The sequence below is a fragment of the Streptomyces cyaneofuscatus genome, assembly GCF_042718795.1.
GTDB lineage: Bacteria > Actinomycetota > Actinomycetes > Streptomycetales > Streptomycetaceae > Streptomyces > Streptomyces cyaneofuscatus_A.
In genome coordinates, this window is the sequence record NZ_JBHXOX010000014.1 from 113535 (window position 1) to 170524 (window position 56990).

At 71.9% G+C, this 56990-nt stretch carries 49 protein-coding genes and 1 pseudogene (2 of these 50 cut by a window edge); 25 read left to right on the forward strand and 25 right to left on the reverse strand.

Annotated elements, in window-relative coordinates; all coding sequences use genetic code 11:
* The 3 genes from ACFWRT_RS18060 to ACFWRT_RS18070 all read right to left on the reverse strand — a co-directional run.
* Positions 1–172, reverse strand: partial view of a ParB/Srx family N-terminal domain-containing protein gene (locus tag ACFWRT_RS18060; RefSeq protein WP_380949663.1) — the beginning only. The gene continues 1355 nt to the left of window position 1, outside the view; the window shows 172 of its 1527 coding nt (coding positions 1–172); the start codon lies at positions 170–172; the stop codon falls past the left edge of the window.
* A gap of 165 nt (positions 173–337) precedes the next feature.
* Positions 338–1444 (reverse strand): sensor histidine kinase, encoded by a 1107-nt coding sequence (locus ACFWRT_RS18065; RefSeq protein WP_380949662.1) that lies wholly within the window; start codon positions 1442–1444, stop codon positions 338–340.
* A complete protein-coding gene (locus ACFWRT_RS18070; RefSeq protein ID WP_380949661.1) occupies positions 1437–2348 on the reverse strand; it encodes a response regulator transcription factor in 912 nt (303 codons plus the stop codon). Before ACFWRT_RS18070 ends, ACFWRT_RS18065 begins: the two co-directional genes overlap by 8 nt.
* Before the next feature lie 124 nt (positions 2349–2472).
* Here ACFWRT_RS18070 and ACFWRT_RS18075 point away from each other — a divergent pair, with 124 nt between their 5' ends.
* The 3 genes from ACFWRT_RS18075 to ACFWRT_RS18085 are packed head-to-tail and all read left to right on the forward strand — an operon-like array spanning position 2473 to position 4912.
* Positions 2473–3249, forward strand: a complete 777-nt coding sequence (locus tag ACFWRT_RS18075) for a glycosyltransferase family 2 protein (protein WP_380949660.1) — start codon at positions 2473–2475, stop codon at positions 3247–3249.
* Positions 3246–3947, forward strand: a complete 702-nt coding sequence (locus ACFWRT_RS18080; RefSeq protein ID WP_380949659.1) for a TIGR04282 family arsenosugar biosynthesis glycosyltransferase — start codon at positions 3246–3248, stop codon at positions 3945–3947. The genes ACFWRT_RS18075 and ACFWRT_RS18080 overlap by 4 nt, the downstream gene beginning before the upstream one ends.
* Positions 3948–3952: 5 nt before the next feature.
* Entirely contained in the window at positions 3953–4912 is a 960-nt protein-coding gene (locus ACFWRT_RS18085) for a methyltransferase domain-containing protein (protein ID WP_380949778.1), read from the forward strand.
* Positions 4913–5300: 388 nt separating this feature from the next.
* Here the strand turns inward: ACFWRT_RS18085 and ACFWRT_RS18090 are convergent, their stop codons facing one another.
* Entirely contained in the window at positions 5301–6755 is a 1455-nt protein-coding gene (locus ACFWRT_RS18090) for a molybdopterin-dependent oxidoreductase (protein ID WP_380949658.1), read from the reverse strand.
* A 317-nt stretch (positions 6756–7072) separates the two neighbouring features.
* On the opposite strand from ACFWRT_RS18090, the gene ACFWRT_RS18095 reads away from it, so the two are divergent.
* Together ACFWRT_RS18095 and ACFWRT_RS18100 are read left to right on the forward strand one after the other, a co-directional pair.
* Positions 7073–8479, forward strand: coding sequence for a hypothetical protein (locus ACFWRT_RS18095; RefSeq protein WP_380949777.1), 1407 nt, complete (start codon positions 7073–7075; stop codon positions 8477–8479).
* Positions 8480–8594: 115 nt separating this feature from the next.
* Positions 8595–8843: a hypothetical protein gene (locus ACFWRT_RS18100; protein ID WP_380949657.1), complete on the forward strand. Its 249-nt coding sequence runs from the start codon at positions 8595–8597 to the stop codon at positions 8841–8843.
* Between the two features lie 120 nt (positions 8844–8963).
* Here the strand turns inward: ACFWRT_RS18100 and ACFWRT_RS18105 are convergent, their stop codons facing one another.
* Positions 8964–10661, reverse strand: coding sequence for a SpoIIE family protein phosphatase (locus ACFWRT_RS18105; protein WP_380949776.1), 1698 nt, complete (start codon positions 10659–10661; stop codon positions 8964–8966).
* 206 nt (positions 10662–10867) lie between these two features.
* Positions 10868–11614 carry a serine aminopeptidase domain-containing protein gene (locus tag ACFWRT_RS18110; RefSeq protein WP_380949656.1) on the reverse strand — a complete coding sequence of 249 codons (747 nt, stop codon included), beginning with the start codon at positions 11612–11614 and terminating at the stop codon, positions 10868–10870.
* A gap of 169 nt (positions 11615–11783) precedes the next feature.
* Between ACFWRT_RS18110 and ACFWRT_RS18115 the strand changes: the two genes are divergently transcribed.
* The 3 genes from ACFWRT_RS18115 to ACFWRT_RS18125 all read left to right on the forward strand — a co-directional run bounded on the left by ACFWRT_RS18115 (position 11784) and on the right by ACFWRT_RS18125 (position 14563).
* Positions 11784–12320 (forward strand): peroxiredoxin, encoded by a 537-nt coding sequence (locus tag ACFWRT_RS18115; RefSeq protein ID WP_380949655.1) that lies wholly within the window; start codon positions 11784–11786, stop codon positions 12318–12320.
* A gap of 104 nt (positions 12321–12424) precedes the next feature.
* Positions 12425–12934, forward strand: a complete 510-nt coding sequence (locus ACFWRT_RS18120; RefSeq protein WP_380949654.1) for a hypothetical protein — start codon at positions 12425–12427, stop codon at positions 12932–12934.
* 162 nt (positions 12935–13096) lie between these two features.
* Positions 13097–14563, forward strand: a complete 1467-nt coding sequence (locus tag ACFWRT_RS18125; protein ID WP_380949653.1) for an SPFH domain-containing protein — start codon at positions 13097–13099, stop codon at positions 14561–14563.
* A 141-nt stretch (positions 14564–14704) separates the two neighbouring features.
* Here the strand turns inward: ACFWRT_RS18125 and ACFWRT_RS18130 are convergent, their stop codons facing one another.
* Positions 14705–15883, reverse strand: a complete 1179-nt coding sequence (locus ACFWRT_RS18130; RefSeq protein WP_380949652.1) for a hypothetical protein — start codon at positions 15881–15883, stop codon at positions 14705–14707.
* 268 nt (positions 15884–16151) lie between these two features.
* Between ACFWRT_RS18130 and ACFWRT_RS18135 the strand changes: the two genes are divergently transcribed.
* Positions 16152–16586 (forward strand): pentapeptide repeat-containing protein, encoded by a 435-nt coding sequence (locus ACFWRT_RS18135; protein ID WP_380949651.1) that lies wholly within the window; start codon positions 16152–16154, stop codon positions 16584–16586.
* Positions 16587–17047: 461 nt separating this feature from the next.
* Here the strand turns inward: ACFWRT_RS18135 and ACFWRT_RS18140 are convergent, their stop codons facing one another.
* The 9 genes from ACFWRT_RS18140 to ACFWRT_RS18180 form a co-directional block, all read right to left on the reverse strand.
* Positions 17048–17380 carry a hypothetical protein gene (locus tag ACFWRT_RS18140; protein ID WP_380949650.1) on the reverse strand — a complete coding sequence of 111 codons (333 nt, stop codon included), beginning with the start codon at positions 17378–17380 and terminating at the stop codon, positions 17048–17050.
* Between the two features lie 143 nt (positions 17381–17523).
* Positions 17524–17847 carry a hypothetical protein gene (locus ACFWRT_RS18145; RefSeq protein ID WP_380949649.1) on the reverse strand — a complete coding sequence of 108 codons (324 nt, stop codon included), beginning with the start codon at positions 17845–17847 and terminating at the stop codon, positions 17524–17526.
* Positions 17844–18209, reverse strand: coding sequence for a hypothetical protein (locus ACFWRT_RS18150; RefSeq protein ID WP_032756138.1), 366 nt, complete (start codon positions 18207–18209; stop codon positions 17844–17846). Before ACFWRT_RS18150 ends, ACFWRT_RS18145 begins: the two co-directional genes overlap by 4 nt.
* Positions 18210–18237: 28 nt before the next feature.
* Entirely contained in the window at positions 18238–18432 is a 195-nt protein-coding gene (locus tag ACFWRT_RS18155; protein WP_380949648.1) for a type II toxin-antitoxin system Phd/YefM family antitoxin, read from the reverse strand.
* 564 nt (positions 18433–18996) lie between these two features.
* Entirely contained in the window at positions 18997–19308 is a 312-nt protein-coding gene (locus ACFWRT_RS18160; protein ID WP_380949647.1) for a MazG-like family protein, read from the reverse strand.
* Between the two features lie 26 nt (positions 19309–19334).
* Positions 19335–20657, reverse strand: a complete 1323-nt coding sequence (locus ACFWRT_RS18165; RefSeq protein ID WP_380949646.1) for a UDP-glucose dehydrogenase family protein — start codon at positions 20655–20657, stop codon at positions 19335–19337.
* A gap of 107 nt (positions 20658–20764) precedes the next feature.
* Positions 20765–21997, reverse strand: coding sequence for an SIR2 family protein (locus tag ACFWRT_RS18170; RefSeq protein ID WP_380949775.1), 1233 nt, complete (start codon positions 21995–21997; stop codon positions 20765–20767).
* 300 nt (positions 21998–22297) lie between these two features.
* The gene (locus ACFWRT_RS18175; RefSeq protein ID WP_380949645.1) at positions 22298–22516 is read right to left on the reverse strand and encodes a hypothetical protein; all 219 of its coding nucleotides are present in this window, start codon (positions 22514–22516) and stop codon (positions 22298–22300) included.
* 282 nt (positions 22517–22798) lie between these two features.
* Positions 22799–24031, reverse strand: a complete 1233-nt coding sequence (locus ACFWRT_RS18180) for a helix-turn-helix domain-containing protein (protein ID WP_380949644.1) — start codon at positions 24029–24031, stop codon at positions 22799–22801.
* 234 nt (positions 24032–24265) lie between these two features.
* Here ACFWRT_RS18180 and ACFWRT_RS18185 point away from each other — a divergent pair, with 234 nt between their 5' ends.
* Complete coding sequence (locus ACFWRT_RS18185; RefSeq protein ID WP_380949643.1) at positions 24266–25108, forward strand: NAD(P)-dependent oxidoreductase; 843 nt, start codon at positions 24266–24268, stop codon at positions 25106–25108.
* A 131-nt stretch (positions 25109–25239) separates the two neighbouring features.
* Here ACFWRT_RS18185 and ACFWRT_RS18190 read toward each other — a convergent pair whose 3' ends face one another.
* Positions 25240–25440 carry a DUF6199 family natural product biosynthesis protein gene (locus tag ACFWRT_RS18190; protein ID WP_018513992.1) on the reverse strand — a complete coding sequence of 67 codons (201 nt, stop codon included), beginning with the start codon at positions 25438–25440 and terminating at the stop codon, positions 25240–25242.
* 374 nt (positions 25441–25814) lie between these two features.
* On the opposite strand from ACFWRT_RS18190, the gene ACFWRT_RS18195 reads away from it, so the two are divergent.
* The 6 genes from ACFWRT_RS18195 (at position 25815) to ACFWRT_RS18220 (ending at position 30156) form a co-directional block, all read left to right on the forward strand.
* Positions 25815–26147: a hypothetical protein gene (locus ACFWRT_RS18195; protein WP_381121316.1), complete on the forward strand. Its 333-nt coding sequence runs from the start codon at positions 25815–25817 to the stop codon at positions 26145–26147.
* Positions 26148–26343: 196 nt separating this feature from the next.
* Complete coding sequence (locus ACFWRT_RS18200) at positions 26344–26901, forward strand: hypothetical protein (protein WP_380949641.1); 558 nt, start codon at positions 26344–26346, stop codon at positions 26899–26901.
* A complete protein-coding gene (locus ACFWRT_RS18205; RefSeq protein WP_380949640.1) occupies positions 26901–27695 on the forward strand; it encodes an ankyrin repeat domain-containing protein in 795 nt (264 codons plus the stop codon). The genes ACFWRT_RS18200 and ACFWRT_RS18205 overlap by 1 nt, the downstream gene beginning before the upstream one ends.
* A 60-nt stretch (positions 27696–27755) precedes the next feature.
* Positions 27756–28226, forward strand: a complete 471-nt coding sequence (locus ACFWRT_RS18210) for a cation:proton antiporter regulatory subunit (protein ID WP_326704874.1) — start codon at positions 27756–27758, stop codon at positions 28224–28226.
* 2 nt (positions 28227–28228) lie between these two features.
* Positions 28229–29497, forward strand: coding sequence for a cation:proton antiporter (locus ACFWRT_RS18215; RefSeq protein ID WP_380949639.1), 1269 nt, complete (start codon positions 28229–28231; stop codon positions 29495–29497).
* Between the two features lie 203 nt (positions 29498–29700).
* Entirely contained in the window at positions 29701–30156 is a 456-nt protein-coding gene (locus ACFWRT_RS18220) for a tellurite resistance TerB family protein (protein WP_015609711.1), read from the forward strand.
* 30 nt (positions 30157–30186) lie between these two features.
* Here the strand turns inward: ACFWRT_RS18220 and ACFWRT_RS18225 are convergent, their stop codons facing one another.
* Positions 30187–31260, reverse strand: a complete 1074-nt coding sequence (locus ACFWRT_RS18225) for a PucR family transcriptional regulator (protein WP_380949638.1) — start codon at positions 31258–31260, stop codon at positions 30187–30189.
* Positions 31261–31719: 459 nt separating this feature from the next.
* Here ACFWRT_RS18225 and ACFWRT_RS18230 point away from each other — a divergent pair, with 459 nt between their 5' ends.
* From ACFWRT_RS18230 to ACFWRT_RS18245, 4 genes are all read left to right on the forward strand, one after another.
* Positions 31720–32373, forward strand: coding sequence for a hypothetical protein (locus ACFWRT_RS18230; protein WP_380949637.1), 654 nt, complete (start codon positions 31720–31722; stop codon positions 32371–32373).
* 256 nt (positions 32374–32629) lie between these two features.
* Positions 32630–34768, forward strand: coding sequence for a flotillin family protein (locus ACFWRT_RS18235; RefSeq protein WP_380949636.1), 2139 nt, complete (start codon positions 32630–32632; stop codon positions 34766–34768).
* A gap of 527 nt (positions 34769–35295) precedes the next feature.
* Complete coding sequence (locus tag ACFWRT_RS18240; protein WP_380949635.1) at positions 35296–40323, forward strand: DNA repair ATPase; 5028 nt, start codon at positions 35296–35298, stop codon at positions 40321–40323.
* A 180-nt stretch (positions 40324–40503) separates the two neighbouring features.
* Positions 40504–42444 carry an NAD-binding protein gene (locus tag ACFWRT_RS18245; RefSeq protein ID WP_380949634.1) on the forward strand — a complete coding sequence of 647 codons (1941 nt, stop codon included), beginning with the start codon at positions 40504–40506 and terminating at the stop codon, positions 42442–42444.
* A 73-nt stretch (positions 42445–42517) separates the two neighbouring features.
* On the opposite strand, the gene trpS is transcribed toward ACFWRT_RS18245, so the two are convergent.
* A complete protein-coding gene (gene trpS, locus ACFWRT_RS18250; protein ID WP_380949633.1) occupies positions 42518–43588 on the reverse strand; it encodes a tryptophan--tRNA ligase in 1071 nt (356 codons plus the stop codon).
* Positions 43589–44139: 551 nt separating this feature from the next.
* On the opposite strand from trpS, the gene ACFWRT_RS18255 reads away from it, so the two are divergent.
* The 4 genes and pseudogenes from ACFWRT_RS18255 (at position 44140) to ACFWRT_RS18270 (ending at position 49970) form a co-directional block, all read left to right on the forward strand.
* Positions 44140–45231: an LLM class flavin-dependent oxidoreductase gene (locus ACFWRT_RS18255; RefSeq protein WP_380949632.1), complete on the forward strand. Its 1092-nt coding sequence runs from the start codon at positions 44140–44142 to the stop codon at positions 45229–45231.
* A gap of 5 nt (positions 45232–45236) precedes the next feature.
* Positions 45237–45905, forward strand: a complete 669-nt coding sequence (locus ACFWRT_RS18260) for an FMN reductase (RefSeq protein ID WP_380949631.1) — start codon at positions 45237–45239, stop codon at positions 45903–45905.
* A gap of 92 nt (positions 45906–45997) precedes the next feature.
* Complete coding sequence (locus ACFWRT_RS18265; protein ID WP_380949630.1) at positions 45998–46420, forward strand: universal stress protein; 423 nt, start codon at positions 45998–46000, stop codon at positions 46418–46420.
* Positions 46421–46617: 197 nt separating this feature from the next.
* A pseudogene (locus ACFWRT_RS18270) lies at positions 46618–49970 on the forward strand (ATP-binding protein).
* A gap of 208 nt (positions 49971–50178) precedes the next feature.
* Here the strand turns inward: ACFWRT_RS18270 and ACFWRT_RS18275 are convergent.
* From ACFWRT_RS18275 to ACFWRT_RS18290, 4 genes are all read right to left on the reverse strand, one after another.
* Entirely contained in the window at positions 50179–51036 is an 858-nt protein-coding gene (locus tag ACFWRT_RS18275; protein WP_380949629.1) for an ABC transporter permease, read from the reverse strand.
* Entirely contained in the window at positions 51033–52004 is a 972-nt protein-coding gene (locus ACFWRT_RS18280) for an ATP-binding cassette domain-containing protein (RefSeq protein ID WP_380949628.1), read from the reverse strand. Before ACFWRT_RS18280 ends, ACFWRT_RS18275 begins: the two co-directional genes overlap by 4 nt.
* Before the next feature lie 89 nt (positions 52005–52093).
* The gene (locus ACFWRT_RS18285; protein WP_380949627.1) at positions 52094–52684 is read right to left on the reverse strand and encodes an NADPH-dependent FMN reductase; all 591 of its coding nucleotides are present in this window, start codon (positions 52682–52684) and stop codon (positions 52094–52096) included.
* Positions 52685–52827: 143 nt separating this feature from the next.
* Positions 52828–53235, reverse strand: coding sequence for a hypothetical protein (locus tag ACFWRT_RS18290; protein WP_380949626.1), 408 nt, complete (start codon positions 53233–53235; stop codon positions 52828–52830).
* Between the two features lie 131 nt (positions 53236–53366).
* Here ACFWRT_RS18290 and ACFWRT_RS18295 point away from each other — a divergent pair, with 131 nt between their 5' ends.
* Positions 53367–54281, forward strand: a complete 915-nt coding sequence (locus tag ACFWRT_RS18295) for a hypothetical protein (RefSeq protein ID WP_380949625.1) — start codon at positions 53367–53369, stop codon at positions 54279–54281.
* A gap of 93 nt (positions 54282–54374) precedes the next feature.
* Here ACFWRT_RS18295 and ACFWRT_RS18300 read toward each other — a convergent pair whose 3' ends face one another.
* Positions 54375–54776: an RNA-binding S4 domain-containing protein gene (locus ACFWRT_RS18300; RefSeq protein WP_026241820.1), complete on the reverse strand. Its 402-nt coding sequence runs from the start codon at positions 54774–54776 to the stop codon at positions 54375–54377.
* 230 nt (positions 54777–55006) lie between these two features.
* Positions 55007–56990, reverse strand: partial view of a PhoX family protein gene (locus ACFWRT_RS18305; RefSeq protein WP_380949624.1) — the 3' portion only. Its footprint extends 86 nt past the window's final position; only the last 1984 of its 2070 coding nucleotides appear in the window; its start codon lies beyond the right edge, outside the window — the gene reads right to left on this strand; it ends in the stop codon at positions 55007–55009.

Here is a 56990-nt window from a genome sequence, read left to right on the forward strand (position 1 = left end):
GCGGCAGCGGCCCGCTCCCGGCGCACGCCCCCGCACCGCCCGCGCCGCCCGCGCTGCCGGGCCCCGCCGCGACCGCCCCGGTGGAGGCGCCGACGACGACCGTGCCCGCCGCCAGTACTGCGGCCAGCAGCCGGGCCCCGCGCCGCGGCAGGCCGGTACTCGCTCTGTTCATGACGTCCTCTCCCCACACCCGTACGCGTTCCGTTCCTTCGCCGGAAAGATCGCAAGGCGCGGCGACGCCCGTACGGACGGGGCGTGAACGGGCGATGACGCTGTCATGCCACGGCGGGACCGGGGGTCGGACCGGACCGACCGGGCCAGGCTGAGCGCCCCGCCCTCACACCGCCGGGAGCGTGACCGAGAAGCAGCAGCCGCCCTGGACGTTGCGGACCTCGGCGCGCCCGGCGTGCGCCTCCACGATGCCGCGCACGATGGCCAGGCCCAGGCCCGCGCCGGCCGGGGGCGTACGGGCGTGGCTGCCGCGCCAGCCGGTGTCGAAGACGCGGGGCAGGTCCTCCTCCGGGATGCCGCCGCAGCCGTCGGTCACCGACAGCACGACCCCGCCGTCCGAACGGTGCGCGGACAGGGCCACCGTGCCGTCGGCCGGGGTGCGGCGGATGGCGTTGATCAGGAGATTGCCCAGCACCCGGCTCATCTCCTTGCCGTCCACCTCCACCGGCACCGCCTCGATCCGGTCGCCCACCAGCCGCACCCCGCGTTCGCGCGCCAGCGGTCCGGCCCCGGCCAGCGCGTCGTCGACCAGGTCGTAGAGGGAGATCCGGGCCGGGGCGAGGGTGAGGGAGCCGGCGTGGATGCGGGAGAGTTCGAAGAGGTCCCCGACCATCCCGTTCATGCGCTCCACCTCGGTCCGGATCTGCCGCAGATAGCGCCCGGAGTCGGGGGCCATGCCGTCCTCCAGCGCCTCGGCCATCGCCCGCAGCCCCGCCAGCGGCGTGCGCAGATCGTGCGAGATCCAGGCGACGAGTTCGCGCCGCGAGCTCTCCAGGGCCCGCTCGCGCTCCCGTGAGCTGTCCAGCCTGGCGCTGGTGGCGGCCAGCTCGCGGGTGAGCACGGCCAGCTCGGCATTGGGCTGCCCGGCGGGCGCCGCGAAGGTGCCGCCCTCGCCGAACGAGCGCGCGGCCAGGGTCAGGTCGCGGCTGCGGGCGGCGACCCAGCGGCCCAGGAGTACGGCGGTGGCGAGGGAGACCACGGCGGCCATGGCGACCACGGTCGTGACGACGTACAGGTCGTGCGAGGACAGGAACATCGCCCAGGCGACCGTCAGCGTCCCGGCGAGCATCGCGGTGACGGCCACCCCGGCGACGACGGTCACCGAGACGACCAGCGAGCGGTGCCGCAGGAGGCGCAGGACGAGCGCGCCGAGCAGCCCGGCGGCGGCCGCACCGAGAAAGGCGAACAGCGCGATGAGGAGGAGGTCACGCACGGCCTGCTCCCTCCGTACGGTCGGTGGCTGCCGTGGCGTCCGCGACCGCCGTGGATGCCGTGGCTGCCGTGATCGCCGCTGCGACCTCGGTGGCCTCCGTGACCGTCGCGTCCTCCGCGTCCTCGGTGGCCGCCGTGCCCTCCGGGTCCTCCGCGTCCTCCCCGTCGCCCGGGAGGTCCAGCCGGTACCCCACCCCCCACACCGTGCGGATCAACCGGGGCCTCGCCGGGTCCTGTTCGACCTTGCCGCGCAGCCTGCGGATGTGGACGGTCACCGTGGACAGGTCGCCGAAGTCCCAGCCCCACACCTCCCGCATCAGCTCCTCCCGGCCGAACGCCCGCCCGGGATGCCGGAGAAGGAAGGCGAGCAGGTCGAACTCCCGCAAGGTCAGGGCGAGTCCCACACCGTCACGGGACGCGCTGCGGGCCACCGGGTCCAGCCGCAGCCCCGCGCCCGACAGCGGCCGGGCCCCCTCGGCGGCGGGCGCCCCGGCCCCGGCGCGGCGCAGCACGGACTCGACCCGCAGCACCAGTTCGCGCGGGCTGAACGGCTTGGTGACGTAGTCGTCGGCCCCGGTCTCCAGGCCGAGGATGCGGTCCTCCTCGTCCCCGCGCGCGGTCAGCATGATGACCGGCACCGGCCCGTGCGCGCGCATCCGGCGGCACACCTCGAACCCGTCCATGGCGGGCAGCATCAGGTCCAGGACGACGAGGTCGGGCCGGGCCGCCGCGAACCGTTCCAGGGCGGTGGGCCCGTCCCCCGCCCGCTCGACGGCGTACCCGGCGCGGTGCAGATAGCCGACGACGACCTCGGCCACGGTCGGGTCGTCGTCCACGACGAGGACCCGGCCCCGCGCGGCGGCGGGAGCGGGGGCGTGCGGCGGGGCGAGCGGGGTGTTCTCCATGCCGTCCACCTTCGCACCGCGCTCCGGCGCGCCGGGGAGCCGTGCGCCGCCATCCGGCCGACGTCCATGTTTCGTAAGAACCTGAAGACCGGAATGTCGGAGTTGTCTCCGTAGGGTGAGGCGGGTGACCGATTCCTCTGCCGCCCTTCCCGATGCCACCGTCCCGCCCACCGCTTCCCGGAGAGCCGTCCCGAGGGCCGACATCGTCCTGCCCTGCCTGGACGAGGCGGCCGCCCTGCCCTGGATGCTCGACCGGATTCCCGACGGCTGGCGCGCGATCGTCGTCGACAACGGGTCGACCGACGGTTCGGCCGAGCTCGCCCGCTCCCTCGGCGCGCACGTCGTCACGGAGGAGCGGCGCGGGTTCGGCGCGGCCTGCCATGCCGGACTGCTGGCCGCCGAGGCCGAGTTCGTCTGCTTCTGCGACTGCGACGGCTCGCTGGACCCCGCGCTGCTGGCCGGGTTCGTCCGGCGGATCGCGGACGGCGAGTGCGATCTGCTGCTGGGCCGCCGCCGCCCCGAGGGCCGGGGCGCCTGGCCGCCGCACGCGCGGGCGGGCAACCTGGCGCTCGCCCGCATGCTCCGCCGCCGTACGGGGCTGCGCCTGCACGACCTCGGCCCGCTGCGGGCGGCCCGCCGCGCCGACCTGCTGGCCCTGGACCTCACCGACCGGCGCAGCGGCTACCCGCTCCAGATGGTGGTCCGGGCCTCGGACGCCGGGCTGCGGGTCGCCGAGACCGACGTCCCGTACCGGCCGCGTACGGGGAAGTCGAAGGTGACCGGCACCTGGCGCGGCACCTGGCACGCGGTACGCGACATGCGCGGCGTCCTGCGCGAGCCACCGGCGGACCGGGCACCGGCCCCGACGCCCGCCCCGAGCGGAACGGGGGCCGCCCGATGAACGCGTACGAGCGCCCCGCACACGACACGGCCCGCACCCCCGCGTACGGCCCCACCGGCCCCACGGAGCTGCTGGTCATCGCGAAGGAGCCGGTCCCCGGGCGGGTCAAGACCCGGCTCTGTCCGCCCTTCTCCCCCGCCGAGGCCGCCGAGCTGGCCGCCGCCGCCCTCGCCGACACCCTGGAGGCCGTGCTCGCCCTCCCCGCCCGGCGGCGCGTCCTCGTCCTCGACGGGCGGCCGGGCCCCTGGGTGCCGCCGGGCGTCGAGGTGGTCCCGCAGAGCGCGGGCGGGCTGGACGAGCGGCTCGCGGCGGCCTTCGGGAGGTGTACCGGGCCGGCCCTCCTGGTCGGCATGGACACCCCGCAGATCACCCCGGCCCTGCTCGCCCCGGCCCTCGCCCCGGACGCCTGGGAGGGCTGCGACGCCTGGTTCGGCCCCGCGGAGGACGGCGGCTTCTGGGCGCTGGGCCTCGCGCAACCCGATCCCGCCCTGCTCCGGGGGGTGCCCATGTCCGTCCCGGAGACCGGTGCGGTGCAGCGGCGCCGGCTGGTGGAGGCCGGCCTCGCGGTACGGGACCTGCCGGTCCTCCTCGACGTGGACACCGCCTCCGACGCGCACCGGGTGGCGGCCGACGCCCCCGGCGGCCGGTTCGCCGCGGCGCTCGGCCGGCTGACCGGGGCGGGGGCGGGGGTGCGATGAGCACGATGCTGCCGCCGTCATCGTCGTCCGGTACGGCCACGGCCCCGGCCACGGCCCCGCAGAAGACCCGGGAGACCGCCGACGCCCTGGAGGCCGACCGGCCCACCGACCCCCGCGCCCGCCCCGGCATCGGCGCCGGTGCAGGTGCCGGCCCCGGCCCCGGCACCGACCGGCGCCCCGAGACCGACCCCCGCGGCGCCGAAGCCCGTACCGCCGCTCCCTGGGGAACCGACCCGTACGCAAACGCCCTGCGCAACGGCCGCGGCCCGCTCTTCCTCCGCCGCAGCGACGGCTGGCTGCTGCCCCTGGAGGTCGAGCGCTGGTGCTCCGACGCGGGCGCCGCCGACCTCTCCGCGCTGCACCGGTGCGAGGGCCCGGTGCTGGACATCGGCTGCGGCCCCGGGCGGCTGGTCGCGGAGCTGACCGCGCTGGGCCACCGGGCGCTCGGCATCGACGTCAGCGAGGCGGCCGTCGCCCGGACCCGGCTCATCGGCGGCTCCGCCCTGCTCCGCAGCGTCTTCGACCCGCTGCCGGGGGAGGGCCGTTGGGGCACCGTGCTGCTCGTCGACGGCAACATCGGCATCGGCGGCGACCCGGCCGCCCTGCTGGACCGGGCCGCCGACCTCCTCTCCGCCGGCGGGCTGCTCATCGCGGAGACGTCGCCGCTCGACATCGACGAACGCGTCCAGGTCCGCCTGGACGACGGCCGGCGCGCGCCCGCGGAGAAGGCCGGCCCGGCGGACCGGCCGTTCCCCTGGGCGCGGATCGGCACGCCGGCGCTGCTGCGGTACGCCGGCGCGTGCGGCTGGCGCCCGGCCGATCAGTGGAGCGCGGAGGGCCGGGCCTTCGTCGCGCTGCGCCGCCCGCGCCCCCGTCCCGTACGGGAGCGGAGCGCTCGGACCAGCAGCCAGAGCGCGGAGAGCGCGAACAACGCGCCGGTGATGAGCAGCCAGTGGGAGAGGTAGAGATCCGGTGAGGTGCCGGAGGCGGCCACGTACCGCCGCTCGGTCCGCCGCGTGATCAGTGGGAACCAGATCAGCAGGAGCAGCCCGGAGAGGAACACCGGTACGCGGACGAAGTTGACCAGGTCCCGCCGTGGCCCGAGCGCCGCGCGCAGGGCCCGGTCCGCCCCCGCGTACACCGGGAGCAGCACGAGATCGTGCAGCACCGCCGACCCGGCGAACCAGAGCAGGACGCCGAGGGTGTCGCCGTCCAGGAGGCGTACGCCCGCGTATCCGGCCAGGCAGAAGGTGGCCGCCAGCAGGAGCAGGTGCAGGGGGCCCTCGCCGTACCACCGGCGTACGAGGCGGCGTACGGAGAAGCGTGGGCGGCGGGGGGTGGCCAGCGTGGACATCACAGTTCTCCGAACGTCAGGGTCTCGACCCACTTGGTGTTCAGCACCCCGGGCGCGGCGGGCACGATGATCCGGGCCGGGTAGCCGTGGTCGGGCGACAGCGGCGCGCCGTTGACCTCCAGCGCCAGCAGCGAGCGCCCGTCGCGGACCTGGTTGTCCCGGAGCGCGGCCTTGCGGAACGAGCCGCTGCGCTGCAACGACTCCACGAACAGGTCCGGCGGGCTGTCCGGGTACCCGGCGAGCGCCGCCAGGTCCGACAGCCGCACCCCGCGCCAGAGCTGGTCCGAGGTCGACCAGCCCTCCACGCAGGCGATCGGGAGCGCCGCGGTGTGCTGCTCCATGGCCAGCAGTTCGGCCCGGGAGAAGCGGAGTTCGCCGGCCGGCCCCCGTACCGTCAGCCGCCAGCGCTCGCCGGTGTCGGCGGGGGTGATCCGGACGGCGGCGGCCGTCTTGTTGACCTGGAAGGCGTTCGGGCCCGGCCCCTGTTCCGTACCGCCGCGCGGGGTGAGGAGCGCGATCCGGCGCAGCGTTCCGTCGAAGCTGCGCCCGGCCGAGGTGATCAGCAGGAGCAGGGACCCGGCCCCGACCAGGACGAGGGCGCCGCGCCGGGAGAGGGTGGCGGGCAGCGGGTCGGGGGCGGCGAGCGCGTCGGGGGCGGCGAGCGTGTCGGACGCGGCCCGCGTGCCGGGCGCGGCCCGCGTGCCGGGCGCGGCGGTCGCGTTGGCCTCGGCGGGAGTGCCGGGCGCGCCGAGAGGGCCCGGCCCGCCGCGCGGGATGCCGCCGCTCCGCACCACCCGTACGGCCTGCGGCAGCTTCAGCGCCACATGGGTGACGAACCCGGCGAGGAAGACCCAGGCCCCGTAGAAGTGCAGGGTGTAGAAGGAGCCCGGGAAGAGGTAGTCCAGTTGGATGTTGAGCAGCCCGGTGATGAACTGGAACAGCGCCCCGCCCACGAGGAGCAGCACCGAGAGCCGCTCCAGCGCGTGCCCCACCGACCGGGCGGGCGGCAGCGCGAACAGCCGCGGGACCACCGACCACAGCTTGGCCAGCAGCACGGGTACGAGCACGATGCCGACGGTGACGTGCAGTCCCTGGGTCAGCCGGTACAACCAGTGCGGTCCGGTCGGCCAGGCGAACAGGTAGAAGCCGAGCCACCCCTTGCCGGGCGTCTTGTCGTTGACCGGGTCCAGGTCCGGGTTGTACGCGGCGTACGAGAGCAGGCCGGTGACGAACACCAGGGTGAGCCCCACCAGCAGCACCAGGCCGAGCACGGCGGTGAAGCGCGCCCCGCGCACCGGACTGCGCCAGAAGCCGGGATCGGGGGGCGTACGGAGGGCGGTGAGGCGGGCGGGGAGACGGTCGGTGAGGCGGGTTGGGAGGCGTTCGGTGAGGCGGTCGGTGAGGGTGGGGGTGGGGGTGGGGGTGGGGGTGGGAGTCCGGCGGCGTTCGGGCATGGCCCCGACGCTAGGCCGATGACACCGTGCGGAGGCGGCTGCGACTCCTGACGAAACTCTGACGTCGGGCTCGCTGAACCCGGATGGCGGCCTGCGGACCCGGACGCCCGGACCCGCGTTCCGGCCCAAGCCCCACATCCGCACCGGACACACCGGGCGCGCGCCGGATCTGACGGTTCGGTGACGCGGCCCCGCCGTACCGCCGGAACGCGCCCCGGCGTGCATAGCGTGCCAGCGTGAAGACCGAACACACCTCCCTTACGGAAGCCGCCGAGGGTACGGGGCCGGGCTCCCCGGACGCCCCGGGCTCCCCGGACCTGCGGACGGCCGACCCCGAGAACGCCGACCGCCACCCCGCCCACCGACATGACCTGATCGCCGCCGGCGCGGGGGTCCTGCTCGTCACGGCCGCCGTCCTCATCGGCCACGCCGTCCAGAACCGGACCGGCACCCTCCAGGTCCGGTGGCCGCCCCTCCTGGCCTCCTGGGACCCCCACCTCGGCCCCGGCACCCCCGCCGCGCTGACCCTGGCCGTGCTCGTGATCGCGTACGGCCCCCCGCTCGCCGCCCGGCTGCCGTGGCGCGGGCTCCTCGCGGCGGCCTGGGCCGGGTCGACGGCCTGGGTCTTCTCGATGGCGCTGATCGACGGCTGGTACCGGGGCGTGGAGCGGCGCCTCACCACCAAGCACGAGTACCTGCGGGTCATCGACCGCTTCGACGACATCCCCGCCACCCTGCGCGACTTCACGAACCACATCGTGATCGGCGAGCCCGGCAACTGGCCCGCCCATGTCGCCGGCCACCCGCCGGGCGCGACGCTGACCTTCGTCTGGCTGGACCGGATCGGGCTCGGCGGGGGCGCGTGGGCCGCCGTCTGGTGTGTCGTCCTGGGCAGTTCGGCGGTGCTGGCCGCGCTCATCACCGTGCGCGTCCTGGCCGACGAGCGCCTGGCCCGGCGGGCGGCGCCCTTCCTCGTCCTCGCCCCGGCGGCCGTCTGGGCGGGCGTCTCGGCCGACGGGTACTTCGCCGCCGTCACCGCCTGGTCGGTGGCGCTGCTCGCGCTGGCGGCCACGCGCCGGGTCCGCTTCCCGGCCGTCGCGGCGGTGGGCGGGGGCCTGCTGTTCGGGTGGACCTGCTACCTCAGTTACGGGCTGGGGCTGATGGCGGCGGTCCTGCTCGCGGTCCTGGTGCTCGCCCGGACGGCCCGCCCGGTGGTCCCGTTCCTGCTCGGCGCGCTGGTGGTCCCGGTGGCCTTCACGCTCGCCGGCTTCAACTGGTGGACGGCGTACCACCTGCTGGTGGAGCGCTACTACCAGGGCGCGGGGGGCGTACGCCCGTACGCGTACTGGGTCTGGGCCAACCTCGCCTGCGCCGTCCTCGCGGCGGGCCTGGCGGCGGTCGCCGGAGTGCGCCGGAGCGCGTCGTACGCCCCCGGGGCCGTACGGGCGCTCCGTACGGGCGCCGGGGCGCCACGCGCGGGCGACACGGCACCGCTCGCGCCCGCCCAGCGGCTGGCGCTGCTCGTCGTGGCGACGCTGGTGGCGCTGCTCGCCGCCGACCTCTCCGGGATGAGCAAGGCGGAGACCGAGCGCATCTGGCAGCCGTTCCTGCTGTGGCTGCTGCCCGCAGCCGCCCTGCTGCCCGCCCGGACGGCCCGGTACTGGCTGGTCGCATCGGTGGTCCCGGCGCTGCTGATCAACCACCTGCTCTGGACGGGGTGGTGAGCGAGAGGGTGAACGGGTCCGTTTGCGGGGGCGCGGCGGACCCGGTTACGTGGAACGGGCGAGTCCGGAACACCCCGTACCGCACCCCGTACCGCACCTCGTGGAGGTACCTCCGATGGCGAAGAAGAACCGCTCCGCGCCCGCCAAGGGCCTGCGCGGCAGCAAGGTGGGGCTGGCGCTGAGCCTGGGCAGCAGCGCGCTCGCCGTCATCAGGGCGTCCAAGCAGGTGCGCCGGGCCAAGGGTTCGCACGACAAGCTGAACACCGCCGACGCGATGGCGGGGATGCTGCCGCTGATCACCTCGGCCGCCCTGATCCTGCGGCAGTTGCGCGGCCGGCGCCAGGAGCACCCGGAAACGGCGTAAGCGCCCCGATCACCCCAACGGCGTAACCACCGATCACCGAACGGCCCCTGCAGCCGGGCTGCTGCTCAGCCGCACGGCCTGCGGCTCAGCCGCGCGACCTACGGCTGAGCCGTCCGGCTCTCACGTCGGGTCGGGCCTCCGCAGCACCGGCGGCCCCTCCCGGATCCGGGAGGCCAGCACCGCGATGTCGTCCTCCGCGTCCCCGCCGAACCGGTCGAGCACCTGGTCGAGCAGGTCCTCCAGCGTCCCGGTGCGGGGCAGGGTGAGCGAGGCCAGCCGCCCCACGGAGACGTCGATGTCCTCGCCCCGGCGCTCCACCAGACCGTCGGTGTACATGAACAGCACCGTCCCCGGCCCGCACGGCACGGAGCTGGTCCGGTAGCCGCCGAACCCGGTACCCAGCGGCGGCCCGGACTCCACCGGGACGATGCGCGCCCCGGCCTCCCCCGGGTCGATGAACACCGGCGGCAGATGGCCCGCACTGGCCACCTCGCACACCCCGCCGAACCGGTCCACGACGGCGAGCAGGCAGGTCGCCGCCCGGTCGAGACCCGACCGCTCCACCATCTCGTCGAGCTGCTCCAGGATCAGGTGCGGCGGCAGGTCGTCGCCCGCCAGCAGCCGCAGCAGCGAGCGGTAGTGGCTCATCGCCACGGCCGCCTCCACGCCGTGACCCATCACGTCGCCCATGGCCTTGAGGTGGCGGCCGTCCCGCAGGGGTACGACGTCGAACCAGTCGCCGCCCACCAGGACGCCCCGCTCGGCCGGCAGGTACCGGGTGGCGATCTCCACGTGCGGGTGGGGGCCGCGGGGCTCGGCGAGCAGGGAGCCCTGGAGCTCCAGGGCGATGCTGTGCTCGCGGTCGTAGCGGCGGGCGTGGTCGAGGTCGACGGCGGCCCGGCCCGCGAGTTCCCGGGCGACGAGCACGTCCTGGTCGGTGAAGGCGGGCGAGCCCCCGGCCCGGATCAGGGTGAGCACGCCGATCTGGCGGCCCCGGGCGGTGAGCGGCACGACGAGCGCCTCGCGCAGGCCGAGCGCCTGGGATGCGGTGATCCGCTCCGAGGTGAAGGCGGAGCGGCCGCGCTCGTGGTCCTCCCAGTCGTCGAGGACCGGCTCGTTCTCGGCCAGGCAGCGGGTGACGGCGGAGTCCGCCGCGAAATCGACGTACTCCCCCGGGTGTCCGAACAGCTGCACCTGCTCGTCCAGCGGTCCGTCGCCCCGCAGCGCCGCCCGCCGCAGCCGCAGGACACCGGGCTCGGCACGGCGTACGGGGTGGCCCACCTCGGGCGGGAAGACGTCGACGGCCGCCACGTCGGCGAAGGCGGGCACGACGAACTCGGCGAGCTCCCGGCAGGTGGTGTCCATGTCGAGCGTGGTGCCGATCCGGACTGCGGCCGTGGAGAGCAGCGCCACATGGCCGCGGGCCTCTTCGAGCTCGGCCCGCTGCCGGGCGATGTCGCTGATCTCGACGACGATCACCATGAGCCCGCACACGTCCCCGCCCGTCTCAAGGCGGTGGTAGGTGGCGCGCCAGAACCGCGGTTCGGCGGAGGACGCGGCCCAGGTCCGGCCTCTGATCGTCTGCTCGCGGGGTTCGCCGTCGCGCAGGACTCCGCGCAGGACGGCGGCCTGGCCGCGGAGTTCGGGGAGCACCTCGGAGAAGGTGTGGCCGAGGTGGGCGCCGGCGCGGAGGCCGTTGAGCCGTTCGAGCGCGGGGTTGACGTAGGTGTAGCGGAGGTTCGCGTCGAGTACGGCGACTCCGGCGGGGTTGCCGTCCAGCAGGGCGGCCACGGTCGTGGGGTCGAAGGACGACGGCATACCGTCACCGCACGCTTCGGCTGCGCCCTGCAAGGGGTTCTCCTCCGCCGTAGATCGGCCTCCGGACCTCCATCGTGGGCGGCGGCCCCCGGCACCGCATCCGCAGCGCCGCCGGGTGCGTACTGCGCGTACTGCGCGTACCTGCGGGCAAAGGTCCCCGGGCCGGGCGGGCGCATGCGCGGGCGCAGCCCCCGGAGCGGAACGGGTCAGGAACTCGGCAGGAGCCCGGCCGGTCCCCGCTCGGCGCGCAGCCGGTCGAGATCGAGGGTGCCTTCGGCGGGCTGGGCGGTGGGCGGCAGACCGAGGGCCGCGGTGACGGGCTCCGGCAGACTGCCGGTTCCCAGCAACCCGGTGACCAGGGTGGTGGTGAGCCGGTGCCAGGCCGGGGCGCGGCGGATCATGGCGTGGTCGCCGCCCCGGACGGTGATCATGCAGGTACGGGCGCCGGCCCGGCGGGCCCGTGCGGTGAGGGACTGGGTGGCCTGGGGGCTGGTCATCCGGTCCCGGTTGCTGTGCACCAGGACGACGTCGCGCCCGGCGAGCTGGGTCACGGGGTCGCCCGGCGGGCACCAGGGAGCGAGGCCGACGACGCCGCGTACGAGGGGGTGCCCGGCGGCCAGGAGGGCGGCCCGGGCGCCCATGGAGTGGCCGAGGAGGACCACCGGCACGTCCCCGGCCTCCTCGCCGAGGGCGTCGAGCGCGGCCAGGGCGTCGCGGAGGGCGTCCGCGCGGGCCCCGTTCCACCCCCGGTGGACGTACCGCACCTGCCGTACGAGGACCTCCGTACCGCCGTCGTCGGACCGGGGCGCGCGGGTGGCCCGGCGCAGGGCGCGGACGAAGGGGCGCATGCGGACGCCGGGCAGGTTGAGGAGGCCCGGGGGCGGCGGCTCGGACCCGGTCTCGCGGCCCCCGTGCAGGACGAGAACCGCTGCCGAGGGCGATCGTCGGTCCACGCGTACCTCCAGGTCCGGGTGCGGGCGCCGATGCCCCCGCTCTCTTTCGTATTCGGTGCGGACCCGGTTCCGGATGGGGCCGAACGTGTCAACGGGCGGAAAGTGCCGTTCACTGTACGGGCACGCGCCCATCCATGTAGGTACCACGAACGCATAAGAAGGAGTCGTCATGGCGGCAGGACCTCCCCTCGGCACCCCGGCACCGGACTTCACGCTCCCGGGCGGTGTCCTGTCCGGCCCGTCCGTACCCGGGAACACCTCGGTGCCTGGCGACAGCTCCGTGCCCGGCGACACCTTCGAACGCGGTGACTACACCCTCTCCGCCGCCCGCGGCCGGGCCGTGGTGCTGGCCTTCTACCCCGGGGACAACACCAGCGTCTGCACGAAGCAGCTCTGCTCGTACTCCTCGGGCATGGAGACCTTCGAGGGGCTCGACGCGGAGGTCTGGGGCATCAGTCCACAGGGTGTGGACAGCCACGAGTCGTTCGCCCGGACCTACGGGCTCCGCATGCCGCTGCTGGCGGACGAGGGCCGCGAGATCGCCAAGGCGTACGGGGTCGCCGCCCCCGGCATCGGCGTACGGCGGGCGGTCTTCCTCATCGGCCCGGACGGCGTCCTGCGCTGGAAGCACGTCGCGCTGCTGGGCGCCACCTTCCAGTCCCTGTCCACCCTGGCCGATCAGTTGTCCGGCATCAAAACCGCGTAAAGATTGCCGGAATCCGGCAGTGTCAGGAACCGGCCACCTATGGGATCATCCACCCAGTTCGACGGAAATATCTCGGGGGAAGTCGAAGAACAGGGAGTGATCACGTGACCTTCTTTCTCGGTCTCGGCATTGCGGGAATCATCCTGCTGGCCCTTTCCCTCATCTTCGGCGGCGTCCTCGAAGGGATGCTCGACGGCGTGCTCGACGGGCTCTTCGACGGACTGCTCTCGCTCCCGGTGATCGCCGGCTTCATCTCGATGCTCGGCTTCGGCGGGGCGATCGTGCTCGGCACCACGGGCGCCGGGCCGTTCGTAGCCACCGTCGCCGGCGTCGCGGCCGGTGTGGTCGCGGCCTGGCTGACCTGGAAGTTCAGCCAGGCCCTGATGCGCGACCAGACCTCCTCCACGCCGCGCGGCGGCGACCTCGTCGGCACGTCCGGGACGGTCGTGACGGCCATCCCGGCCGAGGGCTACGGCGAGGTGATGCTGCGACTGGCGGGCCAGCCCGTCAAGTACGCGGCCAAATGCCCGACGCCGGTCGTGCGGGGCACGGAGATCTGGGTGGAGGCGGAGCTGTCGACGACGTCGGTGGCGGTCCGCCCGGTGGAGCGCTGACCACGCGACCGGGCACCGCACTCCACCCACCGCGACCTGAGCACCACCACCTCATCCACCGCCTCACCCACCAACTCACCCGCACCCCACCAGCACCCCATCAGCACCTGGCACCACAACAATCTGCCGTCCCCCACCCGGGAGGCAGGGGGGACACCTTCCATGAGTCCAGTAGCTCTCGCCGTCATCGGCATCGTCGTACTTCTCGTCCTGCTCGGCCTGGTAGTCATCACGCGCTACAAGGTCGCCGGGCCCAGCGAGGCCTTCATCATCACCGGCCGCCGCGGCAAGAAGTCGACCGATCCGGTCACCGGCCTCGTCAGCGTCGACAACAGCGGCCAGAAGGTCGTCGTCGGTGGCGGCGTCTTCGTCGTGCCGTTCGTCCAGCAGAAGTTCACGCTGGACCTCTCCAGCCGGCACATCCCGATCGCCGTCCGCGGCGCGGTCACCCTGCGCGGCGTGAAGTCGAACCTCGAAGGCGTCGCGATCGTCAAGGTCGGGGGTGGCGAGGACGCGATCCGTGCCGCCGCCCAGCGCTTCCTCCAGCAGCAGAACGGCATCGTCGGCTTCACCCAGGAAGTGCTCTCCGGCGCGCTCCGCGCGATCGTCGGCCGTATGTCGGTCGAGGACATCATCCGCGACCGGGCCGCGTTCGCCGGGCAGGTGGCGGAGGAGGCCGAGGCCAGCCTCTCCGGCCAGGGCCTGATCCTGGACGCCTTCCAGATCCAGGACATCACCACCGAGGGCTCCTACCTGGAGGACCTCGGCCGTCCGGAGGCCGCCCGCGCCAAGCAGGAGGCGGACATCGCCGAGGCGATCGCCAAGCGCGCCTCGGAGCAGGCCCGGCTGAAGGCGGCCGAGGAGATCGCCATCGCCGAGCGGACGTACTACCTGAAGCAGGCCGAGATCAAGGCCGAGACCGAGGCGGCCGCCGCCAAGGCCAACGCCGCCGGCCCGCTCGCCGAGGCGGCCCGCCAGCAGGAAGTGCTCGCCGAGCAGGAGAAGGTGGCCGAGCGCCAGGCGGCGCTGACCGACCGCGAGCTGGACACCAAGGTCCGTAAGCCCGCCGACGCCGCCCGCTACCAGGCCGAGCAGGAGGCGGAGGCCCGCCGCATCGCCCAGGTCAAGGAGGCCGAGGCGGACGCGGAGCGCTCGCGCCTGACCGGTCAGGGTGAGAAGCTCCACCGTTCAGCGCTGGCCGACGCGGTGCGCATCGAGGGTGAGGCCGAGGCCGCGTCGATCGCCGCGAAGGGTGCGGCGGAGGCGGAGGCCATGCAGAAGAAGGCCGACGCGTTCGCGCAGTACGGCGACGCGGCCGTCCTCCAGATGCTGGTGGAGGTGCTCCCGCAGGTCGTCGCTAAGGCCTCCGAGCCGCTGAGCGCCATCGACAAGATGACGGTCATCTCGACGGACGGCGCCAGCCAGTTGGCCCGTACGGTCACCGACAACGTCTCGCAGGGCATGGAGCTGCTCAGCTCCACGACGGGCGTGGACGTCGCCCAGTTGCTCCAGAACCTCAAGAGCCGCACGGCCACCCCGGCTCCGCAGACCGCCACGTCAGCTCCCGCACCGCGGAAGAGCGAGCAGGACAAGGCGGCCGACAAGGACCGGATCGAGGTCACGGACTGACGCTCGACGGACTTGGCGCCTTCCCGCACCAGCTCCGCCCCCCACTTGTGCCCGGCGACGTAGACCCGTTACGTCACCGGGCACAGGCACGTCCGCCCTGTCGCCCCCCGAGACGGAAATCGGCCAAGTGCGCGGCGGCCCCTACTGCCCGGCAACACCCTCCGTTACGGCGGCGGTTGCGGTTGCGGCAGCGGCCGCGAGCCGCGACCGCCACCCGTCCGGACCCCGCCCGGCCTCCACGGCCTTGGCGGCGTCCTCAGCAAGATCAACCCCGAGATCGGCGGCCCGCCGCTCGGCCCACCGCGCCCAGGCGGCAGCCTGCTGGCAGTCGGGACACAGGGTCGCCCCGCCATAAGCCCGGAAGACATGCTCGTTGCCGGGCCCCTCACAGGTCACGAGCGGAGCGACGACCACAGGCGGAGGCGGCGACTGCGCGGGGGCAGGCTCAGCCGCGGGGTCCGGCGCAGGGGAGACGGCGGGCGCGGGGGCAGGCTCAGGCACCGGCACGTCTACGGACGCGGGCTCGGGCTCGGGCGCGGGCTCGGGCTCGGGCGCGGGCTCGGGCGCTTCGGGCATCTTCTGCACGAGCCGATGCCGCAGGAACCCCACAGCGGACCGCACCCGCCCCGACGGCAGCCCACTGCTCAGCACCTGCCGAAGCTCCGCCCCGGACACCCCGCGCCGCAACCACTCCACAGCCAGCGCCACCAGCGAACGCGCCTCGGCGACACCGAGCCGCAGATCACGCCGACACTCCCGAAGGGACAGCAACACCCGCTCGACCTGGGCCTCTTCAGGCGAAAGCTCCTCCAGCACGACTTCACCGCCGGGCGCTTGGGTGGGTGGGCGGAAGAAGTTCTCCCCCAGTTCTTCGTCTACCGGTAGTTGATGACCGACGGTCCGAGACCTCGGCTGACCGACGGTCGGAAACTGCGCAGTCGGAGCCGCGTCGATTCCCCCACCGGCCTCGACACCGCCCCCGACACCGGCCTCCCGCCACACCGCAAGAGCATCGGCATCGCTCAACGGCACGTTGGAGAAGAGCTGATGGGTAGCCCACAGCCCTCGGGCCCCGGGCGCCTTCCGCTCATGCACGAACCCGTTCACGACCAACTGCTCCTTGGCCGCCTGGTACCGCCGCCCCTTGATCCCGACCTCACGAGCGTGCTCGGAGAGAGCGCGCTCACCCGGCTCCCCCTCGGGCAACCCCTGAACGTAAGAGATCAAAACCTTCGCGTCGCTGTTCAGACGCGGATGACGCATGACGTCGTGAGAGACCTTCGTGTAGCGCCGAACAGGCGCGGTAGCATGCCAAAGCATCCCGGTGGACCTTCTCTTCCACTAGTTGGGTGAAGGCCCTCGGTTAGGTGCTGTTACACCACCGGGGGCCGCCCCATGCGTACGCACAGAGCGTGATGACACGATCACCGTACAGCAGGCAAAAGCACGTCGGCGCCCAGACCGCCCTGAGACGGCCCCAAGTCCCCCTACAGGGGCACAAGATCACCCCACACAGGCCTGTCTGTTGAACGGTCAATTTGACGAAATCTCGACGCCGCCCCCCACCCCGGCTGAGACGCTGCTCTCCATGACCACGCCACTGACCGCCCGCCAACGCCTTTCCGAGCTCCACCGCTACGCGGCCGTTAGCGGCGAGGACTTCACCGCCCAGAACCTCGCATCAACACGCACCAACCAACTCCGCTTCGCCCGCTGCTCCTTCGCCGGCGCGGACCTCCGCTACGCCACCCTGGAAGGCTGCTGGTTCAAGTTCTGCGACTTCACCGGCGCCGACCTCCGCGGAGCCTCCCTACGCGGCGCAGTCCTGGCCGGCTGCAACCTCCGCGACGCCGACCTCCGCGAAACGGACCTGACAGGCGCCAGACTGAGCAGCGTCAACACAGGCATCCCCCGCCTGGGCCCCACAGACATCACCGGCGCCCGCTTCGAGGGAACAACCCTCCGCAACGTCCAAGCCGACGCGGTGATCGGCTGGCCCCCAGGGCCGGTGCGGAGCGAGTAGCCCTGGCATACGGCCTCCCTGCCGCCCTGGAGCAGAACCCCACCCCTCCTGTCGAACATCAGCGGCGAACTGAACCCCTAGCTGCCCCGACTGCCCAGTTCCGTAGAAGGTGTACGCCTTCTCCCTCGACGAGGCCCCCCGGCCCGCCTGAACAACACCGCGTCTGGCACGGTCGCTCATTGTTCCAGACGCGGCGTGAAAGGGGGCAGGCTCAGCCGACCGGATTCGAACCGGCGTCCTCGCGATTTTGGAGACCGCGCGCGACCACCCCTGCGCTACGGCTTCGCCCGCTGCGATCTTAGGCCCGCCACGCATCAGGACGGGCCGGTACGTCGCCCCTTCTGTTCCGTAGCTCTATGTGGAGCGGTCGCTGAGAAACAACAGGTGGTCCGCAGGCCTCGCAGAGGTGCTGCTGGGCGCGCTCGGCCGCTATAGTTGCGGTACTTCGCTGCTGCACCGCATCACAGGTCCACTCGGGACTCCGATTCGCGGGATCCCCGCCGCAATACGACGTTGGCCGGCCTGAAGGGCAGGCTCCGCAGGGTCGGTTCCATGATCTTGAAGAGAGCTCCGGCGTCCGCTCCATATGCATACAGCACGGCTTCGCCTCCGCCGAACTCGTTTCCGTCGACCTCGCCGACTCCCGCCGCCTCGACGGCGGCAGTCATGACCCGCTCCGCGTCGTAGATGGCCTCACGCTCCGCAGGCGACCCGTATTGGTCGTCGCTCAGGCGGTAGTGAGCCACGACGGCTTGCTGGCGCTCTGGTTCGGGGAGATCAAACAGCGTGTCCATGAACGCACACTCCCACCTCGCTCTGACATCAGGCTCTGAGCTTGGGCATAAGCGATTCTTTGGGTTGCTGGAAGGGGTCTGAGCTGCGCTTTCCCGCGAGGGAGCTTGAATTGTCATGACCGCTGGGAGCCGTGGCGCGGACGTCAGGCCCAGAAGGCTTCGGTGACGATGATCTGGGGGTCGGCGTGGCGCCGCATGAAGGTGTAGATGAGCCAGCCGCGTCCGCCGGCCAGGTCCACGATGTGGGGGCCGCCGGGGCTTGTAGAGGCCAGAGGTCGGACGGTCATCCAGTGCGGGAGCGAGGCATCGGCGTCGATTCCCCGGAAGTACGGGTCTTCGGCCGTGATCAGTTCCGCACGGGCGCTCATGATCAGGTCACTGCCTTCGGCGGGCATGTTCTGGAAGTCGTGCTGCGCCTGCTTCGTCCAGTCCATCTGCCAGGGCGGCCGGAGTGGTTCGTCGATCACTCTCCGGGCTTCCTCTCGGCGGCTTCGTGCCGGAGGCGGCTGTATTCCTCCAGAAGCCGGATGGACTCCTCGGGGTCCTCGGACTTGGCGGCGCGGGCTTCGAGGTCGCGAAGGTGCGAGTCGAGGACGGGATTCCGGGCGATGGCGTACTGCGTCCACCACAGGCGCATGAAGGCGGGCACGGGCGTGATGTTGAAGGCGTCGCCGATGACGCGCTTCCAGTGAGCCTCGAAGTCCGGGAGGAGGTGCGGAGCGTGTTCCTGAATGGCCAACCGGAGTGCTTGGGGCGTGCGTTCGGGCATGGGAGGCAACCGCAGGGGTTCCCCCTCGTACCCATCGAAGTGGAGTGCGTGGGCGGGCATGGTTCGTGCTCCTTGGTATGGAGGTGGGTCAGGCCGCCTCGGGTCGGTCCTCGTGCGACTCGTGCCCGCGGGTCATCTGCTCGAACCACTCGGCCGGCACCAGGTAGGCGACCGTCTTTCCCTTGCGGGTGATGGCGGCGGCCTCGCCGGCGATCCGGGTCCGGTCCAGGATCTCGCCCATCCCCTTGCGCAGGTCGATGGTTGTGCACGTCTTCGTCTCCATATGCTGAAGCATATAGCAACTATCATAGTTAGCATACTTGCTCGTGGGGTGGGGGGCGGCCGGAAGAAGCCGACGGGCACGTCGAGCGCAGAGCAGGCGCGGGGCGTCTGTTCGGGCTTATGGCAACAAAGAAGCCCCCGGCAGCTGGCCTGGGGGGTGACGAGAATCAAACTCGCGCTCCGAGCTTGGGAATCACGGGCTGCTAACTCTTCATCTACTGGCTGAGCAGGTAGGAAGCCGCTGCTGGGGGGCCGGAATTTGAACGAGTGCCCCCTGGTCTTGCTCGACGCGGGACCCGAACCGGGGAGGTGGCTAAAGCCGTGGGAGCCGACCGCCCCAGCAACAGAGGGGTTCTCCCCACCGTGGTGCTCGCTCCAGCCGCGCGACCGGCGTAGCCGGGGAGCGCGCGGCGAGCGGAGCGAGCCGCCTTGATGGAGTAGGAAAAGTTCAACCGCGCTGGGATCAGGTGCCTACCGCAGCTTGTGTGTCGGACGTGGCCGCCGCCCGCGTGCAACCGGAGCGGTCGACGGCCACGTCCGGAGGCCGTCAGGCCGTAGCAGCGGCCTAGCGGCCCCTTCGCGTCCGCCGGTGGATGATCTCGTCGAAGGTGGCGCGGGCGCCCGTGGGGTCGATGTAGTGCATGGCCAGGAGGGCAGCGATGACGGAGCCGACCAGGTCGTTCTGGACCTCGGACCAGGTGTGCTCGTCTCCGCAGGTGGTGAGGCCCTTCAGGCCGTGGAGGGCGTGCATCGCCTCGCCGGCTTCCTCGGCGACCTTGCCGATCTGGAGGGCTTTGAGTTCCTCGTCGGGGAGGTGGGTGCCGGCCGCTCGGCAGACGGCGGAGAGCTTCTCGATGTTGTCCCACAGGGTGTCCACGTCGGACCTCCGGTCGATGGGTTCGGCTATTCCTGTGCGGGTCGTCCGAGCTGGCGTACGGTCCATCCGGCCATGCGCCAGGCGTCGGCGTCGATGAGGTTGCGGAGGTCGACGAGGACCTGGTCCGCGACCAGTGGGGCGAGGGCCTTGGGATCCGCCTCACGGAAGTGGGGCCATTCTGTGGCCAGGACGATCAGCTCGGCTGCCGCGAGGGAGTCTTCGAGGGTTTCGCAGTAGTCGAGTTCGGGGTGGCGGCGCAGTGCCGTGGGCACGGCGTGCGGGTCGTGGACGGTGACGGTCGCGCCGCGCTGGTGCATGAGCGCGGCGATCGCCAGGGCCGGGGATTCGCGGACGTCGTCGGTACCGGCCTTGAACGAAGCGCCCCAGACGGTGATACGTACGCCGTCGACGGGGCGGCCGAGCGTCTGCTCGATGAGCCTCAGCGCGGCGGTGGGGCGGGATTCGTTGACCTCCTCCGCCGCGCGCAGCATGGTCGCTGCCTCGGCGGCGCCCAGGGCGCGGGCGGAGGCGGTGAAGGCGCGGACGTCCTTCGGGAGGCAGCCGCCGCCGTAGCCGGGGCCGGCGTTGAGGCCGCCGCGGCCGATGCGGGGGTCCAGGCCGATGGCCTCGGTGAGCTGCTGGACGTCGGCTCCGGCGGCGGTGCACATGTCGGCGACGCCGTTGATGAAGGAGATCTTCATGCCGAGGTAGGCGTTGGCGGCGCCCTTGATGAGTTCGGCGGTGGCGGGGTCGGTCACGAACAGCGGGATGCCGTTCGCCAGGAGGGGTGCGTAGACCTCGCGTACCGCGTCCTCCGCGCGGGCCGAGGGGACGCCCACGACGATGCGGTCGGGGCGCAGGGTGTCGTCGATGGCGTGGCCCTCGCGCAGGAACTCGGGGTTCCAGACAACCTCCACGTCCTCGCCGGCCGGGGAGAGCCGGGCAAGGAGGGCACCGAGGTCGCGGGAGGTGCCGACGGTGACCGTGGACTTGCCGACGATGACGGTCGGGCGGATCAGGTGTGGGGCGAGGGCGCGGGCGGCGCCGAAGACCTGCCCGGTGTCGTAGCTCCGCCCGTCCGCGTCGATCGGCGTGCCCACGGCCAGGAAGTGAATGTCGGCGAACTCGGCCGCCTCTGCGAGGCTGGTGGTGAACCGCAGGCGTCCAGTGGCGGTATGGGTGCTGAGGAGTTCCGGCAGGCCGTCCTCGTAGATGGGGCACTCACCGGCGTTGAGGCGGTCGATCTTCGCCTGGTCCAGGTCCACGCCGATGACCTCGTGGCCGATCTCGGCCATGGCAGCGGCGTGGGGAATGCCCAGGTGACCACAGCCGATGACGGATACGCGCATGGGGCGGCGCTCCTTTCCTTGCCTCGGGCCGGCCTGGGGGATTCCGGGCCGGCCGGGTGCGTCACGCTAGCGTCAGCACCCGGCGTGGCCCCTTCTGTGCAGGTGGATCAACCAGCCTTCTGTTTCAGTAGGTTGACGAGGGCGGGCAGTGCCTCGGCGGCGGTCGCCCGGCACACCAGGTCACCGTCCTGGGGGCCTTCCAGCGGATACGGCATGAACTGGCCGTCGCGCCAGAAGCCCTCCGGGTCCAGGTAGACGACCTGCATGCCCCGAGCGCGGGCGCGTGCCTGGACCTTGCGTCGGTCGGCATGCAGGCCGACGACGAGGAGGGCCTTGGCGCCGTCCACCCACTCGACATCGGGTACGGCCTGGTCGTACCGGCGCATGAAGCACTCGTCGAGCCCGGCGCGCGCCGCGAGGACATCGAAATTGTTGGTGATGACCGGGCCGACGAGGTGCCCGGCGTCCGCCAATTCCTTCAGCGCCCACATGGCCGGGGTCGGTTCGGCCAGGAAGCAGGCGCGGAACATCTCCACGAACTCCGAAGTCTTCTCCTCCGGCTCCGTCAGCACCTCGTGGAGGAGCGTGTCCGCTGTCGGGGAGAGGGTGAAGCGGTGCTCCCGAGGCTCGTGGCCCTGGCGGTCGGTGACCCGGTAGATCTCGTGGAGCCGGTGCAGGGGCGGGATACCCGCCTCGACCGACGTACCGCAGCCGATCTCCACCTGGAACGGCAGCAGGTCCGCGAGGACGGACAGGTCCGGGACGCGGGTCGGCGTACCGGGGCGGTCCTTGCACCGGACTCCGGTGGAGAGGACGCTCCACGGCAGTTGCCGGACAGCGGGCGGCGGGACGTAGGAGACCGAGGCGATCTGTACGTCCAGGTTCCGGTAGCCAGCGGGGAGGGTGCGGCCCGCAGCCGCGTCCTGGGGGTGGGCGTCGTGCTCGGTGATCCGGCACTTCAGATCCCGACGTGTCCACAAGAATCCACCGGGAGCCTCCTTCCAACCGCCGGTGGCGAGCGAGTCCCACAGGGCGTCGTGGTGCGCGTCGATCTCGTCCGCAGGAGCGGCAGCGGAGTGGTAGAGGTACAGGTCGGTCAGGCCGATGGCCGGTGCGGCGGTGGTGGGGACCAGGCCGTACCGGTACCGGTAGTGGATGATCCGCCGCCGGGCGTCGTCGGCAGCCGTCCAGCCGCTCTGTTCGGCCGTGGCCCTCTCCTGCGTACGGCGCCAGATGCCTTCCTCCATGTAGCGGGGTCGGTCGGCGTCGCCGAAGTAGGTCTTCCAGACCTGCTGCTGGTCGGCGGTGAGCTGGTCGATGACGATGTACGGGATGTCCACGATCCCTCCCTGGAGAATCACGCCTGGATGTTCCGGGTGCATGGCAGGCTCCGCTGGCCGGGGGCGTCGGCGAACGGCCCGGACAGCGGGGCGGAGTCAGTGGTCGGAGGGCGGGCTCGCGTCCGGCGTGATGGCGGCGGGCTGGTGACCGAGGCCTTTGAGGAGCGGGGCGGCCTGCTCACACAGTGCCCAGGCCGGGCCCACCTGGCCGGCGACGGCCAGAATCGTGAGCGCGATGCCTCCGCCTTCGGGGCGTACGGAGCGCGGCGCGGCCTTTCGCGCGGCACCGCCGGGCCCCGGTCAGGGGGTGCCGCCGAGGGCACGTTCGTGTGCGTCGACGAGGCGGCTGGTCTGCTGGTGCAACCACTCCACCTCGACCGAGGTGAGGATGAGTGCGCCATCGAGGATCGAGCCGTCGTCCAAGTGGAACTTGACGGGAATTGATCCCTGCCGGGCGCGCGGGTCGTAGACCGCGTCCCCTCCGGCCGAGAGTGTGGCGTGGGTGGCCTTCACCGGCACGGGACTGAGCGTCGTCCCGTCGGCGGGCGCGGACCACGGGGCCCCGCCCCCGGGCGACGCAGGTGGTACGTCGTAGCGGAGCCCTCACCGGGGACGGCGACCACGACCCCGACGCGGCCATCGCGAGCGTTGTCCGTGGCGAGGTCGCCGAGCCGGGGCACGAAGGGGGCTGCTGTGCCTAACCCGGCCCCCTGAGAGGGGACATGGGAAGAACGTTGTCGCGTCATGCCACGAAGTTAGGGACAGGGCGGTCCTCGAATATGAGCCGGAGGAATACGGCCCCTATCCGTCCAGGTGGAAGCGGTCGGACATGTGCCGCAGCTTTTCCCTTGTAGCTGCTCGTTCGGCGTAGACGATGCTGCGGAGCGTTGAACGGGCGATGGGGTGGTTACGTACGAGCTGGGGTGCGATCCGCTCAGCCGTCTCCAGCGCGGTGAGGGCCTTTGCCCGGTTCCCGTCCCACAGCCAGGCCCGCGCGACGTCCATGTGGTGGTGTCCCTGACGGGAGTTGGGCAGTGCCCCGACCAAGCTCGGGCTGGTTCGGCGGTTTATCTCCAGAGCTTTGCCTTGCTTGCCCATTTCCAGGGCCACGCTGATCGCGTGGATCTGCACGTTCCCGGCGGAGAACGTCAGCGAATGCCGGTCGTACACCGGTGCCCCTACGTACGCGTCCATGCGTTTCGCCGCGTCCTTCGCGTGCCCGATCCGGTCCTCCGCTTCCGATGGGCGGTTGGCCCGAGCAGCGGAGATGGCCGCCCGAAGCTGAAGCGTGCCCCAAGCCCGTACGGCCAGCGGATCACCATGTTCGTACGGCTGTTGCAACGAGGCGATCGCCTTGTCCGAGAGGGTCAGAGCGTCGGCCCAGTCAGCCGTCGCCCACATGTCCCAGACGCGCATCCAGTCGGCGACGGCAGGCAGCACCGGATCTCCCGACAACCTGGCAGACCACGCGGCCCGTTCGCACGCCATGGCCACCAGCTCCGGGTGCCCGAGGGCGTGCGCGGCGGTGTGCGCGAACTTGCAGCACACGGCGTAAATGGCGTACGCCTCTTCCCGCTCGTGCCCGTCCGACTCCTCCGCCAGAGCGCGCGCCTCCCGGAACAGGTCCGGGAGAACTCGGAGAATCGCGACGTTGGAGGCGGTGTCCCGCAGGCGGTGCAGCCGGGTCACCTCACGCCATAGCTGTGACGCCGGTCGCGGAACCCCGTCGAAGACGGGAACGAGGTCGTAGCGACGCAGCTCGCGCAGAATCGACGAGGCGGCGATCTGCTGCCACTGACTGTCGTCGGGGGAGCTGCTGTACGGGCGTCCGATCAGGTCGTTCGGATGGACGTGCAGCTCTGCGGCCACCTGGTTGAGCAGCCCGACCCGGTCCAGCTCGATCAGTCCACGCTCCATCTTCGACACCCAGCCCTGCGACTTCCCGAGAGCCGTCGCCAGGTCGGCCTGCGGCATGCCCAGCCGCAGCCTCGCCCTGCGAGCGCGCTTGCCGATCTCCTCGGCTTCCTCCAGCATCAGGACACCTCCCGGCCGCCGGACGATCCGGCGCGACCGCCGGTCCGTCCGTACAGAGTTCGTCTCCTGCACGGTACCCATGAGGCGGCGTTCGCGTGAGAAGAGCTGCCGGGGCAGGGAGTGCCACAGCCGTGTTCTGCCGCTGGGTGTCGAGCCCTTCTCCGTTGCTGCCGGGTGACAGCGGATCATGTGGATGAGGAACACCACCACGTCGTATCTCGCTGGAGGACGCCCATGACCACCGTGACCGTCCTCCACCCCGGAACCATGGGCGCGGCGATCACCGCCGAGATCGTCGCCGGCGGCCATGAGGCGCTGTCGGTGACCAAGGGCCGCAGTGAGAAAACGTGGCGCCGCGGGAGAGAAGCCGGTGCCACGACGTACGACTCGCTCGCGGAAGCGCTGTCCCGAAGCGCGGTCGTTCTCTCGATCTGCCCACCACAGGCGGCGGAGGACGTTGCGGCGGCGGTGGCCGCGCACGGCTTCGCGGGGGTGTACACCGACGTCAACGCCATCAGCCCTCAACGCGTACGGCGCATCGCCGACGAGATCCGCCCCGGCTCCGCAGTCGTCGACGGTGCCGTTTTCGGTCAGCCGCCAGGCGAGGGGCGTGCCACACGGATCTATCTCTCGGGGGCCGACTCTGCCGTCGAGCTGGTGGCGTCGCTGTTCACGAACTCTGCGCTGCACGTGTGCCGGGTCGGCGACACACTCGGTTCCGCTTCCGCTCTGAAAATGGCCTTTGCCAGCTACCAGAAGTCCGCTCGAACCCTCGCCGGCGTCGCTCACGCGCTCGCCGACGCCCATGGAGTCCGTGATCAGCTCACAGCCGAAGCCGAGGTCATGATCTCCACGATCCTCTCCGACCCCGAGTATCTGCCGAGTGTCGCGGCCCGAGCCTGGCGCTGGGCGCCCGAGATGGAAGAGGTCGCCGATACTCTTCGCGCGGCTGACCTGCCCACGGACATGGCCGAGGCCACGGCTCGGGTGCTCGCCCTCTGGGAGCAGGACAAGGACCAGTACGACCTGCTGGTCGCCCATGTCCTCCCTCAGCTCCGGTCAGGGAGGAGCAACTAGACAGGTCCCGACAACCAACAAGGCCCGGGGGGCCCGGGGAGCGCGCGGCGGGCAGAGGGGGATGGTGTCTCGCTGATCGATGCGTGTCTTTGCTGGGACGAAGAGAGGCCCTGGAAGTCGGAGGGAAGAAGTCACAGGGTGTTGATCAACATGGTCACCGAAGCCACGAGGACCACCGCCCCCACGGCGCGGCTCATCATGTATCCGGCGTGCGTGGGTTCGGTCGCGTCGTAGTCCTTCACGAACGGCTTCTGCAGAGGACGGTTGATCTTCCAGAGCAACTGCGGTCTCACGACCTGGACGAGCGCCATCACGATGAAAAAGCACAACATCGCTGTCTTCATTGCCGACCTCTCGATCATGCGGGCGACGCCGCAGGTGCTGGAAAGGGGTACACATTTCCTGTGCCGGGGTCACCGGCTCGGGTCATGCGGTTCCATGTGCCCTCGGTTTTGCGGAAGAGTCCAGTCCACTCACGGTGGCCCCCGGGGTGGCATCCGGCGAGGTAGCGCAGTGCAGCAGTGCGGCGAGACGGAGTGTCGCATTCCTGTTTCACCAGGCCCCGGAATTGCGTGAGTTGGCAGGGTTCGCGCCGCGCTCACCAGCGCCGATTCTTCACAGTTTCCGCGCCTTCCGCGCCGCGTGCTGTGGCACCGTGGGTCAACTGACCAATCGGACGACTGAGCGTCCGCGTAGGGGGATCCACATGCGCTTTCGTACGGTCGCGGCCTCTGCCGCCCTCGCCTTACTCGCCATGACAGGTGCCGCTGCCTGCTCGTCCTCCTCGGGCGCCGCAGAGACCCCCCAGTCCCCCGCCGGTCCCGCCGCCTCGGTGAAGTCCGCGCCGGTGGAGGGCGTGGCCGGGCACGTCGAGACGGGGAAGCGGGCGGGTGTGCCCACCTTGGACGGGCAGAGCGTGGTGGGGCCCTCGGAGTGTGCGGTTCCTGTTGAGGAGATTCCGGCGGAGTGTGCGGTCGATCCCTCGTTCGGCGAGATCAGTGTCGGGGAGCCGGTCGGCTCCGCGCCCGACGCGCGGTAGCGGCCGCGTCGTAGAGCCCGTACAGCAGTAGTTCCTTAGGAGGGGCAGGCACACCGGCGTGTGCCTGCCCCTCCTGTCGTGCGTGCGGAACCTTCGGTAACTTCCCCCGCGCGCGGAGATCCCTTAGCCTCACATCCTGTTCACATTCGACCATGGGTGACTTCTAAACAGGAGTCAGGTGCGGGGGTAGTGAAAAATGCGTGAAAACTGGCGCATAAAGGTGAGCGTTCTCGCTGGTGCGTCAGCACTCGCGCTCTCGGCTCTCACGGCGGTGCCCGCGGTGGCCGACGAGGCGGTGGAGGATCTGCAGGAAGTGCAGATGCCGGCGGATGTGCAGATCGTCGAAGGGCTCGCTCCGGCAGCCGGGAGCGATGCCCCCTCCCTGGAGCCCACGACGGACGCCCCCTTCTCTGCCGCGGCGGCCGCCAAGGCGGCCCCGGGGGCGAGCACCTGCCTCGGCTCGACCGCCGCCTACGGGGTCACGGGCTGTTTCCAGCACAACGGTGACGTCGTCTGGGCGGGCGACACGAAGAAGGACGGCATGTCCGCGGCCGTCGGCGTCTACACCGACTACGGGCGAGCCGCCGCGGTCTGCATCAACAAGCTCGGCGTGAACACCTGGGCCACCTGCGACAAGGACTACCGCGAGACCGGGAACGTACGCCTCCGGGTCCTGCGCTACGACGGCGACACCGGGAAGTTCTACCAGCCCGAGTCGTGGTCCGGCTGGATTCCGGTCGACGGAAAGTACTGATGCCGTCTCGGCCGGGTGACCTGGCGGATCGGCTCGCGCGCGCCGCGGGGGGCGGGGACGCCGCTGCGGTGGCGCGGTTGTTGAGCGAGGGTGCCGAGGTGGACGGGCTCGGTGAGGACGGGCGTTCCGCGCTGGACCTTGCCGTGCATGCCGGGCACGTGGGCGTTGTCCGGGTGCTGCTTGAGGCGGGGGCCGACCCGCAGCAGACGGCGGGGGCGTACGGCGAGGTGACGCCGTTGTGCCTGGCGGCGATGTACGGGTACGTGGACGTGGCGGAGCTCCTGCTCGATGCGGGTGCCGCCACCGGTGCCCAAGGCCGGCTGGAGTTCCCGCCGCTGGTGCTGGCCGCGACCAGCTCGGACCACGGGTATCCGCAGATGGTGGATCTGCTCCTTCGGCGGGGAGCGGACATCGACGGGACGAAGAGGGGCAGGACCTCCCTCGAGTGGGCCGCCGCCTTCGGGAACGTACGCATGGTGCACCACCTGCTCGCCCGGGGCGCGACGCCGACCGCGAAGGCGGTGAGCGAAGCCCACGCGGGCGCCGAGCGGTACGCGAAAGCCGTGCGGGACGAGCAGAAGCGGCAGGAGAAGCAGGAGGGGTACGCACTCGTCCTCGCCGCTCTGCTCGCTGCCGGGGTCGTGGGCCGAGCCCTGTTCCCCCCGTCCCTTGCCGGGAGCCTCCGGGGGCATCGGGGGCATTGGGGGCCTCCGGGAGTCTTGGAGAGTCGTCGAATGGATGTCCAAGCGCCTGTTCGGGCACGGTGGACGGCTTCAAGTCGACCGATAAGGTAATGGCCGGATAAAGAGATCACCAGGTGCGCCGAGACACGACGCACGTCTCGGGAGGTAGTCATGGGAACCCGCCGCACGTCCTTGCCCGGAGTGGGTGCTCAGTACGACTTCACCACCGAGTCCGGGCAGCACATCTCCGTCGTCGTCCACCACGACGGGCGGCGGTTCATCGGGTTCTACGAACAGGACGACCCCGATTCGTGCCGGTTGTCGGTGCCCCTGACGACGACCGAGGCCACCGCGCTGGCCCACCTCATCGACCCCGCGCCCATCGACGCCGTACGGACCGAAGGCATCGACCTCGTCACCGAGCACATCCCGCTCGGGTCCCGATCGCCTTACGGCGGGCGGCTGTTGGGGGAGACCCGGGCGCGTACGCGGACCGGGGCGTCCATCGTCGCCGTACTGCGTACGCACAGCGCGCACCCCTCGCCGGAGCCGGACTTCCGGCTCGCCATCGGGGACACGCTCGTCGCCGTCGGTACGCGTGAGGGCGTCGACGCGCTCTCCGAGATCATTGCGGAGGGCTGACCGTGCATGACACGACTGCACTGCTGGTGGAACTGGGCGCCGTCATCCTCGGCCTCGGGCTCATCGGGCGGGTCGCCGGGCGGATAGGGCTCTCCCCGATCCCGCTGTACCTGCTCGCAGGGCTCGCTTTCGGCCACGGCGGGCTCATCCCGCTCGACGCCAGCGAAGAGTTCACCATGGTCGGCGCCGAGATCGGCGTCATCCTGCTGCTGCTTCTGCTGGGGTTGGAGTACAGCGCCTCGGAGTTGGTCACCAGTCTCAAGACGCAGTATCCGTCCGGGGTCGTCGACTTCGTGCTGAACGCGACGCCGGGTGCCGTCGCCGCGCTCGTTCTCGGCTGGGGGCCCGTCGGTGCCGTCGCGCTCGCCGGGGTCACCTGGATCTCGTCGTCCGGCGTGATCGCGAAGGTGATGACCGACCTCGGGCGGCTCGGCAACCGCGAGACCCCCGTCATCCTCGGCGTCCTCGTCATGGAGGACCTGGCGATGGCGGTCTACCTGCCGCTGCTCACCGCCATGCTCGCCGGGGTCAGCCTGGCCGGCGGCAGCCTCGCCCTCGTCATCGCGCTCGGCACCGTCGGGTTCGTGCTGTACCTGGCCCTGCGCCACGGGCGCCTCATCAGCCGCGCCGTCTCCTCCGACAACCCGGAGATGCTGCTCCTGGTCGTCCTCGGGCTCACCGTGCTCGTCGCCGGTATCGCGCAGCAGCTCCAAGTCTCCGCTGCCGTCGGCGCGTTCCTCGTCGGTATCGCCCTCTCCGGTGAGGTCGCGGAGGGGGCTCGTAAGCTTCTTACGCCGCTGCGTGATCTGTTCGCCGCCGTGTTCTTCGTCTTCTTCGGGCTCTCCACCAACCCGGCCGACATCCCCCCGGTACTCCTGCCCGCCGCCATCCTCGCCGTCGTCACGGTCCTCACCAAGATCGCCACCGGCTGGTACGCGGCCCGGCGCGCCGGTATCGGTTCGCGCGGGCGCTGGCGGGCGGGCGGCACGCTCGTGGCGCGCGGTGAATTCTCCATCGTCATCGCCGGTCTCGCCGTGGCCACCGAGCCGCGCATCGGGCCGCTGGCCACCGCGTACGTCCTCATCCTCGTCATCGTCGGCCCGCTCACCGCCCGGTGGACGCAGCCGCTCGCCGAAAAGATCCAGGCCGCGCGGGGTGTGAAGCCCGGTGGCCCGGCCGTGGAAGCGCCCCCGAAGGCCGCTCCCGAGCGCCGGCTCGGCGACCACGACGAGTTGACTCCTGAGCCCGCGGGCGAGGCGCGCGGCGACTGACCGACCTCCTCCCTCTCCTTCGGCCGGTTCGGGCCGCCGTCATCACGGCTGCCCGGACCGGCCGTTGTGCTGTCCGGAACTCGACCCCGCGCGTCGATTCGGCCCCGCGAACCCGGGGCGGGGGGCCGACCTGCCTGCTAGCTTCTACACGTCTGTAGAGTTTTCTTTTGTTCCGGCATTGCACCGCAACGTATGGAGATGTCATGGCCCTGTGGGATCGGATCAAGGAATCCGCTTCGTCTATGCAGACGCAGCTGGAAGCGAAGAAGAACGACCTGAAGTCGGGGGCGTTCCGGGACGCGAGCATGGCCATGTGTGCTCTGGTCGCCGCCGCCGACGGCACCATCGACCCGTCCGAGCGCCAGCGCGTCGCCGCGCTCATCGCCAGCAACGACGTCCTGCAGAACTTCCCCGCGGACGACCTGCAGCGACGCTTCAACGACTACGTCAACAAGCTCACCGCCGACTTCGCCTTCGGCAAGGTCAGCGTGCTCCAGGAGATCGCCAAGGCGAAGAAGAAGCCCGCCGAGGCACGCGCCGTCATCCAGATCGGCATCATCATCGGCGGCGCCGACGGTGACTTCGACAAGACGGAGCAGGCCGTCGTGCGGGAGGCGTGCTTCGCCCTGGACCTGCCGCCGCACGAGTTCGACCTGTAGGGATACGGAGTCCCGGGCCGGCCGGGGGCCTCACAGCTCCTTGGCCGGCCAGTCCAGCAGGCGCGCGCCGATCACCGCCGTCTGCAGGCTGTAGCGGTGCATCGGGTCCGCCGGGTCCGAGCCGGTGAGCTGGTGGATGCGTTCCAGGCGGTACGTCAACGCCCGTACGCTCAGCGCCAGGCGGCGGGCGGTCTCGGCCGCCACACAGCCCGCGTCGAAGTACACCGCCAGCGTCTTCAGCAGCGGCTCCGCACCACCCCGCGCCTTCTGGAGCGGGCCCAGCTCGCTGCGTACGAGGTCCGCCATCGCCTGCCGGTCCCGGGTCAGCACCGGGTAGACCAGGAGGTCCGAGGCGTACAGCACCGGGTCCTCCATCCCCATCCGGTCGGCGAGGTCGAGGGCTTCGAGCGCCTCGTCGTAACTGTGGACCACGCCGCCGGGCCCCTTGTGCGGGCGGCCGATCGCGACCTGGCCGCCGTCCGTCGCCACGTGCGACTGCTTGGCGAAGTAGCGCAGGACGTCGGGCTGACTGCCGGGCGCGATGCAGACGATCCGCCCGTCCTTCGTCGTCAGCAGGATCTTGCGACCGCTGAACCGGGCCAGCAGCGCCGCCTCCACACTGCGCGGCACCGCGTCCGTCTCCGTGTACGCCTCCGGGCCCGACGCCACCGCGACCGCGTGCACCCTCGAAAGCCGCAGGCCGAAGCGGGTGGCCCGCTCCGCGAGGTGGACCAAGTCGCTCCGCCCGTAAAGGAGATCGTCGATGAACTCGCGGCGTGCCGCCTCCTCCCGACGCACCGTCAGCCGCTGCGCGCGCTCGAACCCCTCCGCGAACGCGTCGACCGCCTGCTCCACCGCGGCCAATACCGCGTCCGTCACGGCAGGGCTGTTTCCGGCAGCCGTCCGTGGCCAGGTCTCGCGCGTCTGCGCCAGGTGCATCGTCACCAGCGCGCGCAACTGATGGCCCGCGTCGGCCGCCTCCCGGCCCAACGCCCGTCGTATCTCCAGTTCGTTACGCGTCAGACGGCGTCCTGTTGTGGCGACTTCACCCAGAATCTGGGCATAATTTCCCAGCATTTCCTCGGGAATCCTCGGCTCGGCCACGCACACTCCTTCAGCCTTGCAACAGTCCTGTCATTTCCCCAACGCGCACCGGGCGGTGCCGGTGCCCGGCATCAGGACAGCGTAAAGATTGCCGGAATCCGGCAATGCGGTGGGTGGGGGTCGGATGACAGGATCAGATCAGCAACACAACGGGGAACACACGGGGGAGCACGGGGATACGGGGGAAACGGGGGGCAAAGCAGGCGGCTCGTCGCGCGATTCACGGGGGATCCACGGGGGATTCGGGATCGGCGGCGGGCGTCTGAGGGGGACGACCCGGTTGTTGCGGCACCGTTCGCCGTGCCGCAGCGCCGGGCCCGCCGCCGCCATCACCGGCCCGTGCGAGCCGTACTTGTCCGACGTGCCGGCCGCGTGAGGCCGTCACCACTCCCCCGTACCGGTACAAGACCGCGCACCGCCACCCGGCAGGCGCGCCGAACCGCAGAGGGGGCGGGACCGATGGGCGAGTTCCTGGACGCGGCACTCTCCTTCCCCGCCGTCATCTTCGGCGCCGCACTCGTGGTCGTCGTCTGCTTCTGGCTCCTCGCGCTCGCCGGCGCCGCCGACCAGCACTCCTTCGACTCGGACCTCGACTCCGGCACCGTCGGCTTCGGCGGGGTGCCCGTCACCGTCTCCGTATCGCTGCTCGTGGTCGTCGCCTGGTTCGGCAGCCTCAGCGGTACCGTCCTGCTGCACCGGGTCCCGGTCTCCGGCGCCACCCGCTCGGTGCTCGCCGTCGCCGTACTCGCCGGATCTCTGCTCCTCGCCTGGGGGACCGTCCGCCTTCTCGCACACCTCTTCCGCCGGTACTTCCCGGCGGAACCTCCGCCATCGCGCAAGGACTTCGTCGGGCGCGTGTGCACCATCCGCACCGGCTCCGTCAGCGCCGTCTTCGGTCAGGCCGAGGTCGCCGCGGCCGACGGTTCGACGGCCATCGTCCAGGTCCGCCAGGCCCCTCGGGTCGCGCGACTCGCCGAGCCGCACGCCGAGGAGCTCCTCGTCTCGGGCAGTACGGGACTCCTCTACGCGTACGAGGAAGAGGGCGAGTTCTTCTGGGTGTCGCCGTACGACGCGGCCCTCGATCCGGGGCCGAAGGCGAAACCGGGCTGCTGACCCGGCGGGGTGGGCGGCCGGCCCGGCGGGGTGGGCGGCTGACCCGGCGGGGTGCGCGGCTGGCCCGGCGGGGTGGGCGGCTGCTTGTGGCCGGGCCGCGTGCACGGGGCCGGTGGTGGTGGTGTGGGCCTGGGGCCTGGGGCTGGGTTCGGCGGGTCCGGGGCTGTGACCCTTCTTGTGTGCTCGTGCCGCTTTCGTCCGCTTTTTAGCTCTTCTTCTTTGTTCTACGCCTGTCTTCGAAATCCCAAGGACTCTTATGGACGCCATCTCCTTGGGCATCGGCGTGCTCATCGCCGTTGTCCTGCTCATCGTCGTCGTCATCGCCTTCGTCATCACCCGGCTGTTCCGCAAGGTCGAGCAGGGCAAGGCGCTGATCATCTCCAAGACCAAGAAGGTCGACGTGACCTTCACCGGTGCCGTCGTCCTGCCCGTCCTCCACAAGGCCGAGACGATGGACATCTCGGTGAAGAAGATCGAGATCCACCGTGCCGGGCGCGAGGGTCTGATCTGCCAGGACAACATCCGCGCCGACATCCAGATCACCTTCTTCGTCCGGGTCAACAAGACCGTCGAGGACGTCATCAAGGTCGCGCAGTCCATCGGTACGCAGCGGGCCAGTGACAAGGTCGCCATCCAGGAGTTCTTCGCCGCGAAGTTCTCCGAGGCCCTCAAGACCGTCGGCAAGCAGCTCGACTTCGTCGACCTCTACACCAAGCGCGAGGAGTTCCGGGACCGGATCATCCAGGTCATCGGGACCGACCTGAACGGCTACCACCTGGACGACGCCGCGATCGACTTCCTTGAGCAGACCCCGATGTCGCAGCTCGACGGCTCCAACATCCTTGACGCCCAGGGCATCCGGAAGATCACCGAACTGACGGCGATCGAGCACGTGCGCACCAACGAGTTCCAGCGCACCGAGCAGAAGGAGATCACCCGGCAGGACGTCGACGCCCGCGAGACAATCCTGGAGCTGGAGCGCCGGCAGGCCGAGGCGGAGATCAAGCAGCGCCGTGAGGTCGAGACTCTGCGCGCCCGCGAGGAGGCGGCCACCGCCCGGGTGCAGGAGGAGGAGCGGCTCGGTTCGCAGAGCGCGTTCATCAGGACCGAGGAGCAGCTCGGCATCCAGCGCGAGAACCAGGCGCGGGAGATCGCCGTCGCGCAGAAGAACCGCGAGCGCGTCATCGCCGTCGAGAGCGAGCGCATCGAGAAGGACCGGATGCTGGAGGTCATCGGGCGGGAGCGCGAGACCGAGCTGAACCGGATCGCCGCCACGAAGGAGGTCGAGGCCGAGCGCCGTGAGGTCGCCGACGTCATCCGGGAGCGGATCGCGGTGGACCGTACGGTCGCCGAGCAGGAGGAGTCGATCCTGACCCTGCGCGCCGTCGAGGACGCGGAGCGGTCCCGTAGGTCGGTCATCATCGCCGCCGAGGCGGAGGCCCAGGAGAAGCTGGTCAAGGACATCAAGGCGGCCGAGGCGGCGGAGGCGGCCTCCACGCACCTGGCGGCCGAGCAGCTCACGCTCGCCGAGGCGCGGCTCAAGACCGCCGACCTCGACGCGCAGGCCAAGCTGCGGCTCGCGGAGGGCATCCAGGCGGAGACCGCGGCGCCCGGGCTCGCCGCGGTGCAGGTGCGGGACGCGGAGGCGGACGTCACCGAGAAGGCCGGTCTCGCGGAGGCCGAGGCGACGGCGGCGCGGCTCAAGGCCGAGGCGGAGGGCGCGCGGCTCAAGGCGCTCGCGGAGGCCGAGGGTACGCAGGCCCAGGCGTCGGCGGACGCGGCCGTCATCGGCGAGAAGCTGAAGGCGGAGGCCGCGGGGCTCACGGAGAAGGCGGCCGCGATGGCGGCGCTGGACGAGGCGTCGCGCGGGCACGAGGAGTACCGCCTGCGGCTCGACGCGGAGAAGGAGATCCGGCTGGCGGGTCTTGAGGTGCAGCGGCAGGTGGCCGAGGCGCAGGCGACGGTGCTGGCCACCGGGCTGGAGAACGCCGACATCGACATCGTCGGCGGCGAGTCCGTCTTCTTCGACCGGCTCGTCTCGTCGATCTCGCTCGGCAAGGCGGTGGACGGGTTCGTGGACAACTCGCAGACCGCGCAGGCGCTGGCCGGGCCGTGGCTGGAGGGGTCGTCGTCCTTCACGGATGACCTGAGCCGGGTGCTGGGGTCGGTCTCCACGGGGGATGTGCAGAACCTTACGGTGTCGGCGCTGCTGATGCGGCTGATGGGGTCGTCGGGGGCGGCTTCGGGGCAGGTGGAGCAGTTGCTGGCGGCGGCGAAGGAGCTGGGGCTGGCGGATCTGCCGGTGGGGGCGGGGGGTGGCGGCGGTACGAAGGTTGCTCCCGCGGGGGGTGTGGTGGGCCGGAACGGGGCGCACCCCGGCCCGCCCGGCGTTTGAGGGCGGAACCCTTGGCCGGGGAGGCCGCGGATTCCAGCCCGCCCGGCCTTTGAGAGCGGAACCCTCGGCCGAGGGGGCCGCGGATTCCAGCCCGCCCGGCCTTTGAGAGCGGAACCCTCGGCCGGGAGGTCGCGGATTCCAGCCCGCCCGGCGTTTGAGGGCGGAACCCTGGCCGAGGGGGCCTGGAGCTGGGTGGGGTGCCCCACGGGGGTGGGCGCCTCACCGGCCGAGGGAACGAGGGGCTGCCCGGATGTCGGGGGCGAGCCCGCCGGGGCCCGGGGTTCCGTCCTCAAACGCCGGACGGGCTGGAGAAGGGCCTGCCCCGCACGTCAGGGGTTGGGCCCACCAGGCCGAGGGTTCCGTCCTCAAACGCCGGACGGGCTGAAAAGGTGCCGGACGGGCTGGACAGGTGTCGGGCCCCGGACGGGCTGGAAAGGTGCCGGACCGGATGGGGTGGGCCCCCGACGGGTGGGGGCCCCGGGCGCCTCGGCCAGATGACGTTGACGAACTCGTAGGGAGCCGTACGCATGGACCGCGACATCACCGCCACCGCTACCGCCACCGGCGATGTGGATGCAGGTGCCTACGAAGTGCTGCGGCGGCGGCTCTCCGCGCAGGCCGGCGAGCTCGTGCGGCGGGCCGAGGCGCTCAACGTACGGCGCACCGAGGAGTTCGGGTCGACCGAGCTGCGGCTGCTGGCCACCGAACAGGTGCGCACCGAGCACGCCGCCGTGCCCCGCGACCTCATCGCCGTCGGCGGGCAGTTGCTCTTCGGCTTCGAACGGGGGCCGGGAGCCCGTGGCGAGGCCGGGGTCGACGACGTACTCCTCGTACGGAGTGCGGAGGACACCGACGCGGGCCCGCAGGCCGAGACCACCCTCCTCGACGACGACGGCTTCCGGCGCGAGTTCGGATCCCTGCACCGCTACTTCCGCGACGCCCGCCTCCTGCGTCTGCGCCGCGTCAACGGCAAACTCCTCGCCGTCTTCCGTACGGGCAGGGACGCCGAGGACATCCGGGTGCTGCGCTGGGCCCTCGGGGCGGACGGGGCGCCCGGGGCCTTCCTCGACGCGCGGGGCGAGCGCGACCACGTCTTCCCGGCCTCGCACGACTTCGACTGGACCGTCGCCGGGCGCGAGGCCCACGTCCCCGGGCGCCACCCGCACATCGCCATCGGCAAGGGCGGCGGGCTCTTCGTCGACACCCTCGGAGGGTCCCTGACCGTCAAGATCACCGACGACACCGAGTCGCCGGACGGGATCTACGAGGAGCCGGTCGACGAGCCCTTGCAGTCGCTGGCCGACGCGGACGTGGAGTACGCCGAGGTCGGACCGCTGGTGCTGCTGCGCGTGCGGCCGTACAAGGAGGAGAGTTGGCGGTACCTCGTCTTCAATTCTCTGCTCGGAAACGTCCAGCGGCTCGACTCCATCGGGCCCGCCTGCCATCGGCTCCCCGAGGACCAGGGGATCATCTTCCCCGGTGGCTACTACCTCACCACCGGCACCGCCAAGACCTTCGACACGGCGGAGGAGCTGTCCGAGCCGGTCTTCGAGGGCGCGGTGCGCTCCCCCAACGGGGAGGACGTGCTGTACGTCTTCCGCTCCCGTGACGGTGTGCGGAGTCTTCTGCTCCCCTACAACCTGATCCGCCAGGAGGTCGCCACCCCGCTCACCGGACGTGGCCACGCGCTCCTGGACGACGGCACGTTGATCCTGCTCCGCGACAACCCGGACGGGCCTGGCGGGCCTGGCGTTCCGGCTCACGTACATCCGTTGCAGCGCTGGCAGACGCCGTACGTCTCCGACACCTACGCCGCCGCCCGCCCGGCCGGGACCGGGCCGCTCGCCCGGACCGGCAACGCCGACCTCGTGCGCGGCATTTCCGACTGTCTCGCGCTCGCGCACGGCGTACGGGACATGCCGCCGACGACCGCCGTGTACGGGCAGCTCGCCGCCGACTGCGCGCGGGCCCAGGACCGGTACCACTGGCTGTCCGATCCCGAACTGGGCGCACTCGCTCAGCCGTTGACGGAGCTGCGGGCCACCGCACAGCAGGTGCTGGCCGAGTTCACCGCCGTACAGGAGCTGACGCGGCGCGCCGCCGAGGCGCTGGAGGAGACCTCCGCCCGTATCGCCGCGCTGGTTCGGCGCGTACGCGGCGAGGTGCCGGGGTCGGCCGCCGCATGGGTGGAGCGACTGACCGAACTCCAGCAGGCGCACGGGCACTTGGCGACGATCAGCGAGATGCGGTACGCCGATGTCGAGCGGATCGCGGAGCTGTCGGCCCGGACCGAGGACGACATCGGCTCCGCCGCCCAGCGGGCCGTGTCGTTCCTCGCCCGGGACGATGCCTTCGACGGGTACCACGAGGACATCGCCGGGCTCGTCGCCGACGCGGGGGCGCTCGCCACCGTACGGGACGCCGCCGCCGTCACCGACCGGCTCGCCGCGATGACGGACGGGCTGGCCACCGTCACCGATGTGGTGGCCGGGCTGGAGATCGGCGGCGCCACCGTGCGTACGTCGATCCTGGAGCGGATCGCGGAGGTGCTGGGCGGGGCCAACCGTGCCCGCGCCACACTCGACGCGCGGCGGCGGGAGCTGCTGTCCAAGGAGGGGCGGGCCGAGTTCGCCGCCGAGTTCGCGCTGCTCGGGCAGGCGGTGACGGGGGCGCTGGCCGCCGCCGTTTCGCCGGAGGCGTGTGACGACCAACTCGCGCGGCTGCTGCTCCAGTTGGAGAACCTGGAATCGCGCTTCGCGGAGTTCGACGACTTCCTGGCGGAATTGGCCGAGCGGCGGAGTGAGGTGTACGACGCGTTCTCGGCCCGCAAGCAGACGCTCCAGGACGAGCGGGCGCGGCGGGCCGAGCGGCTGGCCGGGTCGGCGCGGCGGGTGCTGGAGACCATCGGCCGGCGTGTGGCCGCGCTCGCGGATCTGGACGCCGTCCACACGTACTTCGCCTCCGACCCGATGGTCGCCAAGGTACGGCGGACGGCTGACGAACTGCGTGAACTCGGCGATCCCGTACGGGCGGAGGAGCTGGACGGGCGGCTGAAGGCCGCCCGCCAGGAGGCCGGACGAGCCCTGCGGGACCGCAGCGAGCTGTACGCGGACGGCGGGTCGGTGATCAAGCTGGGGCGGCACCGGTTCGCCGTCAACACCCAGCCGTTCGACCTGACGCTGGTGCCCTCCGGTGACCGGCTCGCGTTCGCGCTGACCGGGACCGACTACCGGGCGCCGGTCACCGACCCGGCGTTCGAGGCGACCCGCCCGTACTGGGAGCAGTCGCTCCCCTCGGAGTCGGCCGCCGTCTACCGGGGCGAGTATCTGGCGACCCGGCTGCTGGAGGAGCGGGGTGCCGAGTCCCTCGCCGCGTTGAACGAGGCCGAACTGGCTTTGCTCGTACGGGAGTCGGCGGCCGAGGCCTACGCCGAGGGGTACACCCGGGGCGTCCACGACGAGGACGCCGCCGCCATCCTCCGCGCCCTGCTGCGCCTGCACGGGGCCGCCGGGCTGCTGCGCCACGAGCCCGCCGTCCGCGCCGCCGCCCAGCTCTTCTGGGCGTACGGGACACAGGAGGCCCAACGTGTCTCGTGGACCCGGCGGGCCGCATCCCTGGCCCGCGCCCGCGACACGTTCGGGCTCGCCCCGGCCATCGCCGTGCTCCAGGAGGAGTGGGCGGCGGAGATCGGGAGCTTCAGCGCCGGTGTGCGGGACGATGCCGTATCCGCCTACCTCTTCGAGGAGTTGACCGGCGGGCCCGCCGGGTTCGTCGTGGGTGCCACCGCCCGTACCTTCCTGGACGCCTTCCACCGGGCCGCCGGCCCCGACGCGTACGCGGACGATCTCGCCGCCCTCGGGGGAGACCTGGCCGCCCGCAAGCAGCTCGTCGAGGGCTGGCTCGTCCCGTACGCGGAGGCCTCCGGCGCCGCTCCCGCCGACGGCGACCTCGCGGAGGCCGTGGCGGTGGAGCTCTGCCCGGAGCTGGCGCGGTACGGGTGCGACGCGCCGCTCACGGAGCGCGTCGAGGGGCTCCTCGGGGACCACCCGCGCATCGGGGGCGGCGGAGCCCTCACCGTACGGATCGATGAACTCCTGGGCAGGGCAAGCGAGTTCCGGGCCTCTACCGTTCCCGGCTTCCGTGCCTACCAGCGGCTGCGCACCTCCCTGGTGACCGCCGAGCGCGGGCGGCTGCGGCTGGACGACCACCGGCCGCGCGTGATGTCGGCGTTCGTCCGCAACCGGCTGCTGGACGAGGTGTACCTGCCGCTGATCGGTGACAGCCTCGCCAAGCAGCTCGGCACCGCCGACGCCGACCGGCGCACCGACTCGCAGGGCTTGCTGCTGCTCGTCTCGCCGCCCGGCTACGGCAAGACGACGCTGATGGAGTACGTCGCGGACCGGCTCGGGATGGTGCTCGTCAAGATCAGCGGGCCGAATCTGGGACATGACGTGACCTCCCTCGACCCTGCCCAGGCGCCCAGCGCCACCGCGCGGCAGGAGATCGAGAAGATCAATTTCGCGTTGGAAGCGGGCAACAACACCCTGCTGTATCTGGACGACATCCAGCACACGTCGCCCGAACTCCTCCAGAAGTTCATCCCGTTGTGCGATGCCACCCGTCGCATCGAGGGCGTACGGGACGGCGAGCCGCGCAGCTACGACCTGCGCGGGAAGCGGTTCGCGGTCTGCATGGCGGGCAACCCGTACACGGAGTCCGGCGAGCAGTTCCGCATCCCGGACATGCTCGCCAACCGGGCCGACGTGTGGAACCTGGGCGAGGTGCTCAGCGGCCGCGACGACGTCTTCGCTCTGAGCTTCGTGGAGAACGCGCTGACCGCCAATCCGGTCCTCGCCCCGCTCGCCGCGCGCCCGCGCGACGACCTGGCGCTGCTGGTGCGGCTGGCGGGCGGCGGCGATCCGGCGGCCCGCGCCGAGCACCTGGAACACCCGTACTCAGCGGTGGAGTTGGACGCCGTACTGGCGGTGCTGCGGCATCTGCTCACCGCCCGGGACACCGTCCTCGCGGTCAACGCGGCGTACATCGCATCCGCCGCGCAGACGGACGCGACCCGTACCGAGCCGCCGTTCCGGCTCCAGGGTTCGTACCGGAACATGAACAAGATCGCGGAGCGCATCGTGCCCGTCATGAACGGTGCCGAGCTCGCCGCCGTCGTCGACGACCACTACGCGGGCGAGGCCCAGACGCTCACCACGGGCGCCGAGGCCAACCTGCTGAAGCTGGCCGCTCTGCGGGGCACACTCACCGCCGAGCAGGCCGAGCGGTGGGCGGCGATCACCTCCTCGTACGTCCGTACGCAGGCGCTCGGCGGCCCGGACGGCGACCCCCTGACCCGGGCGGTGGCGGCCCTCGGCCTGCTCGCGGACCGGGTCGCGGCGGTGGAGACGGCCATCCAGCGGGCGGCGGATCCGCGCCGTCTGCCGGCAGGCCCGGCGAGCCAGCCGTCCACTCCCTCGGTGAACCAGCCACCCGGCGAACAGAACCGGCCAGGGCTTCAGAACCACCATGCGAAGATCACCAACATTCCCCAGTGATCGGGAAGACCGAGCCGGAAGGATCACGGCATGCTGGGTTTCGTGCCCCCACTTCCTCAGCAGCCGGGACGCCCGCAGCCCGGACGTCCACAGCCAGGACGCGCACAGCCCGGACGGCCACAGCCAGGACGTGCACAGCCAGGACGTCCACAGCCCGGACAGCCGCCGTCCGCCGGTCACATGATCGTCTGCGGCGACGACGCACTCGCGCGCCGGCTCGCCGTGGAGCTGCGGTTCGTCTACGGGGAACGGGTCACGCTGCTCCTGCCGCCCGGCCGCGACGCCAACAGCCCCGAGACGCCGCTGACCCAACGCGGGCGCGCGGCAGCCCTGTTCGGGCGGATGTCGGCGGCGATGAACCGCACCGCCGCCAACGGGAGCGGCGGCACGGGCGGCAGCAACGACACCAACGCCGGGGTCGAGGCCGTCCGCATCATGGAGGCCCCCGAGCCCTCCGACGACGTCCTGGAGGAGGCGGGCGTCGACCGGGCGGCCGCCCTCGCCCTCGTCTACGACGACGACGAACGCAACATCCGCGCCGCCCTCACCGCCCGCCGCCTCAACCCCCGGCTTCGGCTGGTGATCCGGCTCTACAACCGCAAGCTCGGCCAGCACCTGGAGGCGCTGCTCGACCAGGCGGCCGCCGTCGCGATGCCCGGCATCGACCCGGCCCTGCTCGACGCCTCCACCACCGTCCTCTCCGACGCCGACACGGCCGCCCCCGCACTCGCCGCCACCGCGCTCACCGGCAGCAGCAAGGTCATCCAGGCCGAGGGGCTGCTCCTGCGCGCCGCCGAACGCCCGCCGCCGCGCCCCGGCCAGACCCTCGACCCGGGGCTGTGCACGCTGGCGTTGCTCTCCTCCACCACGAACAACCCTGCGGGGTCAGAGGGTTCGGACAGCAGCGGCGCCGAGGGCCCCCAACTCCTGCCCGACGAGCAGACTGTGGCCGCCGCCGAAGGGCGCGGGACCGTCGTCCTGGAGGCGATCAGCCGCGCCGACCCGGACCGTCCCGCCACCCGGATGGGCGGCAGGGGCGCGCCGCTCGCCCAGGTCTTCTCGCGCCGGCTGCGCTGGTCGGCCCTCGGCGTCGCGGTCGCGGCCGTGGCCCTGGTGATCGCCTCGGTCCTCACCACCGAGGACAGCCTGCTGCACTCCAGCTACCTCACCCTGCTCGACCTCCTGGGCATGAACGACCCGGCCGAGGACGCGCCGGCGGCCCGGCAGATCATCCAGCTCCTCTCCGGCGTCGCCGGGCTCCTCCTGCTCCCGCTGCTGATCGCCGCCGTCCTGGAGGCGTTCGGCACCCTGCGCACCGCCTCCTCGCTGCGCCGCCCGCCGCGCGGTCTGTCGGGGCACGTGGTGCTGCTGGGGCTCGGCAAGATCGGTACGCGCGTCCTCGTACGCCTCCGCGAGCTCGACATCCCCGTGGTCGTCGTCGAGGAGGACCCGAACGCGCGGGGCATCCCGCTGGCCCGCTCCATGCACGTACCGACCGTCCTCGGCGACGTCACCCAGGAAGGCGTCCTCGAAGCCGCCAAGATCCGCCGCGCCCACGCCCTCCTCGCGCTCACCAGCATCGACACGACGAACCTGGAAGCGACCCTGTACGCGCGGTCGGTGAAGCCGGACCTGAGGGTGGCGCTGCGGCTGTACGACGACGAGTTCGCCACCGCCGTCTACCGCACCCTGCGCACCGCGCACCCCCAGGCGCTGACCCGCTCCCGGTCCGTCTCCCACCTGGCCGCGCCCTCCTTCGCGGTCGCCATGATGGGCCGCCAGATCCTGGGCGCGGTCCCTGTCGAGCGGAAGGTCATGCTCTTCGCCGCCCTGGAGGTGGCGGGCCATCCGCAGTTGGAGGGCCGCACGGTGGAGCAGGCGTTCCAGGCCGGCTCCTGGCGGGTCCTGGCCATCGACGCGACCCCGCCCGCCGACCGCAACCCGGACCTGGCCGCCGTCCCTCCGTACCCTCCGCAAGGCGCGCCGACGCCCTCCGGCCTGGTCTGGGACCTGCACCCGGGGTACGTGCTGCGCGCCCAGGACCGGGTGGTGATCGCGGCCACCCGGCGGGGTCTTGCGGAGCTGCTGCGGCGGCAGCGGACGGTGGCGCCGCAGCAGTGAGGCCGTGGGGCGGTGGGGCGCTGGGGGCGGTGGGCAGTGGGGCGGTGGGGGCGGTGGGGGCGATTTCATGGGGCTACCGGAACGTGCCCATCGCCTCCCGGACCTCCTCCAGGGTCCGTTCCGCGAGCGCGTCGGCCCGCTCGTTGCCGGTGCGGAGAACCGACCGTACGTACGTGAGGTCCTGCGCGTACTCCGCCCGCCGGGCCCGGTAGGGCGCCAGGTGGGTGTTGACCGCGTCGGTCACCGTCCGCTTGAGCACGGCCGCCCCGCCGTCGCCGATCTCCGCCGCGACCTCGTGCGGGTCCCGCTCCAGGCAGAGGGCGGCCAGCAGGACGAGCGAGGAGACGCCGGGGCGGGTGTCGGGGTCGTAGGTGATGTGCCGGTCGGCGTCCGTGGTCGCGCCCTTGATCAGGCGGGCCGTCTCGTCGGCGGTGGCGCCGAGGGGGACGGAGTTGGCGCGGCTCTTGCTCATCTTGGTGCCGTCGGTGCCGAGGAGGAGGGGTGCGGCGGAGAGCAGGGCGTCGGGTTCCGGGAAGACGTTCCCGTACCGCTCGTTGAAGCGGCGGGCGATGGTCCGGGTGAGTTCGAGGTGGGGTAGCTGGTCCTGGCCGACGGGGACCACGTTGCCCTTGCAGGAGAGGATGTCGGCCGCCTGGTGCACCGGATAGGTGAGCATCAGCCCGCTGACCACCGACTGCCGGGAGTGCGCGATCTCGTCCTTGACCGTGGGGTTCCGGCTCAGCTCCGCGACGGAGACGAGGCTCAGGAAGGGCAGCAGGAGCTGGTTGAGCGCGGGCACGGCGCTGTGGTTGAAGACCGTGGACCGGGCGGGGTCGATGCCGAGGGCCAGGTAGTCCAGGAGCAGCCCGTCGGTGTACTCCCCCAGCCGCTCGGCGGTGTCCCGGTCGGTGAGGACCTGGTAGTCGGGGATGAGGATCATGACGTCCACGCCGAGGTCCTGGAGGCGGACCCGGTTGCGCAGGGTGCCGAAGTAGTGGCCGAGGTGGAGGGGGCCGGTGGGACGGTCGCCGGTGAGGACCCGGAAGCGGGTGGGGTCCTGGGCGATGCGGTGCTCCAGCTCGGCGCTGCGGTGGGCGGCGGAGGCGGAGGCGGAGGGGATCGTCGCGGTGGCGGCTGTGGTCATGGTCGGGCTCCTCGCGGTGGCGGTGGATACGCGGAGGACGGCCCGACGAGGGGAGAAGAAGGCAACGAAAAAGGGCCGTCCATGGTGAACGGCCCCGGGTTCCGTGCAGACAGATGCTGCGGCCGCTCCTAAGAGGAGCGCCACCAGTTTCGGCACGGTACGGAGGTCATGCGGTCAGTGTAGCGGCCATGGGTTGGGGGCCGCGTGAATAAACCGGGGCGCGTGGTGGTCGCGAACCGGGGGGCAGGGCGGTCGCGGCGGCGTGCTCGGGGCCGTACAGCACTCGGCGGAATGGGCGATATACACGGTTCACCCTCTTCCGCTCCATGGGCGGGATCGAGTAGAGCGGTGACGCGTCCTGCTCGACGACCTCTTCGGCGTACTCGTGGAACCGGACACATCGTTCCCGATCGTGACGGTGAGCGGCGATGTGCCTGGTCAGCGGGGGCACTGAGGGCCGGGGAATAGGTCTGGGGCGCCTCCCGTTGTCAGGTATAGTTCAACGTTCAACCAATTCAGGACCACCCCGCGACCCTCAGGAGGCGGACGCCATGCAGTTCGGGATCTTCACCGTCGGAGACGTCACCACCGACCCGACCACCGGCCGGACGCCGACCGAGAACGAGCGGATCAAGGCGACCCTGGCCATCGCGCAGAAGGCCGAAGAGGTCGGCCTGGACGTCTTCGCGACCGGCGAGCACCACAACCCGCCGTTCGTCCCGTCCTCCCCGACGACGACCCTCGGCTACATCGCCGCCCGCACCGAGAACCTGATCCTGTCCACGTCCACCACCCTGATCACCACCAACGACCCGGTGAAGATCGCCGAGGACTACGCCACCCTCCAGCACCTCGCGGACGGCCGCGTCGACCTCATGATGGGCCGGGGCAACACCGGTCCGGTCTACCCCTGGTTCGGCAAGGACATCCGCCAGGGCATCCCGATGGCCATCGAGAACTACGCCCTGCTGCACAAGCTGTGGCGCGAGGACGTCGTGGACTGGGAGGGCAAGTTCCGTACGCCGCTCCAGTCCTTCACCGCCACCCCGCGCCCGCTGGACGGCGTCCCGCCGTTCGTCTGGCACGGCTCCATCCGCTCGCCGGAGATCGCCGAACAGGCCGCCTACTACGGTGACGGGTTCTTCCACAACAACATCTTCTGGCCGATGGAGCACACGAAGAAAATGGTGGCCCTTTATAGGCGCCGTTACGCCCACTACGGTCACGGCACCGCCGAACAGGCCATCGTGGGGCTCGGCGGTCAGGTGTTCATGCGGAAGAACTCGCAGGACGCGGTACGGGAGTTCCGCCCGTACTTCGACAACGCGCCGGTCTACGGCCACGGCCCGTCCCTGGAGGACTTCACCCGCGAGACCCCGCTGACCGTGGGCTCCCCGGAGGAGGTCATCGAGCGGACGCTGACGTTCCGGGACGCGGTGGGCGACTACCAGCGGCAGTTGTTCCTGATGGACCACGCGGGGCTCCCGCTGAAGACGGTCCTGGAGCAGCTCGACATCCTCGGCGAGGAGGTCGTGCCCGTGCTGCGGAAGGAGTTCGCCAAGCTGCGGCCGGCCGGTGTGCCGGAATCCGCACCCCTCCACCCGGCGGTCGCCGCCGCCCGAGCCTCCGGAAAGGAAGCCTGACCCCGATGTTCGCCACCTCGCCCCTGCGCATCGTCGCCGTATCGGCCGGCCTCAGCCAGCCGTCCTCCACCCGGCTGCTGGCCGACCGGCTGGCCGCCGCCACCCGCGAGCGCCTCGCCGCGGACCAGGACCGAGACGGCAGAGATGTCGAGGTTCGCGTCATCGAGCTGCGCGACCTCGCCGTGGACATCGCGAACCACCTGGTCAGCGGGTTCCCCTCGGGCACGCTGCGGGAGGCGATCGACGCGGTGACGGAGGCGGACGGGCTGATCGCCGTGACGCCGGTGTTCACCGCCTCGTACAGCGGTCTGTTCAAGTCGTTCTTCGACCTGATCGACAACACCGCGCTGACCGGCAAGCCCGTCGTGATCGCCGCGACGGGCGGCACGGCCCGCCACTCGCTGGTCCTGGAGCACGCGCTGCGGCCGCTCTTCGCCTACCTGCGAGCCGTCACCGTACCGACCTCCGTCTACGCCGCCTCCGAGGACTGGGGCTCCTCCGGCGACGAGTACACCGAGGGCCTGCCGTCCCGGATCCGGCGCGCCGGCGGCGAGCTGGCCTCGGCGGTCCTGGGCCGCACGGTCTCCGGCGCCTCCCGGACGCCGGGCCTGGACGACGGGGAGGACGCGGTCGTCCCCTTCGAGCAGCAGCTCGCGGACCTGCGGCTGGGCTGAGCCGACCGGCCCTCCGCCCGCCCGGCCGGATTGTCCGGTTTGACTACAGTGAAGGCGGACGCTGTACGAGTCGGAGCGAGCTGGAGGCAGATATGGGCAGGATCGTCGTGGGTGTGGACGGGTCCGATCCCTCGATCAAGGCGCTGCGCTGGGCCGTACGCCAGGCGGAGCTGACCGGTGACACCGTGGAGGCCGTGAACAGCTGGGAGTACCCCGCGACGAGCTGGGCCTCGATGATGCCGGGCCTGCCGGAGGACTTCGACCCGCAGGCGCTGGCCCTGGTCTCCCTGAACGAGGCGCTGGAGGAGGCCCTCGGTGCCGCAGGAGCGGCCGCGGTCAGCAAGATCGTGGTCATCGGCAACCCCGCCCAGTCCCTGCTGGACCGTGCCCAGGGCGCCAGCCTGCTCGTCGTGGGCGCCCGCGGCCGCAGCGCCCTCAAGGCGACGCTGCTCGGCTCGGTCAGCCTCCACGTCACGCAGCACGCGCCGTGCCCGGTGACGGTGGTGCGCGACTGAGGGGTACCCCTCTCGACGTGGCACCGGTGGCCCCCTTCGGCCTGGCCTCCTCGTCCTGGTCGCACGGCCTGGCCCCTTCGGCCTGGTCGTTCGGCCTGGTCGTTCGGCCTGGTCGTTCGGCCTGGTCGTCGGGGGTCACCGGCCTGCCCCCGGCGGAACGGGGAGCCGTTGTCAGTGGGTCCTCCTATCGTGTGGTCATGACCCCTGCTCTGTTCGGGCGCGACCATCCCGCAGGCATCCTCCGCTCGGAGATCGTCCGGGCCACGGCGGCCTCGTGCTGGTCACGGGCGAGGCCGGGATCGGGAAGACCACCCTCGTCACCGACGCCGCGCACGAGGCGCGGCGGCGCGGGGCGCTGGTGGTCGGCGGCTCCTGCTGGGACTCCGACAGCACCCCCGGATACTGGCCCTGGGTGCAGGTGCTGCGCGGCCTGCGCCGCTCGGCCACGGCGGCGGAGTGGGCGGCGGCCCAGGATGCGGCGGACGGGCGGCTCGGCATCCTGCTCGGCGATCCGGGGAGTGAGGGCTCGGCCGGAGCGGGAGACGCCGCCAGCGCTTCCGGTCCTTCCACTGCCGCCGGGGCCGCCGGGGCCGCCGGGGCTTCCGGGGCCTCCTCCGACGGTCCCGAGGCCTTCGGGCTGTACGACGCGGTGACCACAGCCCTCGTCACCCTCTCCCAGAGCCGCCCGCTGGTCGTGGTCCTGGACGACCTCCACAGCGCCGACCCGGCCTCGCTCCGTCTGCTCGAATTCGCCGCCCAGCACGCCTGGTTCGAGCGGCTCCTGCTCATCGGCACCTACCGGGACGTCGAGGTGGAGGCGCCTGGCCACCCGCTCCAGCAGCTGATCCTGCCCCTCGTCTCGCGCGCCTCCGCCACCCTCACGCTGACCGGCCTCGGCCGCGACGAGGTGGGCGCGCTGATGACCGTGACGACGGGACGCGAGCCCGAGCCGCACCTGGTCGACGAGGTCCACCGGCGCACCGGCGGCAACCCGTTCTTCGTCGAGCAGACGGCCCGGCTCTGGCACAGCGGCAGTCCCGTGTCCACCATCCCGCCCGGGGTGCGGGAGGCGGTCCGGCAGCGGCTGAGCCTGCTGCCGGACGGCGTCGTCCCGCTGCTGACCGCCGCCGCCGTGCTCGGCCGGGAGTTCCGCCGGCAGGTGCTGGCGGTGGTGCACGGCTCCCCTGTCCCCCAGGTGCAGCGGCTGCTGGAGTCGGCGATCGTCGCCCGGGTCATCGTCCCGCGCCCCTCCGGGAGTTACGCCTTCGCCCACGACCTGCTCCGCGAGACGCTGTACGCCTCCCTCGGGGACGCGGAGGCCCGCCGCCGCCACGCCGCCGCCGTACGGGCGCTGGACGCGCACGGCGGCCTCGGCGACGCGGTGCGGCCCGGGGACCTCGCCCGCCACGCCCACCTCGCCGGGGGAGAGCTGGCGCGCGACCGCCGGATCGACCTGCTGCTGGCCGCCGCCCGGGACGCCCCGGGACGCCTCGCCCACGAGGAGGCCATCAGCCACTACCGCCGGGCCCTCGCGGTGGCGTCGGGTGAACCCGGCCCGGAAGCGGGCGGTGCGCCGGGCGTGGGGGTGCCGGGGGTGGAGGCGCCGGAGGGCGGGTCACCGCCCGACCTCCGCCGCATCGCGCTCATCTGCCTCGCCCTGGGCGAACAGTTGCGGCACCCCGGGGAGACCGCCGAGGGGGACCGCCTGCTGGACCGGGCGGTCGACCTGGCACGGGAGCTGGACGAGCCCGAGCTGCTGGCCCGGGTGGCGATCACCCTGTACCGCCGGGGCACGCTGGGCGGCGAGGCGTCCATGATGACGTTCCTGAGCGAGGTCCACCGCAAGGTCACCGGCAAGGACGGGCAGAACAGCCTCTCCGCCGACCGGCTCGCCCAGGAGCTGGCCATCCACATCATGGCGCTGGCCCGCGACGGCTCGGACGACGAGGCCCTCGCCTTCTCCCTCTGGGCCCGCCACGACTCCGTGTGGGGTCTCGGCTCGGCGGTGGAGCGGCTCGGGCTGACCGACGAGGTGGCCGTCGTCGGCCGGCGCACCCAGAACGTGGACCTGGAGCTGCACGCGGCCTCCATGCGGTGGGTCGCCCTGCTGGAGCTCGGCGACCCGGCCTTCATCGACCAGTACCGCACGTTCATCCGGGCCGCCGAGCGCTCGGAGCTCCCCCGGTTCGCCCTGACCATCGCCGTCGACGGCAGCCTGATCGCCTCCCTCCAGGGCCGGTTCACCGAGGCGGCCGACGCCCTCAGGGACGAGTCCCTCGGCAGGGCCGGCTACGACCACGAGGCCTTCGGGTTCATGGGCCGCCATCTGCAGTGGTCCCTGCACCTGCTCCGGGGGCACTTCGCGGAGGCCGAGGAGGTCCTCGCCACGCTGCCGGGGGCGCGGTATCCGTACCCCGGCCTGCTGGAGGCGCTCACCGCGGTGGAGCAGGGCGACCCGGCACCGGCCCTCCGTCTGATCGCCGAGCAGTCGGACCGCCCGGCCCCCTATCCGCGGGCGTTCATGCCGCTCTGGCTCCGGCTGCTGGCCCAGACGGCCGCGATCACCGGCGACCGGCGTCTCATCACCCGCGCGGAGGACGAGCTCACGCCGTACACCGGACAGTGGGTCGTCTCGCTGTACGGGTGCGACGTCGGCGGCCCCGTCGACCTCTGGCTCGGGATGCTCGCCGCCGCCCGCGACGACCGGGACGCGGCGGTGGCCGCGCTCTCCGAGGCCGCCGCCTCCGCCGACCGCCTCGGCGCCCGCCCCTGGGCCGTACGCGCCCGGCTGCACCTGGCCCGTTCCCTCCTCGCCCGCGCGGAGCCGGGCGACACCGGCCGGGCCCGCGCGCTGCTCGCCGAAGCGGAGCGGGAGGCGGGCGGATTGGGCCTGCACCACCTGGTCTCCGAGGGGCCCGACCTCCGCGGAGCCCCACCGGCCACCGGCCACGGGACCGCGCTCCCCGGCCCCGACCCCAGCCCCGGTTCCGCCCCGGATCCGGCCGTCGCCGAGTTCCGCCGCGACGGCTCCGTATGGCAACTGCGCTGGGACGGGCGGACCGTGCACGTCCCCGACGCCAAGGGACTGCGGGACCTGCACAGCCTGCTGGGGCTCCCCGGTGCCGACGTCCCGGCCGTCCAGTTGCTCGCCCCCGAGGGCGGCGCCGTCGTGGCCGCCGCCGGCCGGCTGGGCGGCGACCCCGTGCTCGACGAGGAGGCCAAGCGCCGGTACAAGGAGCATCTGGCCCGGCTGGACGCCGAGATAGACCGCGCCGCGGCCCGGGACGACACCCGGCAGGTGGAGGCGTACGACCGGGAGCGGCAGGCCCTCCTCGACCAACTGCGCACCGCGGCGGGGCTCGGTGGCCGGAGCCGCCGCCTGGGCGACGAGACCGAGCGGGCCCGCAAGACGGTCACCGCCCGGATCCGCGACACCCTGCGCAAGCTGGACTCCCTGCACCCCGAACTGGCGTCACACCTGCGGGAATCCGTGACCACGGGAACCACCTGCGCCTACCGCCCCGGCCACGCCCCGGACTGGCGCCTGTGACCCCGGACCAGCACCTGCGGCCCGGCCACCGCCAGTGACCCCGGCCCACGCCAGTGACCTCGGCCCACGCCTGTGGCCCGGCGCCGATTCGGCGCCGGGCCACAGGAGGCCGGTCACAGCGGGTCGCGCACCGGTGGCTCACAGCCGGTCGTTCACGCCCCGCCGGTCACGCCCCGCCGGCCACGTCCCGACGCTCACGCCCCGTCGGTCACTTCCGGTTGTAAAGCCGCATCGTCACGGGGCCGAAGATCGCCATGATCACTCCGGCCCACCCCAGTGACCAGGCCAGGTCCGCCGCAGGCCAGTCGCCCGCCATCAGCCCGCGTACCGCCGTGGAGAGGTGGGTGATCGGGCTGTTGTTCACGAAGGCCTGGAGCCAGCCCGGCATCGTCGACGGGTCGACGAAGACGTTGCTGAGGAAGGTGAGCGGGAAGATCACCATCATGCTGACGCCCATCACGGACTTCTCGGTGCGCAGCAGCAGCCCGAACATGGTCCAGATCCACGAGAACGCGAACGCGAACACGAGCAGCAGGGCCACCCCCGCCAGCATCCCGAGCACTCCGCCGTCCGGACGGAAGCCGATGATCATGCCGACGGTGAGCATCACCACCGAGGCCAGCACATAGCGCAGAACGTCCCCGAGCAGATAGCCGACCATCGGTGCGGGCCGCCAGATCGGCAGCGTACGGAACCGGTCGAAGACGCCCTTGGAGATGTCGGTGTTGACCGAGACGCCGGTGTACATCGTGATCAGCACGACGCTCATCACCAGGATGCCGGGCAGCAGGAACTGGATGTACTCCTCCGTGGAGCCGGCCAGCGCACCTCCGAAGAGGTACGTGTACATCAGGACCAGCATGATCGGGAAAGCCGTCACATCGAAGAGCTGGTCCGGCACATGCTTGATCTTCAGCATGGCGCGCCAGCCGAAGGTCAGGGAGGCCGACAGTGCGCTGGGCCTCGGCGGCCGGTCCAGGCCGATCAGGAGAGCCGAGAGGCGCTCCCGGTCCGGCGCGGCGAGCCCGGTGTCTTCCAGCTCCGTCTTGGTGGTCGCGGTGCTCATGCCGCCACTCCCTTCTTGTCCGTGAGGGCGAGGAAGACCTCGTCGAGGCTGGGCTGTCCCAGCGAGAAGTTGTCGACCGTGATGCCGGTCCGGGCCAGCTCGGCCAGGGCCCGTGCCGCCTGTTCCGCCGAGCCCCGGTCGGAACCGTGCGCGTCGACCCGGGCGGTCAGCGCCACCGGGTCCGCGTCCAGTTGGACCACGGCATCGAGCTCCCGCGCCAGCACCCGCTCGGCCTCGGGCCGCTGGGCGGCGTCACGCAGCCGCAGATGGACGGTGCCGGAGCCGACGGAGGCCTTGAGCTCGCCCTTGGTGCCCTCGGCGATCACCCGGCCGTGGTCGATCACCGCGATCCGGGAGGCGAGCTGATCGGCCTCGTCCAGATACTGCGTGGTCAGCAGAACCGTGGTGCCGTGCGCGACGACCGCGCGCACGATGTCCCAGACCTGGTTGCGGCTGCGCGGGTCGAGGCCGGTGGTCGGCTCGTCCAGGAAGAGCAGGTCGGGGGTGTTGAGGATGGACGCGGCGATGTCGATGCGGCGCCGCATGCCTCCCGAGTAGTTCTTCACCTGCTTGCCGCCGGCCTCGGCCAGCCCGAAGCCTTCCAGCAGTTGGGCTGCCCGGTCGCGGGCCGCCGGCTTGGAGTGCCCGAGCAGGCGGCCGAGCAGGACGAGGTTCTCGTTGCCGGTCAGGTCCTCGTCCACCGAGGCGTACTGCCCGGTGAGGCTGACCCGGCTGCGGACCGCGTCGGCGTCCTTCACCACGTCCTTGCCGAACACCCGGGCGGAGCCGCCGTCCGGACGCAGCAGCGTCGCGAGCATCCGTACGGCGGTGGTCTTCCCGGCGCCGTTGGGTCCGAGGACCCCGTAGACGGTGCCGGTCGGGACCGCGAGGTCGATGCCGTCCACCGCGCGGTTCTCACCGAAGACCTTCACCAACCCTGTGGTCTCGATGGCCAGTTCAGTACTCATGAATCCATTCCTTGTTACGTCGTCGAAGTTCGGGGGCGGGTGTGGGGGCGGGTGTGGGGGTGGGGTGGGGGTGAGCCGAAAGTCCGGCGTCAGGAGACATAGGGGCGGACCGCCCGCGCCTCGCGCAGGGCCCAGCCCCACCAGCCGAGTTGGTCGAGCATCAGCCGCACCGCCCGGTCCCGCGCACCGGCTCCGGCACGGTCCTCCAGCGGCGTGTGCAGGAAGTCGAGGGCGACCCCGTTGCGCAGGGTCACCATGTGCAGCTCCGTGAAGACCGAGCGCAGCTGTTCCACCGCGTACACCCCGGACGAGCCGTGGCCGTAGCTCACGAAGCCGACCGGCTTGGTATGCCACTCGTCGTACGCGAAGTCGATGGCCTGCTTGAGGGAGGCGGGGAAGGAGCGGTTGTACTCCGGGGTGACCACGACGAAGGCCTCGGCCCTCCCGATCGCCCCGGCGAACTCCGTCATCTGCTCCGTCGCCCGCTGCGGGTAGTGCACGGGGAAGTCGAAATCCGCGAGGTCCAGCACGACGAGATCGAGCTCGCTCCGTACGCGAGCCCGCTCCATGAACCAGCGGCCGACCGCGTCACCGATGCGCCCTTCACGAGTGCTGCCGATGATCACCGCGACCCGCAGCGGGTCCCCGTCGGCATCGGTCTCCCTGTCCTCGTCCGTCATCGCTCGCTCCTCCTCCCGCTTCCTTCCGGCTCCCTCACCCCTGGGGCGCCAGACGCCGCGGCGCGGCCGCCAGATGCGATCTGGCGGCCGCGCCGACGGTCGGTGTCCACGGCTGGAAAAGCCCTAGCGACCGACCCGTGCGGTCAACGCTCCCGCGAGTAGAAGAGGTAGAACGTGGTCAGGAAGACACCCACGCCGACCACCAGCCCGAGCACGGTCGACCGCAGCACGCTGGTGTCCGTCAGGCTCACCAGGAAACCGATCGCGCAGGCGGTCAGAGCGCCGTACGCGAGCGCCCGCAGCCCGTGCGGCAGCGTCCGCTGGATCCGGCCCAGCGCGAAGCAGAGGGCCGCCACCGCCGCACCGGAGACGAGGCCCAGGACGACCTGCCCGCCGGTGCTGGGCCCGCCGTCACGGCGGATGAACGCGGCGTAGAACCCGTAGATGATGCCGAGTGCCAACGGCACCGCCACGGCGTACGGCGTGAGACTGCGGGGCCGTGCGTGCGCACGGGCCCCCTTCCGGCCGGGCATGGCTGCGTGTGTGACCATCGCGGACAGCTCCTTCCCTCGCCCCCGTCGCGCGCCCCCGTTCCTCCAGAGCACACCCGCCCGCGCGGCCCGGCAACTCGAACGGCGTACGGCCCTGAGCGGTCCGGCTCCGCACGGGATTCCCTGGAGGAGTGCGGACCTCTTCCTCGGCGACTTCGGCCACCTCGACGGCTTCCGGCATCTCGGCGGCCGCGGCGGCCCTCTCCGCCGTCCTGATCGTCCTGCTCGCCGTCCTGGTGCCGTTCAGCGCACTGTCCGCCTGGGTCGATCTGGAGATCGACGACACCGACCGGTACGTTGCCGCGGTCTCCCCGCTCTCCTCCGACCCGGCGGTGCAGAGCACGGTCACGGACCTGATCACCGACGAGGCGATGGAGCAGATCGACCTCGGCCCGCTCCAGGACACGGTCCGGGACTTCCTGCACGAGACCGTGCGGTCCTTCACCACCACCGAGGCCTTCGCCAACGCCTGGGACACCGCCAACCGGACCGCCCACGAAGCGGTGACCGCCGCGCTGGACGGCGACAGCGGCGAGGCGGTCACCATCGACCTGGCCCCGGTGATCCAGCAGGTCAAGCAGGACCTGGTGAGCCAAGGGGTGCCGTTCGCCGACCAGATCCCCGTCCAGCGGACCGAGATCACGGTGATCGGCGCGGACCGCGCGGACACCCTCAGGGACTCGTTCCACTGGCTGCGCTACTGCAGCATCTGGCCGGCCATCGCCACCCTGGTCCTGCTCGTGCTGGTGGTGGGTATCGCGACGGTACGGGGCAGGCTGCGGGCCGCCCTGACCGCGACGGCGGCCGTCGGCGCCGGGTTCGTCCTCGGGGCGATCGTGCTGCGGATCCTGATGGCGGTCGGCCGGAGCCGGGCGCTGGACGAGGTGCCGGGCAACGACCGGGACGCGGCGGCCGCGGTGATCGACGCCCTGACCGCCTCGCTGCGGACCACGGTGTGGGTGGTGCTGGTGGTCGGGGCGGTGCTGCTGGTGGGCGCGGTGGTGGCCCGGGTGCTGCTGGGGCGGCGAAGGGCCCGGCGGGGGTGACCGACCCGTTGTTTCACGTGAAACGCCCGTAGACACGTTTCACGTGAAACAACCGGACAGAACCAGAACCCGCACGGAGGACCGCCGGTCGGCTCAGAGCTCCGGCGGGCGCCCCTGGAGGCGCTCCATCTCACGGCGATCGCGCTTGGTCGGGCGGCCCGCGCCCCGGTCCCGTACCGGAACCTGGATCGCGAGCTCGCGCGGCGGCGGAGGCGGGCTGTTGTCGACGAAGCACTCGACGGCCACCGGCGGGCCGACCCGCTTCTTCACGATCTTCGAGACGACGACCACCCGGTCCCGTCCCGCGTGCCGGAGCCGTACCTCGTCGCCGACGCGGACGGCCTGGGCAGGCTTGGCCCGCTCACCGCCGACCTTCACATGCCCGGCCCGACAGGCGGCGGCCGCCTGGGCACGGGTCTTCGTCAGCCGGACCGACCAGATCCACACATCGACCCGGACGCTTCCCTCCGCCTGCGGCGCGTCACCGGAAACCATGGGACCGACTCTAGTCCGGTGGACCCGGGCAGGCGATGGACCACCGGTCAGGAACCGAAGTCGCCGGCCACCTCGCGGCGCGGCGGCGACGCCGGACGCCGGACGAGGCAGGTCAGGAGCGCCCCCGCTTTTGAGAGATGCACATCAGGCCCGCACCGGATGGGCACGGGCCTGATGGTCATACGGTCCCCGGGACGGGCGGGGCGGGGCGAGCGGGCGGGCGAGCCGGGTCACACCCCGATGTCGTGCCCGTCCTTGCGCCAGACCGCGACGACGGAGGGGCGGACGATCTTCCCGGGTCCGTCGGGCCAGGTGCTCGCCGGCTTCTCCACCGAGGCGCCGTCGACCTCGCCCGGGTGCTGGACGGCCACCAGGACACGGCGGTCCTGGATGACCGGGCCGCAGGTCTCCGCGCCGGTCGGGACGGTCAGGAACTGCTTCAGCTCACCGCGCCGGTCGCCGTGGGTCGCGACACCGAACAGGCCGTCGTGCGAACCGAGCTGGTTGCCGTCCGTGGAGATCCACAGGTTGCCGTGGTCGTCGAACGCCACGTTGTCCGGGCAGGAGATGGGGCTGACGCGCTCCTTGGGGAAGCCCGCGAAGTACGTCGACGGGTCGTTCGGGTCGCCCGCGACGAGGAAGAGCCGCCAGGCGAACCCGTCGCCCGCCGGGTCGTCCCAGTTCTCCGCGAGCTCCAGGATCTGCCCGTGCTTGTTGAGGTTGCGCGGGTTGGCCTCGTCCGCCGGGGCCTTGCCCTCCTTGCCCCGGTCGGTGTTGTTGGTGAGCGCCACGTAGACCCGGCCGGTGCGCGGCGAGGGCTCCACGTCCTCGGGCCGGTCCATCTTGGTGGCGCCGACCTTGTCACCGGCCAGCCGCGTGTAGACGTACACCTCGTCGGCGGTCATACCGGGGACGTGCGAGGTGGTGCCGGTGGCCAGCGGGATCCACACGCCGCTGCCGTCGAACTCACCGTCGTTGGGCAGCTTTCCGGTGCCGTCGATCTCGGCGGCCGGGGAGTCGCCGGTCAGCTTGGCGACGTACAGCGTGCCCTCGTCCAGCAGCGTCAGGTTGTGCTCGCGGGCGGCACGCGAGGTGCCCTTCTTCATCCGCTTGCTGGAGACGAACTTGTAGAGGTAGTCGAATCGTTCGTCGTCGCCCATGTAGACGACCGGGCGGCCGTCGGACGTCAGCCGGGGCTCGGCCGCCTCGTGCTTGAACCGGCCCAGCGCGGTCCGCTTGCGCGGGGTGGAGTCCGGGTCGTACGGGTCGAGTTCGACGACCCAGCCGAAGCGGTTGGCCTCGTTGGGCTCCTTCGCCAGGTCGAACCGCCGGTCGAACCGCTCCCACTTGCGCTCGGTGGCGCCGGTGCCGATCCCGTACCGCTTGTGCTCCACGGTGGTGCCGTTGGCGAAGTACTGGTTGAAGTTCTCCTCGCCGTGCAGCGTGGTGCCCCACGGAGTCGTGCCGCCCGCACAGTTGTTGAGGGTACCGAGCACCCGGCTGCCGGTGCGGTCGGCGGACGTACGCAGCAGATCGCTCCCCGCCGCCGGTCCGGTGACCCGGAATTCACTCGTGGCGGTGAGCCTGCGGTTCAGCGGGTGACGGCTGACCGCGCCCAGCTTGCCGGTGCGGTTCTCCTCCTGGACGACGACCACGGAGAGTCCGTGCGCGGCCCAGGCGATCTCCACCTGCTCGCGCGTCGGGTTGGCCGGATCGTAGCCGCGGAACATGAGCATCTCGTCCGTGTACTCATGGTTGGCGACCAGGACCTGACGGCCGCGCTCGCCACGGAGCGGGAGGAGCGAGAGGAAGTCGTTGTTGTAACCGAACTGGCCCGCCTGCGCCTTGGCAGTCTGCTTCTCCGGGTTGAAGGCGGGCGCCCCGCGCAGGATCGGCTCGCCCCAGCGGATCACCACGTTCTGGCCGTACCCGTCGGGGACGGTGACCTTGTCGTTCTTGTTGGGCGCGACCGGCGAGAACCGCAGGCCCCGGGCGCCGGACGGGCCCGGTTTGTGGGGCGGGTGCGGTTTGTGGCCGTGGCCGGCGAGCGCGGCGGCCTCCGCCTGCGGGGCGTTCGGGCCGGTCAGCGCGGCCGTCCCGGCTGCGGCGGCGACCGTCACGACGGCGGCTGCGCGCATCATCGAGCGACGGGAGACGGCACGGGCGATGATGTCGCCGGCGTACTCGTTGTCGCTGGTGTTCGGGATCTCCTGG

Bases quoted from the DNA above. Each gene is read 5' to 3' on its own strand.
- ACFWRT_RS18290 (WP_380949626.1), bottom strand. From the start codon at position 53,235: ATGGTCACACACGCAGCCATGCCCGGCCGGAAGGGGGCCCGTGCGCAC.
- ACFWRT_RS18155 (WP_380949648.1), bottom strand. From the start codon at position 18,432: ATGGAGACGAAGACGTGCACAACCATCGACCTGCGCAAGGGGATGGGC.
- ACFWRT_RS18150 (WP_032756138.1), bottom strand. From the start codon at position 18,209: ATGCCCGCCCACGCACTCCACTTCGATGGGTACGAGGGGGAACCCCTG.
- ACFWRT_RS18260 (WP_380949631.1), top strand. From the start codon at position 45,237: ATGTTCGCCACCTCGCCCCTGCGCATCGTCGCCGTATCGGCCGGCCTC.
- ACFWRT_RS18240 (WP_380949635.1), top strand. From the start codon at position 35,296: ATGGACCGCGACATCACCGCCACCGCTACCGCCACCGGCGATGTGGAT.
- ACFWRT_RS18285 (WP_380949627.1), bottom strand. From the start codon at position 52,684: ATGACGGACGAGGACAGGGAGACCGATGCCGACGGGGACCCGCTGCGG.
- ACFWRT_RS18070 (WP_380949661.1), bottom strand. From the start codon at position 2,348: ATGGAGAACACCCCGCTCGCCCCGCCGCACGCCCCCGCTCCCGCCGCC.
- ACFWRT_RS18280 (WP_380949628.1), bottom strand. From the start codon at position 52,004: ATGAGTACTGAACTGGCCATCGAGACCACAGGGTTGGTGAAGGTCTTC.
- ACFWRT_RS18080 (WP_380949659.1), top strand. From the start codon at position 3,246: ATGAACGCGTACGAGCGCCCCGCACACGACACGGCCCGCACCCCCGCG.
- ACFWRT_RS18220 (WP_015609711.1), top strand. From the start codon at position 29,701: ATGGCCCTGTGGGATCGGATCAAGGAATCCGCTTCGTCTATGCAGACG.
- ACFWRT_RS18255 (WP_380949632.1), top strand. From the start codon at position 44,140: ATGCAGTTCGGGATCTTCACCGTCGGAGACGTCACCACCGACCCGACC.
- ACFWRT_RS18135 (WP_380949651.1), top strand. From the start codon at position 16,152: ATGACCACGCCACTGACCGCCCGCCAACGCCTTTCCGAGCTCCACCGC.
- ACFWRT_RS18235 (WP_380949636.1), top strand. From the start codon at position 32,630: ATGGACGCCATCTCCTTGGGCATCGGCGTGCTCATCGCCGTTGTCCTG.
- ACFWRT_RS18090 (WP_380949658.1), bottom strand. From the start codon at position 6,755: ATGCCCGAACGCCGCCGGACTCCCACCCCCACCCCCACCCCCACCCCC.
- ACFWRT_RS18245 (WP_380949634.1), top strand. From the start codon at position 40,504: ATGATCGTCTGCGGCGACGACGCACTCGCGCGCCGGCTCGCCGTGGAG.
- ACFWRT_RS18125 (WP_380949653.1), top strand. From the start codon at position 13,097: ATGAGTCCAGTAGCTCTCGCCGTCATCGGCATCGTCGTACTTCTCGTC.
- ACFWRT_RS18105 (WP_380949776.1), bottom strand. From the start codon at position 10,661: ATGCCGTCGTCCTTCGACCCCACGACCGTGGCCGCCCTGCTGGACGGC.
- ACFWRT_RS18205 (WP_380949640.1), top strand. From the start codon at position 26,901: ATGCCGTCTCGGCCGGGTGACCTGGCGGATCGGCTCGCGCGCGCCGCG.
- ACFWRT_RS18140 (WP_380949650.1), bottom strand. From the start codon at position 17,380: ATGGACACGCTGTTTGATCTCCCCGAACCAGAGCGCCAGCAAGCCGTC.
- ACFWRT_RS18300 (WP_026241820.1), bottom strand. From the start codon at position 54,776: ATGGTTTCCGGTGACGCGCCGCAGGCGGAGGGAAGCGTCCGGGTCGAT.
- ACFWRT_RS18100 (WP_380949657.1), top strand. From the start codon at position 8,595: ATGGCGAAGAAGAACCGCTCCGCGCCCGCCAAGGGCCTGCGCGGCAGC.
- ACFWRT_RS18265 (WP_380949630.1), top strand. From the start codon at position 45,998: ATGGGCAGGATCGTCGTGGGTGTGGACGGGTCCGATCCCTCGATCAAG.
- ACFWRT_RS18085 (WP_380949778.1), top strand. From the start codon at position 3,953: ATGCTGCCGCCGTCATCGTCGTCCGGTACGGCCACGGCCCCGGCCACG.
- ACFWRT_RS18195 (WP_381121316.1), top strand. From the start codon at position 25,815: ATGCGCTTTCGTACGGTCGCGGCCTCTGCCGCCCTCGCCTTACTCGCC.
- trpS (WP_380949633.1), bottom strand. From the start codon at position 43,588: ATGACCACAGCCGCCACCGCGACGATCCCCTCCGCCTCCGCCTCCGCC.
- ACFWRT_RS18275 (WP_380949629.1), bottom strand. From the start codon at position 51,036: ATGAGCACCGCGACCACCAAGACGGAGCTGGAAGACACCGGGCTCGCC.
- ACFWRT_RS18185 (WP_380949643.1), top strand. From the start codon at position 24,266: ATGACCACCGTGACCGTCCTCCACCCCGGAACCATGGGCGCGGCGATC.
- ACFWRT_RS18165 (WP_380949646.1), bottom strand. From the start codon at position 20,657: ATGCGCGTATCCGTCATCGGCTGTGGTCACCTGGGCATTCCCCACGCC.
- ACFWRT_RS18230 (WP_380949637.1), top strand. From the start codon at position 31,720: ATGGGCGAGTTCCTGGACGCGGCACTCTCCTTCCCCGCCGTCATCTTC.
- ACFWRT_RS18210 (WP_326704874.1), top strand. From the start codon at position 27,756: ATGGGAACCCGCCGCACGTCCTTGCCCGGAGTGGGTGCTCAGTACGAC.
- ACFWRT_RS18130 (WP_380949652.1), bottom strand. From the start codon at position 15,883: ATGCTTTGGCATGCTACCGCGCCTGTTCGGCGCTACACGAAGGTCTCT.
- ACFWRT_RS18115 (WP_380949655.1), top strand. From the start codon at position 11,784: ATGGCGGCAGGACCTCCCCTCGGCACCCCGGCACCGGACTTCACGCTC.
- ACFWRT_RS18200 (WP_380949641.1), top strand. From the start codon at position 26,344: ATGCGTGAAAACTGGCGCATAAAGGTGAGCGTTCTCGCTGGTGCGTCA.
- ACFWRT_RS18180 (WP_380949644.1), bottom strand. From the start codon at position 24,031: ATGCTGGAGGAAGCCGAGGAGATCGGCAAGCGCGCTCGCAGGGCGAGG.
- ACFWRT_RS18190 (WP_018513992.1), bottom strand. From the start codon at position 25,440: ATGTTGTGCTTTTTCATCGTGATGGCGCTCGTCCAGGTCGTGAGACCG.